Source organism: Microcoleus sp. D3_18_C2, from assembly GCF_036702395.1.
Taxonomy (GTDB): Bacteria; Cyanobacteriota; Cyanobacteriia; order Cyanobacteriales; family Microcoleaceae; genus Microcoleus.
In genome coordinates this window covers 57672-115342 of record NZ_JAUBTG010000003.1, presented here as the reverse complement: position 1 = coordinate 115342, position 57671 = coordinate 57672, and the positions used below count along the sequence as shown (strand labels likewise).

Sequence of the window (57671 nt, the reverse complement as noted above, 5' to 3'; positions counted from 1 at the left end):
AAATTACACAATTCATTTAGAATCGCTATATCTAAATATATCAGCACAAACAAAACCATAGTATTTTGTAGGGGCGAGTTCTTGTAAATATCTACGGTTAGGTGCGACTCTCAGAGATTGGGGCTAATACTTGAGAAGCTTGAGAGGCAGAAAGTAGATATACTTACCAGAAATTGTTAAAAATTCCACTCAATCTCCGGGACAAGGCTAGACTTGGGCGCAGATATATTCAGTACAACTATATCTATATTGCCACTGCGTTCGCAAATAAACATGGCTAGAGCTATACGTACTGATTTTGGTAATTTTGGGGGTATTGAATCCCGCTCAATTGTCGCTCAATACCCTCTTGCTGCTAACTGCAAAGCGCGTTAGGGCGAAGGATTCTCGGAGGAATTATGATGAACCTAAATTTAGATACTATTTTCTCATCGCTGATGAACCCGGCCCTGAACGAGTTTCAGGTTTGGGCTTTGCAAAACCCGGAAGAAAGTCTCAGCAAAACGATGCTACCGCCGATCGCCCTGATTGAGGGTTTGATTGCCAACGAACCCACCTATTTGCCACTAAAACGGCTGGCTTTCGGAGCCAACTTTTGCTGCGCGGGGCAAGTCGTGATGGGAGAGTTTGCAACGCTGGAAAAAGCACTCACATCGCCCCAGGCGCGCGGATGGCGGCTGGGTACTTCTGTACTCGATCCCGATAGCGCCCCCAACCAAGATGTCGGCGGCAGAAACCTTTTCCTGCTGTCTTTGTCCGATCGTGAAACTGATGCTAGCAGCAACCACGCAGCATTCCGAAGCTGTATGCAGAAATATCTCTTCAACAGTGCTACAACGGATCGCCAAGGAGACGAAATCGCCCGACGGTTACTCGATCGGCTAGCCGCAGATTATGCCGAGATGTCGCACGGTGCGGGGGGAGCGTTTTTTACCCATGTCAAGCGCGGTTGGATGGGATTTTTAGTCCGATACCTGCACTACGTCATCTTTGGGATTAATCCAGACGATTCAGAGTCGATCGAACTTCTCACCGAATTGCATTACACCCGCCAAAGCCCGCTGCACTACTTCGCCGTCATCGGGAACCTGCTGCAAAGCCTGAACCTGTTTGGACACGGGGATTTGTCCACTCTAATCGAGCGTGCAGCGACTATCTATGAAAATTCGCCAGCTTTAGCCAACTTCGAGGAGAGCTCGGAAAACAACGGCATGACTAAGCGGGAATTAGCAAAGCTGATGACATCAATTATGGGCATAGCGGGACTGCAAGGCCCCCTGCACCTAGGCTACACGGCAATGGGATACCGCCCTCTCCCCGCCTATAAAGGACAGCAGACGGCCAAAATTAACCCGACTGATTTTTGGGATCAGCTCGATTTGGACGATCGCCAGTCGATCGAGCTTTTCCTCCTCGAATGCGCCCGCCTCTGGGCTCCCGTCAGCGCCACGCACCGAGTCGCGACAGAGCCCTTCACCGCAACGGTAGCGGGCAAAGAGCGCACCTTCCCCGCCGGAACCAAGGTACTGATACCGCTCAGTTTGGGGCTGCTAGACGAGGGTTTCTGGGGCTCTACGGTATACGAATTCAACGCTAAGCGGGAGAATCTGTGCCCTTTTCATATGGGTTTTCATTCCGTGGGCGATCGGAGTGCGGGACGGATTTGCCCCGGTAAAGACATCGCACTCAAGATGCTGGTGGATGTCGTGAGTACGGTAGGCAAAGTGCGACGAGCCTCAGAGCCGAATTTGCGGCGGTAATTAATCCAAAAGCTCGCATCAGACAGCGGTTGAGACTGAGATATTGCACCATTGTCAAGAACAGGCTTTCCGGCCTGTTCCACAAAGAATTAATTGCTTGTGGGGTGGGCATCCTGCCCGCACATAAAAGCCTTATTGAGAATGGTGCAAGATGTGAGTTGAAACCGCACGCCACATAAACTATCGAGCGATAAACTCAGAAATCAAGGGGGTATCCAATAGGAAACCAAAACACAACTAATTTGAGGATAAATAATACCATGTTAATCAAACACAAGCAACTAAAAGACATCGCGAATTGGATGAAAGTAGAACATCCAGCGGAGTTACCTGAAGTGCTGCAAGGTATCTTTTTTATGGACGGGAATGTTTTACCAGACGATTGTTTGACGATGTACAGTTCAGACTGGAATGCTGACGAACGGACGTTATTGCTGCGCGTTTTTGACCAGGAATTTCTTCATGTGGTACCCGCCACGTGATTTATCCGTGGAATCAATCCAAAATCGAAAATCAAAAATCCTCAAGCCCTCGCATTTATCCGTGGGCTCAATCTAAAATCTAAAATCTAAAATCTAAAATCGATTGACCCTGTTATCTGGACATTTCATTCATCAATGGCGGGACGGATGTTAATTTATTTAGTCAAATTTTCTCGCTTCAGCTACTTGTTCCGATTCTCGGATGCAACTTTGCAGCACGGGCACATTACGCCGATAGTGTTTGGATTCTCTGTGCCGCAGTGGCTTGTAGATTTTTTGATCGATCGAGATCCAAACACTCCGAATGGAGATATCTGGCATCGCACAAACTCGTTTTTCGGCAGACCTGCTGACAATGGATATATACTTCGCAGGGTTGTAGACAAAGATGGCAATTACACCTCAGCGTTTCCAGATATGCTGTCTAAAGTGGAGAGTGATTGTTTGATCGTTGCCCAAGAGTGAAACTATTTAGGAAAACTACAAAACCCGCTTAATTAGGCGGGTTTTGTCGATCGAAGTGGCGGGAATAGTCGCCTTCATGGCATCATAGAAACTTGTCCCTCACATAATTGAAATAGATGACCCCTCAAAACTCCCCTGTTTCCCCCGTCACTTGGATGGAAGACCGAGTTCTGCTAATTGACCAAAACCGACTCCCGAAAGAATACGGTGTAGTCGAAATTAGCCGCTACGAAGATATGGCTGAGGCGATTAAAACTATGATAGTCCGAGGTGCTCCGGCGATCGGGGTTGCAGCAGCCTACGGGATGTATTTGGGGGCGCGAGAAATCGAAACGGGCGATCGTACCGAGTTTTTAACTAAACTAGAACAAGTTGGGGAGTTATTGGGTTCCACTCGTCCCACAGCAGTTAATTTGTTTTGGGCAATATCGCGAATGCTCAAAACAGCAAATCAAACTAGCGGTTCCGTCGAACAAATCCAAAAAAGTTTGTTAGAAATGGCCAAAACCATTCAAGCAGAAGACTTGCAAACTTGTAAAGATATCGGCGACAAAGGTTTAGAAGTTCTGCCAGCTACACCCGAAAAATTGAACTTACTAACTCACTGCAATGCAGGTGCATTAGCAACAGCCGGCTACGGAACTGCTTTAGGTGTATTTCGTTCTGCTTGGCGAGAAGGAAGACTTGGAAGAGTTTTTGCAGACGAAACTCGGCCCCGTCTCCAAGGTGCAAAACTGACCACTTGGGAATGCGTGCAAGAAGGAATTCCTGTCACATTAATAGCTGACAATATGGCCGCCCACTGCATGAAACTCGGAATGATTCACGCAGTAGTTGTCGGTGCAGACAGAATTGCTGCTAACGGCGACGCCGCCAATAAAATTGGCACTTACAGTTTAGCAATTGTTGCCAAAGCTCACAACGTTCCTTTCTTTGTTGCCGCGCCTCTGTCCACAATTGATTTTGAACTTTCCGACGGCAGCCAAATCCCCATTGAAGAACGCGATCCAGTTGAAATGTATCAAGTTGGAACTACGCGAATTTGTCCTGTGGGAGTTGAATTTTACAATCCCGCTTTTGACGTAACTCCGGCGGAGTTAATATCGGGAATAATCACAGAACACGGTACGGTTGCTCCTGGGGCGTTGAAACAGTTTCAGGCAAAACAATTAGTTTAATTATATGTTTCTCAACTGCTCATTCCACCGGGTATCTGTGAAATTAAGCAGGATTTATAGCAGCCGCAACTGGCAGCTCAAAGTTGCGATCGCAGCTCTAACTCTGCCAGTTGTTTTCAGTCCAGTCTCCGAAGCTCAAGTTTCACAAACGCTTAAAGCTAAGGAATTACAAGCGAAAAAATTTGTGGGTTCGATGAATAAAGCCCAGCAAGTTTACTATGCAGAAAAAGCAGGCTTTACCAGTTCAGTTTCCAATCTATTGGTTTATCTCGGTCTCCAATTTAAACCTAACTCAGCCAATTACACCTACTCGATCGGCATGGTGAAAAAAGGTGCTGTATTTAACTACGGAGTATCGAAGCAAGCTAATCTCAAAAGTGTTGTGGGGGGAGTGTTTTTGGTGGCAAACAAGACCCAAACAATCTTGTGTATAAATGCTGCTCCTGGCAAGACTAAACCAGCTAATCCAACTAATACCAAAGGGGTTTTAGCCTGCGGTGCTAATACAGCCAAAGTTACTCAATAAATTATGTCTAATTTACTGGGTAATTTACCAAATAACTGGATAGTAAATGCAGCTTTAGCTAAGCAATTACTGGAACAAGAAGCTACTTTACTAGATGCTCGCGCACCTATTTTAAAGTGGTTTTGCCGTCTCCCACCAGCTATTCCCGTAACTTGGCAGGAATTTTCGCGATCGGACTTTCCCCACAAGGGAAAAATTATCGAAAATAACACAGTTTTAACTCAAAAACTGCAAGCAATTGGTATTTGTCAAGACAAACCTGTCATAGTCGTTGCCGATGCGGTGAAAGGGTGGGGCGAAGACGGGCGAATTGTTTGGATGTTGCGGAGTTTGGGACACGAAAAAGCAGTTTTTGTCGATGGAGGATATCGAGCTTTAATCAAAGCTGGAATTAATCGATTAAAAGCAGCAAACAATCCACCAAAAACAGGAGATTTGGTAATATCTCGCCTCTCGAATTGGGAAATTCAGCGGGATGAATTGAAAGCTATTTTAGGAGATGAGAATTTAGTCATTATTGACGCCAGAGAGCCGCGAGAATATGCAGGTAAAACGCCTTACGGAGAAAAGCGGGGCGGCCACATTCCCGGTGCGGTTCACCTCTATTACAAACAGTTAATGGATCGACAAGGAAAACTGCTGGATCGTGGGGAAATTGTCGCTATTTTGCAGCAAAAAGGAGTTTCGCAATCAACTCAAATTGTGAGTTATTGCTCCGGGGGAATTCGCTCCGCATGGTTGACTTGTGTCTTGACAAATGTGGGGTTTAATGCTAAGAATTATGCAGGTTCAATGTGGGAATGGTCGGCTTCGCCTGCAGATAGCTATCCCCTGAAAAAAATTAAAACTAGCAATTAGAAATTAGTCGTAGGGTATGTCAGTCGTAGGGCCCTAGCGTGCGTCAGAAGAGAGTCTCTCAATTATCGATAAAAGCAGGGTAAGCTCATCTAATTTGGTATAAATTGTACTTGACAAAAAGCCGCCAATAGGAGCTATATCTGTGCACCGAACTCAAACCTATAATCAAGTTTGAATCTTAACAAAGTCAATCAAGTTGAAACGGAGTCAAAGACAATGACAAAGGGTTTTGCACCTATATTGAAACTCGCTGTAAAATCTCAAGCCAAAAGAGCAGAAAAACGACATTTAACACATCTGGGCGACATCCAAGCCAATTTATTGAATTATGTAGCAGAAATCCCGGACCCCAGAGTTCAAAGAACCCAAAAACACTCATTAAAAGATATTTTAGTAATCTCTATTTTAGCAGTCATTGGCGGTGCCGAAGGTTGGGAAGACATGGAAAATTATGGCATCGCTAAACAGTAATGGTTAGAGGAATTTCTCGAATTACCCAATGGTAAGCTGTGGAGTATTTAAACCACTAACGAGGCCAGTAGGGTGCGTCAACCGTAATCAAGGCGTAAAAGCTTTGCATTTGGTCACGGCTTGGGCAAGTGAACAGCGTTTAGTTTTAGGGCAAGTTAAAGTTGAGGATCATTCCAACGAGATTACGGCAATTCCGGCACTCTTAGGAATGAGAATTAAATAACTTCCACAAGTTTGTGGGATGCAGGGTAAGAGCATCTCAATCATGCTTGACAAAAGCACTTGAGAATTTGCATCATATAGTCATTGTTCATCGCAGCCCGTTTGATTTTTTGTCGCAGGCTACGCTGGAGAGTTGTTTCTTGGTTGACCGCATTAAGGGCAATCCGTCTTACCAGAGCGAAGTTCTGAGGACTATTTAACGAGCGAATCCGGGATTTATCTTCATTAAAAGTCACATCTAAACTCCAATGCACTTGGTTTTCAATGCCCCAGTGTTGGCGAATAGCACGACCATTGAGCTGGGCATCTACTGGCAAAGAACTTAGGTAAAACTGCACCTCACGAGTGGTTTTGTTCCAAAGATGACGGACTCTTTCAACAATAACAATAGTGCGTAATCCAGCCCATTGTTCTTGCTTGTAAAGTCCTCCTAATTGGGCAACTGATACCGCCCAGACTTTTCGAGTTTCGACGCGATGATGACCCTTTTCGGTTCGGGAATCATAACTCATTTCACTTTCCCTGAATTCCTGACTTTTTGCAGTCTCAAACCAGTCTTTCACGCTTATTGTAAAGAGTGGGATGATTGCTTTTTAGTGCCACGACATAATCGGCTTTTTTCTGACGAATCAGTCGGACTATTTCTGTTTGAGTCCCCATCGCATCAATGGTGATAATCGCCCCGGCAATGTCGAGTAGTTCTAGTAGGGCTGGAATTGCTGTGATTTCATTGGAATGGTCTTCTACTTTGACTTGCCCGAGTACCAAACGTTGTTGGCTCGCCCAAGCTGTCACTAAATGTAAGTTTTTTAAACCTTTCTCTCTATCGTAAGAACCCCGCAAACTTTTGCCATCTATGGGAATAATTTCTTGCAAGACTGAACCCATAATTTGTTGCAACCATTGCGATAACTTCTGCTCTAAAACTTTCGGATCTAGTTTTTCAAAGACCCGACGAAATGTATCATCGCTGGGGATGCCATTTGGTAACTCTAAAAATTCTTTTAACCATTGCTGCTTGCTGAGTCCATAATTTTCGATGTCTTCCCATCCCTGGGCTCCTGCGATCACAGCTAATATGGTAATGACCAGAATGTCTTTAAGTAAATGTTGTTTTGTTCGGTCTACTCTTGGATCTGGGATGTCATCAAAATAAGTTGATAAGCAAGCTTGTAAGTGTTGCATTGAGAGCGGTTGAGACCTGTCGGGTTTCGGTGATGATTTTGCCTCATTCACAACACGCTCGAATCCTTTCTCCATGGATTTTTCCTCACCATTCGTGACACCGATGAAGCACTATTATAGAACCCATTTGACATCTTTGAGGCTGCGAGTTGATCGCCCGTTATCTCTCGCTGGCCCGTTATCTCTCCCTCGCCCCTTATCTCTCCCTCGCCCCTTATCTCTCGATCGTTCCTTATCTGTCGATCGTCAAAATATCTCAAATGGGTTCAAAGAACCGCTCTTGACAGGATGCTCTTTTATATCTTGCCCTTTTTGTCAAGTACAATTTATACCAAATTAGATGAGCTTACCCTGATTAAATACTTGCCTCTCTCTCTTCTCTCTCTGCGCCCTCTGCGCCCTCTGCGGTTAATAAAAATTATTAAGTTCGCAGCGCGCACCTATGGCATAATTGGTGGCAACATTGCCTGAATTGCGATATTAAAAGTAGGAAATTCCAGCGGTGAAACGATCGCGCTTTCTCCCAGAATTAATTCGCTTTGATACCCATTTTCTGTAGGTTCTCGAAAAACGTGCAGTTGTCGATCGCCCACATTTAATACCCAATAATCGGCAATTCCCGATCGCGCGTAAGCTTTGGCTTTAATTTCGCGATCGAAAGTTAAGCTGCTGTCTGCCACTTCGATAATTAGATATACCTCTGAGGGCGTCGGATGGTGAGTCGCATAGTCAAAAGGATCGATTCTGACTACGGCAATATCTGGTTCGGGTTCAGAATTGTCATCAAGGGCGATCGGATCTTGCATACGTACCCAGGCAAGATTTCTAAAAAGGTATTGCAGCAAGCTATCTGTACGCCCTAAAGCGGAGGTGTGAGCAGTTCCTTTTGCACTCATTTTGATGATATTTCCTGAAAGTAGTTCGACTCGTTCCTCTGGGTGAAAAAATCCCATCTCTCCCAGCTTGTGATACTCTTTAACTGTCCATTTACGGAGCGTGAAAGCAGCTTCTGTTGTTAGCATATCTCGATTGATAAATTTATAATTTGATGTGGAATGATTTTATTTTAGCTTATGATATTAACTGGTTCCCAGGCAGAGCCTGGGAACCGATATCTAGAGGCTCTGCCTCGCAAGCTTTTATGGAAATTGGAGGCACAGCCTCCGGATCTGCGTTACCAGGCAGAGCCTGGTAACGAGTAAAGCAGTTAAGATGCTCCGAGATTGATTTTTGTTACGTCACCGGCGACAACATTAACTGTTTGTTGAATTTGACTTCCGTCAACTTTCAACTGATAAGTTCCCGGAGAAAGCTCGATCGCCCCAAACCATCCTTTACCATCCGCGCGCAGTTGGCGCACCTTGGTAGCAGCATCGATCGACTGCAATGTCAAGCTGGCACCGTCGCAAGTTTGAGCGCACCGCTGCAAATTTCCGGCGATCGCACCTGTAGTCGGCCGCGACTTCCAAGGCATATCGGGAACGGCTGCTGCTGTGGTCCACACAGGCTGAGTTTCATAGGTTTTGCCCGTCGCAGCATCAACGTATTGACTCGGCACAGAAAGCGCCCTGTAAAACAAATCGTTGCTTTGGGGAACGTATTTCCAAGGCTGGCGGGGCAAATCACCGCTACCGCCCGATCGCAGTTCCACATTCGTGTACACGTTGCTGCTAGCGTAGGAATAGAGAACCGTACCCGCTACGTGATTTCCTTTTGCAGACGGCCCTTCGGCGCGGCGTACCTGCGCTAGGGTGTCTTCGATGTAGTTGAGGTAATTGCCCGGGCCGATCGCAATTTGGCGGTTGTACTGGTGGTCTTTGGCGAACTCGATCCAGCGGTCATAAGCGAGTTTTTGCGATCGTTTGTACTCGCGCTGGTAAGTCATCGGCATCGCCATGTCTACGATCCCTTCTTCCAGCCAAGCGCGCCAATCTTGCAATACTTCTTTGTAAGGCTGCGTTTGATACCACCCTGCATCGTTTTGCGGGCCGTCTCCCCAGGCGATCGTGGCGGCGGTAATTTTAACGCGCGGTTTAATCGCAAGGCTTTCTACATAAAGCTTCCGCACTAAATTTGTCACCTGATCGCGCCGCCACTGCATCCACGCGGGATCTGTGGGTGCGGGTTTGCCCGATCGACCTGTTTGCTGATTGAAACGGGCGATCGCAGTCGGATTGTAGCCCCAAGTCGGCCCGCCGTAGCGCACATAATCCAACTGTACGCCGTCCACATCGTAGCGCTTCAGCAAGTCCAAATAGACGGAAACAGTATAATCTACGGCGTCTGGATGGCCGGGATCGAGATAGCCTTGGGCTTCCCCACCGTAAGTCAGCATTGCCCAATTCTCGCTGCCGGGGGCCGAAGGCCCGTGTTGTTGCCAAACGTGACCGGCGGGAAGTTTGGTGCCCGAAACTACCGGCAGCGTCACCATCCAAGCGTGTACTTCAATGCCTGCGGCGTGGGCTTTGTCAATCAAATCTTGCAGGGGATCGAAACCGGGGGGAACGTTGGGATCGAGGGTGCGGGGTTCGATCGCACTCGTGTAAAAAGCATCGCCACGGCGGCGGACTTGGGCGACGATCGCGTTGGCATTTGCCCGCTGCGCGTCTGCGATCAATTTTGTGACTTCTTGAGGGGTTTTGAAGCCGGGGTTGAAGGCGTCCACCCAGAATGCGCGAAATTCGGCGGTTTGGGTTTGCGGGGGCATAGTTGCGTTAGCGCGAGATGGGAAGTTGGAGAACCAACCAGGAGTCAGCAGAAAACTAATTGTTAAGCCAATCAGGAACAAGCTTGACAAAAAGAATGTTTTGGGTTTAGGCATCAGAAATGTGTGAGAGAGCGTTTAACAGTCCTTTACGGACTTTTGGTTTGAGCGTCCGCTTGACATTTTCGCACAATCGTAAATTAAGTGGGTCGATCGGTAAATAGTTGAGTAATACCGCTGGGAAAGTCGAGAATGAGATTAAAATTGACCTCGGCAAAATGGGCGATATTTTCCGAGCTTTCAATATAGCGGTTGAGCCAGTAAATTGAATCCGCTACACCACTTAACATAGTTTTACAGGCTAAATAGGGTTTTAATGATTTTCATTTTGGCTGTATCAAGGCCGGGTTCAAGTTTGGCAATTGGAGTTAGGCTTTTCCACTTGCCTTTATTCGCGTTGAAAATAGCATCTGCTGTTTTTTCGGCATCAATATTTTCAAAGCCTCCTATTTTATTAGTGGATAAGTAATTGAGGCGATCGAAAATCTCATCTCTTGATGCACGTTTCACACTAACTGCTTCAGGCGGTGGCGGTGGTGGCGCGAGTGGAGCAGGCGGCGAGAGATAGAATACTTTTGCTAAAGCATCTAACTTTTTACCCTTAGTAATGGCACATTTTAAGCTGGTAACAGGGTTAAAGTTTGACCAGGTTTCTCGATTGGCTGCTGAAATGCGATTAGTCGCTACAATGACATCCAATCCCTTCAATGCACTTCCTGGTTCTGCAACCAAATATCTAAGTGCAGCAAGAATAGTATCTCTTGATGCTGTGCTAAGGTTAACTTTGGGTATTACTTCCCTTGCCAAAATTTTAGCTTGCTCAATGTTTTTAGATTCTGGTTCAATGATTATGCACCAGACTCGCTCTAGTTCAGCTTGTTGAGCGACTGCATAAATAAAGGAATTGCTGACTACTTGATATTGATAATCACCTGTTTCTTTAACAATCACAGGAATCCAATTGTGTCCGCCACCTTGCAGAACTGCCTCGGCTGCGGCGGTGATGATAAACTCAGATTCAGAGCATGGTTCCCCTGGTTCAATATCAGCTAATGGCAGGTGCATCAGCTTACCGATGTCATCATACTTACTCATTTCAAGAAATACTCCTTAATTAGACCAGAATAGTGTTCTAAAGCGATATTGTTGAGAAAGACAGCGGGAATGTGAGAGAAGGCAGCGTTGGCGACAGTAGCATAACTGGAAATACTGAAGATAGTTTTAATTTCTTTTCCAGGTGTAGATTTAGGCCAATAATATGGTAGCAGATCGAAGCCATCTTTTTTAGCTTTATCGATTATTTTTCCAATTTCCTGATTTGCTGTCTGAAGGGCAGAATCTGTAATCTTCTCTCCATTGAAAAAGATTGGTAAGGCAATTGGCCCACCATCTCCTCTTACTTGTTTAATTTCAGGAATAAACTGCGTAATCACCCTAGCTGCATTGTGTAGTGATGCTAATCCATTATGCTTCGTAGGGATGAGAACAACATCCGACGCATAAACACTGCTTTGGCTGAAAAATAACCATTGGGTAGGGCAATCAATCAATATGTAATCATATTGAGAAACAAAAGGTTTAAGGATATCTCGCAATCTTTTTGCACCTTTTTGAATTTTTGATTCAGCTAGACGCTGATCTGTAAACTCTTCCATGTCATCACTTGAGGGAATCACGTCAAAAAAATGTATAATTTTTCCTCGCTTGTCCTTGTGATTAAAATTAACAACTGTTTTGTTAACATCTGCTTTTGTATCAGTCAGACAGTCAGATAAAGTAATAGCTCCTACGTCTAGACCAAGAGTTCTAGTTAAATCTCTTTGTGAATCAAAATCAACGACGAGAACATTCTTTTTCTGTTTTCGCAAAATTGCTGCTAAATTGAGCGTTGTTGTCGTTTTGCCCACTCCTCCTTTATTGTTATAGATACAAACCGTCAATGCTCGGGGCGGGTTGTCAATCAAAGATTTGATATGTTGGACAATAGCACTAATATTACCTTTATTAATCAGAGTGCAAGCAGTTGCAGGAATTACAACTTCCCCATGCCTCCGAAATAACTGGATATGAATGCCATTAGTAATAATGCCCCATTGAGCCGTTTGGCAGTTAGGAGATAGCAGATATCTTTTAATCTGTTCCCTAGACTCGTTATATTTGGGAGTACCTTCCGCTAAGTTAATTTTAGATCCTGTCGCTATTGCCCGTCCCTTGCCTTCAACAAGTAAGTAGGGAGCGACAGGAGAGAACAAAAACTTCTCACTATCAGTATTTTTACGCGCTGCGAAATCTACTTTCTGAGCACCCTGACCTGTTGGAAACTGTGGAAACTGGTCATTTTTAGTGAATCCAAGTGCTTCTATTAGAACCGACACAAATTGAGAGTTGACGATCGCTTCAATGGCATTCTCTGGAATGCTATCTAAAACTTGACCCCAGTTGATAGTTGTCATCATTTACAGTTAGATACTTAAGTAAAATCATAACGCTTGGTTTGAGTTTGTGTCATCGTTAGCTACCTCCCGATCTAGCTATATGAACAGTAAACATACTTTTGGATAAGTTATATATTTTCTAGTGGGCTTGACATTTTCGCACATCGGTGCAGTTTTGGGCGAAAATAAACTGAACTCGAAATCGCACTTTTTGAACAAATGATAGTACCGCACTTTCAAACGCTAGCCCTTCCGGGTAACAGCTACTCAACTGTAAGCAATTTACTCGATCGAGTAGACTTGTTTCGCCCAGAATCGCGATCGGTAACATCACCTAATTTTCTGGATACTTTCTTGAACTGTGAAGGATACGGAGAATTTCTACGTTTTCTTCTTTTACTCGATAGATGATGAGATAAGAGGTATTGGAAATGACAAGTTCTCTAGTAGATTCTACGCGACCAACTCGACCCATAAAAGGAAACTCTGCGAGTTGACCTACAGCACCCTGAATCCTTAAAATTAATTGCCTTGCTGCCTCTGGATCGTCTTTTACAATATATGCGTGAGCCTGTTCTAGATTTCGCAAAGCTTGTCGCAGCCACTTAATTTTCATTGGTCAATTTGACAAAAACTGCTTGGACTTCATCATCGCTGGCAAAGTCTCCAGCTTCGGCCTCGGCAACGCCTTTGTTAATCTCATCAAGCAGCCATTGATAGATGTCTAGGTAAGAAGCGATCGCTTCGTTTAAAACATAAGTTAAATCGCGATCGGTGACAGTAGCGATCGCCTTCAGCGCCTCTTTTTTTTCGCTATCAAGGAGAAATGTAAAATTTTCTTGACTCATGGCTGCCCTTTGCTGTTATGGGAAGAGAGTAAACTGGTACTATGATAGCGTAGAGATTCCTATTTTGGCGAAAATAAACTGAACTGGCGAGCACTTTTTGAACAAATGATAGTACCGCACTTTCAAACGCTAGCCCTTCCGGGTAACAGCTACTCAACAGCAAGCAATTTACTCGATCGAGTAGATGGCTGGCGCCAAGAAGCAACCCGAAAGTTGCAGCAAAGCCAGAGAGGAGAAAAGGGACAATTTTTAACACCTTCCTCCGTCGCAAGTTTGATGGCGGGAATGTTTGAATTTAACTGTCCCGATATATCGCTTTTAGATGCCGGCGCAGGAATTGGTTCCCTATTAACGGCCGTTGTTTGCGAGCTTTGTCAGCGCCCCAACAAACCGCGTAGCCTGCACGTTACAGCTTATGAAATCGACCTTATTCTGATTGAATACCTCAAGCAAACTTTAGAATTGTGCAGTATTGAATGTCAGCATTTTGGGATATCTTTTACCTGTGAGATTCGCGAAATAGATTTTATTCAAGACAGCGCCGATATGTTGCAGCCCAATCTATTTACACAACCAGTCAAACGGGAATTTACCCATGCAATTATCAATCCTCCCTATGCCAAAATAGACGCTAAATCCCAAGCCCGAACCTTGCTGCGTTCTATAGGACTAGAAACCAGCAATCTCTACGCTGGCTTCACAGTTGCTGCTGCTCACCTGCTCAAACCAAACGGTGAATTAGTATCGATTACTCCCCGCAGCTTTTGCAACGGTTTATACTTTCGAGACTTCCGCAAAGTATTCCTTCAAATGATGGCTTTACGCCAAGTACACATCTTTGAATCCCGACAGTTGCCATTTCGCGATGATGCGGTGCTGCAAGAAACTATTATTGTGCGCGCCACCAAACAAATAGAACAGCCAGATACTGTACTAATTACCTCAAGCAGCAGCGTGGGCGACGACCTAATTTTGTCTCACCAACTGCCCTATACCGCCCTAATTAATCCCAATGATTCCGAGCAATTTATTCGGATTTTACCGGATTCTGTCAGCCAGCAAGTAGTCGAGCAAATGGCTCAATTTACTTGCACCCTAGAGGAATTAGGCTTAACAGTTTCTACGGGAAAAGTTGTAGATTTTCGTGTTCGCTCTGACTTGCGCCTAAAACCTGAGAACGGTACAGTTCCGCTGATTTATCCCGCACACTTCTCGGCTGGCGGTGTTGAATATCCCACAGCCACGAGAAAGCATCAAGCTTTAGCTGTCACGGAAAAAACTGCTGCACTCCTCGTACCTAACGAACATTATGTTTTGAGCAAGCGCTTCTCGTCAAAGGAAGAGAAAAAGCGAATTGTTGCAGTTGTCTGGGATGCCACCAAAATTAATAGTTCTAGCGTTGGTTTTGAGAACCATTTGAATTACTTTCACCAACAGGGACGCGGATTAGACCTCACCCTGGCGCGGGGATTAGCCGTTTATCTAAATTCGAGTTTGGTAGATGCGTTTTTCCGACTGTTCAACGGACACACTCAAGTTAATGCTACGGATTTACGCAATTTGAAGTATCCTAATCTAGAGCAATTACTTTTACTTGGCGCTCAAATAGGAGAAATATTTCCTACACAGCGGGAGATTGATCAACTTGTCGAGAGACAACTGCTGAAGGCGACCAATCCGTTAGAAAATAGCCCAATGACAATCAAGAACCGTATTGATGAATCTCTAGAAATACTTGCAGCGCTGGGTTTTCCAAAAGGTCAGGTTAACGAACGTTCCGCCTTAACCCTTCTGGCTTTGCTTGACCTCAAGCCAAAGGATGCTTGGGAATTGGCAAAATCTCCACTTCGGGGAATCACACCAATTATGGAATTTATGGCTCAGCAATACGGTAAAAAGTATGCGCCAAATACGCGGGAAACTGTGCGCCGCCAGACTGTGCATCAGTTTCTAGATGCAGGTTTAATTGTTGTTAATCCTGACAGTCCCGAACGTCCGGTGAATAGTCCAAAAACTGCATATCAGATAGAAGAAAATACTTTAGAATTGCTGCGAACTTATGACACTTCTGACTGGGACAAGAATGTTCGCGCTTACCTCGTTCATTTTAACGAAGAAAAATTTTTGCAGGCTTCTTCCAAAAATAAAAATTGTTTTGAGTATGAATGATGCTAAAATACACTATTTATATGGCTGCCTCTGGCATCGGAATGGCATATACTGTGATGCAAGCGGTTTAATTGACCGGAATTGTCGATCGCACTCAGTAAATCAAATAAGTAACTAGGTAAAATATCTCTGCAATGGAAAAAAAGCATAACGCTGGATTGTGGGTATCAGTATTATACTTCGCTCAAGGTCTCCCTTACACCGTCGTTAATTTAATGTCGGTGATTTTTTTGAAAGGTATGGGAACCAGCAACGAGATCATCGGATTGACAAGTCTGTTGTCTTTTCCTTGGGTTTTAAAAGGTTTGTGGGGGCCAGTTGTTGATTTGTATTCCACCAAACGCAAATGGATTTTAACAACCGAAATCATTTGTGCTTTTCTGTTTGCTTTCCTCGCTTTTGGTGTATTAACGCCGGCACCGATTATTATATCGCTTGTTATCTTTACCGCGATCGCCTTTGTATCAGCTACTCACGACATCGCCATTGACGGATTTTATTTAAACACTCTCAATAAAGACCAACAAGCACTATTTGTCGGGGTTCGCAACACCGCTTATAGAGGTGCTGTCATTGCCGGTAGCGGTTTATTGGTTTTCTTAGCCGGGAAACTGGCCGAACAGCATTTAATCACCGGAAATACAGGCGACACCAAAATATATCAAAACATTCCGCTGTCACTTTTCGGTTCGGATTTTAGCGTGTCTGCGCTTAACTACGGATGGGCGACAGCCTTTGGCATTTGTGCGATTATGTTTGTGCTGATATATCTTTTTCAGCGGTGGTATCTTCCCTATCCTCGCAATTACGATCTGGAATCCGACACTCCTCAACAAAGAACCAGCTTTATCGAAGCATTCAAAACTTATTTCCAGCAAGATAAAATAGGTTGGATTGTGGCTTACGTCTTGATTTTTCGCTTGGGCGATGCCTTGACGTTTAAAATGGCTCCGCCATTTTTAATGGATAAAGTTGAGAAAGGAGGATTAGCAGTTTCCACGTCGGATATGGGCTTATTATCCGGTACTTTAGGGGTAATGTTTTTGTTAATTGGAGGGTTGTTGGGCGGCTATTTGATTGCCAAACAAGGATTGAAAAAATGGATGTGGCCGACGGCAATTCTGCAAAATTCGACTAACGTGCTGTATTGGCTGTTGGCAATCAATCAACCGGGGATTGAATGGGCTTATGCTGTAAACTCGATCGAGCAATTTACATACGGACTTGGCGTAGCTGCCTATACAGTGTTCTTGATGCGGACTGTCCGCCCTGAATACGAAGCATCTCACTATGCAATTACAACGGCTTTTATGGCCGCAGGAGTGCTGATTCCGGGAGTTTTTAGCGGCTACTTGCAGGCGAATCTCGGCTATCAAAATTATTTTTTGATGAGCGCGCTGGCTGTGATTCCCGGTATGCTGACGATTTTCTTTCTGCCCCTAGAAGATGAGAAAAAATTAGCATCCATGCCCAGGCCTGGACTGGACGATTTCGATTAATATCAAGTCCGATCGCTATAATTATAAGATTCGGGCGGGTCGGGTTTACCAATGTCTGCACTACTTTTAGAGATTTCGGTCAACCCCTCCCTACAGGAATATTCATGTTTTTAATCATGGAATGAGTATAAATTCTGTGCCCTTGCGTTCATAAGATAAAATAAGGACACAACATTGTTGTGTCCCTACCGAATATCTGTATTGCCAGCCAACTAAATCGCAATAAAATCGCTAGCTGTTAGCGGACTACTTGGAATGCCAGTAATACTGGCAAGAACTTCGCCGTTACTGGCAATTTCGATCGTCGTTATAAAATCGCCTGGAGTAACTCTCAATTGGTTGAAGCTCAAACCTCCGCTCAAACCGATTAAATCTTGACCCTTTTGAAAGTCTATAAGTGTATCTGTACCGGCACCTGCTCCTAACACCAATACGTCGCGTCCAGTGCCACCGATTAAGAGATCCGCACCCCCTGCGCCAATGAGTGTATCGTCTCCTTCTCCACCGCTCAAATTGTCATCCCCTTTACCACCTAATAGTAGGTCGTTGCCGCTGCCACCGCTGATAATATCGTTGCCTTTGTTGCCGCTGAGAGTGTCGTTTCCCCCATTGCCAGTGATAATATCGTCCGCTGCAAAACCTGATGCTGTATTGTTGGCATCGTCGCCTACTAAATTGTTAATTTTGGAGACATCGAGAGCAGTTTGCATTGCCACAACGTTTGTTAAAAACGAGCTTCCCGGAGTGGTTCTTAATTGTTCTAAACTGCTGCGCGATTCCAGCGATGTTGCTAAGGTTGGCAGTGCAAAGTCTAAGCTAGCTAACAGTTCTAAATAATCTGAATCTGTGAAAGTGAAATCAGGGCGGTTCAACTGGTCTACAGAGATTTCTGTCTGAGTCAAGCCGGGAGGAGGAGAAGTTAACAAACCGTTTTGGGTGTGCTTTTCCAAGACAAGTAGCGGGTTGATAATCGGGTTAGTAAATGTTTGAAGAACTACTTTTCCCGGTAGGAAAGCTTCTCCTCCCAAACTCACAAAATCGCCGCTAACTATGTAGTGAGTTACATTTTTTCCTGGGCCGACTTTCTGCTTGAATGTATTGACTGTACTCTGAGCAACTCCGGGAGAATTGAAGGTGACAACATCTCCGATAGTAGATGTAAATTCGGTGGCGGCTAGTTGCGTTATGGCGCCGCCTAAGCTGTGTCCGAGAACATCTGGTGGCAAGCGGCTGGGGTTTTTGGCTGTATCTTGACTGATTTGTGTCAGCCAATTTCCTAATGCTTGTTTGTTGGCTTCAAATTGGTTGAAACCTGCGCCCCGCGGGTCTGCGTTGGCAATATCGTCTACGGGCGAGTCAGTGCCGCGAACTACCAAAACAGGCGGTTTGTCTGGGGTGGTGGAAATTAAGCCGATCGCGTGAAATCCAGTTCCGGGATCGTCAAAGGTGCGATCGATTTGGTAGCCAGCAGCACTCAAACCTGTTTGAACTAAAGTTTGAAACTGGGGCTGGTCATCTATGTAAACAAGTTGCTTGGCTATAGTTTCGTAAGCGGCGGGGGAGGAGGGCATATTTTTTTATTTCCTGTCGTTTGATGGGGAATTAGTTTTTAAGCTACTTAACTCAGTTTACTATAAACTTCGTTTATTAACCATATTAATGGGTCATTTTTAGTGGCTTTTTAGGGGCAAATTAATTGAGATTTTTTAACAAAAAAAACCTCTCGATACAAAACCCATGCGGGTTTCTCGCCACCACAAATACAAATTTTGCTCGCCCTAAAACTATACAAAATCTACCCGACTAATATCGCTGGCAACTACGCCTCTGAGAGTAGCAAGAATTTCCCCAGTAATCGGGATACTAATTAAAGCTCCGTCAACACCTTGGGTTACTGTAACTTGAGGAAAAGTTAGACCCCGCGACAGGGTAATTAAATCTTCACTATCTTGAAAATCTACAATCACATCTGCTCCGCCACCGGGTTCCAATACAAAGCGATCGCGCCCCGCACCACCAATTAAAAAATCGTTGCCCAACTCGCCGGAAACCAAATCATTTCCGTCGCCCCCCTCCAAATAATCGTTATCTCTGCCGCCGTACAAGAAATCGTCGCCATCACCACCGATGATGCTGTCATTACCTCGATTGCCTCTGAGAGTATCGTTACCGCCGTTGCCGGTAACTGTATCCTCTCCAGGGCCCCCCGTAGCAGTATTGTTGCGAGCGTCGCCTGATAAATAATTCGGTTGTAAGGGAGCTAAACCGTATTGCATTTGTCTGATCAACTGCACAAAAGAAAATTCTGGTGCGGTTCTCACACTCTCTGCACCGCCTCTGCTTCTGATGGCGACTGACACATTGGGCAAGGCCAAATTCATGGCAGCGATAAACTCGTTAAAATCTGAATCGTTGTTATAAGTAAATTCAGGACTGTTTAATTGTTCTACGGAAATTTGCCTCTGCAAAAAACCCACGGGCGGATTAGTTAACAAATTTTCAGTTCGATGTTTTGCCAAAACAGTTAAGGGATTAATACTCGGATCGGTAAAACTTTGGATAAATACTTTACCCGGAATAAATGCTTCACCAAACAAGCTGACGAAATCTCCGCTGACAATGTAGTGAGTGACATTTTTGTTGCCGACTCTGCCGAGATTTCTCCGAAAACTGGTGAATGTACTCGCTGATACTCCTGGAGAGTTGAAAGTAAAGATATCGCCGGTCAGAGTTGTGTATTCTGTTGCTACAATTTGAGCGACTGCTCCGCCCCAACTGTGTCCGATGACATCGGGCAATAATTTGTTGGGGTTTTTACCAGTATTTTGACCGATTTCTGTGAGCCAATTTTGGATATTATCTTTGTTTTTTTCAAATTCAGGTAAACCAATGTCCCGCGAGTCGGAAAAGATAGCGTCGCCGTCGATGAAGTCTGTACCTTTAAATACGAGGGCGGGCGGGTTTTCGGGATTGGATGAACCGAACCCGATCGCATAAAAGTTGGTTTCGGGGTCGTCAAATATGCGATCGATATAGTAGCCATTAGTATCTAGGAAAGTCGAAACTTCATTTTGCGCGCTCGGCTTTTGATTCAAAAAAACAATTGATTTAGCTAGAGCTTCATAAACAGCAGGCGAGGCACTCATAATATTAGATTTTCTGTTTGTTGGTATTTGCGATCGCTCTCTTCTTGAGCTAATTGTCCAATGGCAGCCATTATAGCTGACCAGATTTGTATGGTACACTTGATAATATCAACTCAAGAATTAAGTTTTTGCGGTTATGGGTATCATTCGTCAATACATTGCTCCATTAATAGCGGTATTAGTATTTTTCGCGGCTCTGGTAGCAGTCAGTGCTCGCATCTTTTTGCCTGGTGACATGGCTGCCCCGGCACCGATTGAGGAAGCGATTCCCCAAAAGCAAGCGGCAGTGGTGAATCCAATTTTCTTGGGGCTAAATTATGCCGCTTTCCGTGTCCGCTGAGCTGATGTCTGCTCAACTGATACCGGGCTACGGGCTGCGATCGGGATCGGGACTCGATCGAGCAAAACTGGTAAAGTTTATGCACCGGACTTACCGAGAGCTTTACCCGGATGGGGAATTGGGACATTTGGCTCAAACTGTCGAGCAGTATTTTTCTAACCAGACGCCGGTTTGGTGGGTAGAGTGCCAGAAAAACACCCAGGAAGAGGCAGAAATTTTGCCGGCGCTGCCCTCGCAGTATCTCAATCCCCAATCTCAAGCCCAAAATCTGACATCGGTTGTCGGATGTTTGTGGTTGGGAAATGCGATCGACCAAACCACCGGAGAACGCTACGCTCACATTTTTTTGCTGTACGTAGCACCGGAACATCGCCGTCTGGGAGTCGGTGCAGCTTTAGTTATTCATGCTGAAAATTGGGCGCGGGAAAGGGGCGATCAGCAAATTGGTTTGCAAGTATTTCTGAGCAATCAGCCTGCGGTGAATCTATATCAAAAATTAGGCTATCAAACTCATTCCCTGTCGATGCTCAAATCCCTTTGAAATATAAATTCTACTGGTTTGGAATCAGGGCTAAAGTCCTGATTCATGCCAATTATGAGGACTGAAGTCCTCACTACAAACTTAGGTGACAGCAATTATGAGGACTGAAGTCCTCACTACAAACTTAGGTGACAGCAGAGGAATTTGTTTGTTGTAAGTCATATGTTGCACCATTCTCAATTAGCCTTTTAGGAACAGGCTTTCCGGCCTGTTCCACAAGAAAATTTATCTGTTGTGGAACAGGCCGGAAAGCCTGTTGCTGACAAGCGCCCCCTACAATTATTGACTGCTGAGTGCTGACTGCTGACTGAGTTGCTTAGGAGCATCCTCTGTGCGGTAAAGTTTTTTTATGAACAATAACGACTACCCCAACGCCCTTGATACTGACACGGAACTGGAAAGCCCTTTGGATCATTTTGACGAATCCGAACCCCCGCTGCCAGATCCCGATGAAATGCTGCCAATGCTTGCATCCCCGGAACCTCAGCACCGGATGATTGCGGCGCGGGCTTTTTGCGAACTGCAGGACGATCGAGCAATTTCGCATTTAATTAATTTATTGAGAGACGGTTGCCCCTTGGTGCGGGTAAGCGCGGCTTATGCTTTGGGGCGAAATCCGAGTCCCGATGCTGTGGAACCACTGATTCTTCAACTTAACCGCGACTGGAACGGTTACGTTCGCAAAGGGGTAGTTTGGGCCTTGGGAAATTGCAGGGACCACCGCGCTTTGCCATCTTTAATTGATTCTCTGAAAACTGATATTTCGGCGGTGCGTTTGTGGGCGGCGAGTTCTCTGGGTCAAATGGCAAAAGTTGGTTACTATGTGGTGATTGCGGCGATTCCGCCGTTGATTGAAGCGCTGCGGGGAGATTCTGTATCTGCTGTGCGGAGCAACTGCGCTTGGGCGATCGGGCAACTGGCGCGAGAATTGCCGAATAATATAGTGTACGCTGGGGCGATCGATGGTCTAATTGAAGCTTTAGAAGAAGATGAAGATATGGGCGTGCGGGAAGATGCTAAATCTTCACTTTTGCGAGTTGGCGACCCGCGCGGATTGCAGATAATTGAAGATTTAGAAATGGAAGGAATTTTGTGATATAATTATCACATTGAAACACCATTTACTAATTATCAATTATGAATTTCATCAACCCTAAGACAGATTTTGGTTTCAAAAAAATCTTTGCTTCGCCCCAGAGCAAAGAAGTTTTGATTAGCTTCCTCAATGCTATGCTCTACAACGCAGAGCCGACAATTAAAGACTTAGAAATCATCGATCCCTACGCCGCGCCTAGCGTTACTGGATTAAAAGACACTTACCTGGATGTCAAAGCAAAAATTACGGGCAACAAAACTGTAATTATCGAAATGCAGGTCATCAATGTAGAAGCTTTTACTAAGCGCGTCATATATAATGCAGCCAAAACCTACGCCACTCAACTCAAACGCAGAGAAGGCTACTCAAAATTAAATCCTCTCATTGCTCTCACAATTACGGATTTTATCCTGTTTGAAAATACCGAAAAGTTTCTCTCACATTTTGTATTTAAAGAAGTCGAAGAAAACTTCGAGTATTATAGAGAAATAGAGTTAGTTTTTGTTGAACTACCAAAGTTTAACAAAAAATTAGAACAAGTTGAAAATCTGATTCAAAGCTGGATTTATTTTATAAAAAATGCTCCTGAACTGGAGGAAATACCGGATAAATTGGCGTCAGTACCCGAAATTCAAACAGCTTTTAACATTGCTAACAGGTCTACCTTAAACCTTGACGAGTTAGCATCATTAGAAAAGCGGGAAATGTTCTTTGAAGACCAACGCGGTGCTGTTATTAAGGGGATGCAAGAAGGTCGCCAAGAAGGCATAATTGAGGGGCAAACAGCATTAATCCTGCGTCAAGTCGCGCGGCGCACTGGCGAAATCCCACCAGAAATTAAAACTCGCATCCAGCAGTTATCTATCGAACAATTAGATGATTTAGGAGAAATATTGCTAGATTTTACCAGTCAAGAGGATTTGATAGCTTGGTTGGAATCGGCTTCAGCATGAATTTATAACTTTTGCACTCCTGATACTAAATCAGGCTTTAATACCCCCTTCATTCTTTATTCGCCGCAGGCGGACTGTGTTTGTGTAATAGCGGTTTCCACCGCCTAGTTCCTAATCTAATAAGTCAGGTTCCCGACGCACTATCATGTCATAAAGCGGTTGAAAGCTAAACCATCCCATGCGGTGAGACCCTACTTGCTGCTGTGTCAAACGCGCACATTCAGGCTTGATGAGAATTGGTTTTCCCGCTGCTTCTGCCATTAACTGCGCTTGACAAGAACGTTCCATTGCAATAAACCACCAAGCTGCTTCATCTACTGTTTGACCTACTGTTAACAGTCCGTGATTTTGTAAGATAATGGCTTTTTTCTCACCTAAAGTTTTGGCGATGCGTTTAGCTTCTTCGATTTCCAAAACAACTCCGGTGTAATCGTCAAATAAAGCTTGGTCTTCATAAAACGAACAAGCATCTTGCGTCAGCGGGTCAAGCAGGCGGCCCAAACTCGACCAACTTTTGCCGTAGGGAGAATGGGCGTGGGCTGCTGCAATTACGTCGGGGCGGGCGCTGTGCACTTGGGAATGAATGGCAAATGCTGCTTCGTTGACGGGTTTATTTCCTTCAACAACTTCGCCTTTGTGGTTGACTAAAATTAGGTCGCTGACTCGAATTAAACTAAAGTGCATTCCAAAAGAATTGACCCAGAAATGGTCGAGGTGTTCGGGGTCGCGGACGGTGATGTGTCCGGCAATTCCTTCGCTGAATCCGAAGCGGGCAAATAATCGGAATGCGGCGGCTAAACGCTGTTTTCGGTGGCGGCGTTCTTCTTCAACTGAGTTGAATGTTGGGGGTTGAAAAGTGACTTTAGGGATTTTTATTGCAACCATAGATTTTATTTTGTAATGTAGAATTGGTAATTGCTAATTGTGGGGCAGGCATCTTGCCGGCCCTACTGACTGGCGACTTCACTAAGGCGCAAACCAGATATATTTTGGCAGTCGAAAGTGGCGTTGTTGCCGGGGCGACGTTCTATTAATTCGATGATTTGTCCGGCGGGGTTTTGCAGAAACCACTGGGTTAATGAGCCGTAGTCTAGAGGACGCTCTGATAGCGGTTTAAAGTTTTTATTTTGCCATATTTTAGCAGCATTCTGCACGTTTTCGACTCGAATCGCGACGTGGTGAACTGCTTCTAATCCTCTTTCTTGCTGAAAGCGGTTTTTTTGGTCGCCGGCTGCGTGGGGCGCATCTAATACTACTAAGCCGCCCGCTGGCATTAATAAAGTCATTAAATGCAGCCACAAGTCGGAGGGAACGTTAATGTTTTCCGCACAAAAGTTAATCGGGAACAAGTCGGGGCCTTCGACAATTTTGGCGCCGAAGGGGTAAAAAGATTCGGCGTAGTTTTCTAGTTCGGTGCGGCTAGGGAATGTGAGGACAAAGTGGTCGATCGCAACTTGTTCGCCGTACAGGTGTGTTTCAAACGTCCAGGTTGTTAAAAATTCGGGAGTGATAAATTTGGGGTTGAATTCCAGCAAGCCATTTTTTTCGATGAAAGGTGAGTCAAAATGGCCCTCAAGGTTGCGATCGAACTTTAGGGTTTTTAGATTCAAGTTTTTCATGTATCTCACCCAATGTTAAGTCCGCCAAACGGCGAATTTTGTCTACAAGCTGAAGTTGACACACATTTGGTGCGCCTTAATTCAAAAATAACACAAAATTTAATATAGGCGAGCCGATCGCAACTCCCAAACCTTTACAAAGCAAGTATTCCCCAATCTAAAATCTAAAATCGGATGGTTTGCCGATCGCGTTCCCGGCCAACCACGCCGTAGTCCAGGCACTTTGGAAGTTGAAACCGCCCGTCACTCCGTCGATATCCAAGATTTCGCCCGCAAAGAAAAGTCCGGGACAGCGGCGGCTTTCCATTGTCTTAAAATCGACTTCTTTGAGGTTGACACCGCCGCAGGTGACGAACTCTTCTTTAAAAGCGCCTTTTCCGGCAACCTGATATTCGCCTTGAACGAGTTCTTGCAGGAGGCGATCGAGGATTTTATTCGATAAGTCGGCCCAGCGTTTTTGCTCATCAATGCCGATCGAACTTGTCAAGCGTTCCCAGAGGCGGCGCGGCACCGGAAACGGACAGCTAGAGACAATCAATCGGTGCGACAACTGGGACTTAACTGCTAGCAGTTGCTGCCGCAAAACTTCCGCATTGTACTGGGGAAGCCAATTAATCAGTACAGATGTTTTATAATGGCGATCGTGCAAAAATCTCGCACCCCAAGCCGAAAGTTTGAGTACAGCCGGCCCGCTTAAACCCCAGTGAGTAATTAGCAAAGGCCCGCTTTGTTCTAATTTAGCTCCCGGCAATTTCACCTTAGCATTAGGAACAGAAATTCCGGCTAAATCTTTGATTCTGCTATCGGAAATATTAAAAGTAAATAGAGAAGGAACGGGCAGTTCTACAGTATTACCCAACTCTTTTGCCCACTTATAACCCGATGGATTGCTGCCTGTAGCGAGAAGAATGCGATCGCACTTTAAACTCTCCCCCGACTTCAACTCAATTTCAAACCTAGGGGCGGTGTCCCCCTGTTTGCCCTCTGCGGTGTTGCCCGTTAACTTCTTTACTGAAACTACTGCATCCCCGGTGCGAATTTTTACGCCTGCATCCTCAGCAGCGCGGATCAAACAGTTAACAATTGTCGCCGAATCGTCGGTGATGGGAAACATTCGCCCGTCTTCTTCGGTTTTCAACTTCACACCGTGACCTGCAAACCATTCTACAGTATCGCGGGGTTGAAATCGAGTAAAAGCACCGCGCAGAGCTTTCCCTCCTCTGGGGTAATTCTGCACTAAAACACCCGGGTCAAAACAAGCGTGAGTCACGTTGCAGCGCCCGCCACCAGAGATGCGAACTTTTGCCAGGAGTTGCCGGCCAGCTTCTAGTAAAGTGACGCGGGCCTGCGGGTAGGTTTTGGCACAGGTAATTGCACTAAAAAAACCAGCAGCACCGCCACCTATGACTGTAATTTTGAGCATTCGATCGGACAAATTTTTTCTCGCTTATTCTGGTTCAAAATCGGATTTTGCCGCCCCGCAAGTGGGACAAACCCAATCGTCGGGGATATCTTCAAAGGGTGTACCGGGAGCTATGCCTCCGTCGGGGTCGCCTACTTCTGGATCGTAGACGTAACTGCAAACTGTACAAACGTATTTTTGCATTTGCTTAACTCAATTTTATATTGCAAGCTTATAGATTGTACTGGACAACGCAACCTAGTGCAATACCAATTTCAAACAGTAATGAGACTTTCGGCCATTACCAAATTCTTAAAAATTAAGTTTTTCACAATTATAAAATATAAAATATACACTCCTGGAGGCACTCCGACAAAGAAACCGGGTTTTTTACCGAATCTACGGGTTCCAACGCGTCTTTTCGTAAAAAAACCCGGTTTCTGGGCCCCCCATGCCTAAGTCCTAATCTAATTAAGTCTTGCACCAATCTAAAACCTAAAATCTAAAATCGTCAAAGCCTCCAAAACCGCAGTTCTAGAGGCTCGATCGTATTTTTTATTAGTTTGCTGCGATTGCAAGACTAGACTTTCGCTAAAGGCTTAGTCCAAACGCCGTTTTCATCTTCTTCGTACTGCTGGTGAATGGCGTCCCAAGCAGTGTGTTCCGCTTGTATCGAGTCGTTGCTTTCATCAAATGCGGCGTTGTAGGATTCCATAAAGGTTTTTTGAGCAGCTTCCGACAGGTGCGATCGCACTTCTGGAGATAAGTCTGCCGGACTATTGCAGCGACCTTTGACGGCGCGCGGCAGCGTCATTTCGCTAACTGAAACTTCTTCGCCGCCTGCACTTTCTAGCAAGAGTTGAAATTCGCCCGATCGGTCGGCGGCGACTTCTGCCATCACGAGAAACTCGCCTGCTTCAACGCGGGTTTGATAGATAGTTGCTTTGTCTTCCGGCATTCCCAAGGTGACTAAAGCGGAAACTAGACCCGCACCGGCCGAACCTGCGATCGCGCCGCTAGCTGCACCCAACAGTACCGCACCCAGCGGGCCCGCCGATACTACTGCACCGACAAAGGGAATAAACAGCACGCCGACGCCTGTTAGCAAACCCAAAAAAGAACCGAATAATGAACCAAAAATCGCCCCGCTTCGCAGACCGCCTAATATCACATCTTTTTTAGTAATAAAGCCGGCAATTTTAGTTTTAGATTGAAAGTTTTTTCCCATTACTGAGATGTGGTCGCGGGAAACTCCGCGATCGAGCAACCGCCGAATTACGCCGTCTAATTGTTCTTCTTCCTTAAATACGGCTGAAACTGTTCGTTCGGCTAAATATTCCTCTGTCATTGTTCCTCCTTGATGGTTTTTCGATTAGTAGTGCTGGTTTTCAGTATAGGAGGACGCTGTAGGGCGATCGCATCGACCGCGAGATAGAGGTCGATGCGACTGTGGCTAGATTGAGTCTATATCAAAGGAGTTAAAGAGGCTGGTAGTTTCCGGTGCAATCGGTTATTTCAAGCTTTTATTCATATCTAATGTACTCAGCTAAAAACACCAATTGATTTATCATTTCTTCGGCTGACTTAGCAGCAATCAAGTTAAAAAAAACCCGCAACTGATCGCCAATCGAGTACCGCTGTTGCACTCCCATAATAATTCCAGCATGACCGATATTTTGGGCAATAAAGGTACTGTGCAAACGACAAAAATCTTTAGTGTTGAAACTGTATATGGCACGCCCTTGCTCCGCTGCCCAGATCAGTTGTTCCTCATCTTAACAGCTAAGCTTGTTAGCGTCCGAGGTAGTTATTACGTCTACACCAGAGGTTCGCAGAGCGAGTATCAGCGAGCGTTGGAGAATATCCTCATCCATGTATAAACAAATTCGGCTCACGATAGCTTACCTGCCATATATTCTGCTTCCAAACGGTCATACTCTTCGTAGTAAGCTGCTATTTCGGCGTCCGTTGCTTCCTTGTTCGCGTAATAGTAAGTGAGTGCTGCATAAATTTGTGCTAAAGTCAAATGCGGTCTTTCATCAATGATTTGCTGGGGAGTCATCCCGGCATTAAAATCAATAGCAATATTCTCTACCGTAATTCTAGTTCCTGCAATTCGCGGGCGGCCGCCACAGGTTCCCGGCGTGCGGACAATTAGCGTTCCTATCTCAACAGCAGTTGTCATATTTACCTAGATTGAGTTAACTTTATTCTATTGTAACGCAGCTTCATTTCTACCCGATCGCATTTATCCAGGTTAATCAATGCCATTAGCACCCCTGTTTCCTGTCGTTCATCCCATTCTCAAATCGGCTTTTCCCGGATGTCTGTGGACGGGAGATATCAACAGCCGAGAAATTGCCCTCACATTTGACGACGGGCCTCACCGTCAGCACACACCTCAACTGTTAAAAGTTTTAGATAAATACGACATCAAAGCTAGTTTTTTCTTGCTAGGTTTTTGCGTGGATAGGCATCCAGAAACGGCTAAGGAAGTTTGCGATCGCGGACACTGGATCGGTCTCCACGGCTACCAGCATATATCGTTTCCCAAACTCAAAACCCACGAACTCAAACAAAGTTTAGAAGACACGCAAAAAGCAATTGCCAAAGCTTGCGATTTAGACCCAAAATTAATCCTGGACGTGCGGCCACCCAACGGCATTTTTACGCCGCGAACACTAGAGTTATTGCAACAGTGGGAATATCGCCCTGTAATGTGGAGTGTCGTCCCGGAAGATTGGGTGAGGCCGGGGGTTAGGAAAGTTATTAGTCGCATCGTGCAGCAAACAGAAAACGGATCAATTATTGTACTGCACGACGGCTATTGCGGTGGCGAAGATGTGGCAGCCTCTGCGGATAAAATAATTCCATTGCTTTTGTATAAAGGTTACAAATTCGTGACAGTCGATCGACTGTGGGAACAAGTTTCTGCATGATTGTGTCACTGCAATCCCAAGCGCAGCAATAGCCAAGCTTTGAAATTGCTTCGCAATTCTCGGAATCACTGCGCGGCTGTGAAGGCGCTAGTCATGAGTATGTTAAGAGAAACAGGTTAAAATACCTAGTATTCTATAAAATTTGCTTCGGTTTCGATCGCCAATTGGTAAGTAGAGGAGTCTGTTCTATGATTCGATCGCACAGATGGCAAGCTATCATCGGTTTACTGGTAGCCCTGGGGATAATCATCGGGAATTTAGTGTTTCCGGGCATGAATGTACCCCCGGCATTTGCTCAAGCCAAATTTACGGATGTTAACAACCATTGGGCGCAAGCTTGCATTGAGGAGTTAGCACAGAAAAAAATTATCAGTGGCTATTACGAAGACGGCACTTTTCGCCCGAATCGCCCCGTCAGCCGCGCTGAGTTTGCGGCCATGGTTCGCATGGCTTTTCCAGATGCCCAAACCGTCCGATCTCCGATCGGCTTTGCAGATATTCCCACAAATTACTGGGGTTTTAAAGCAATTCGAGAAGCTTATCAGACGGGTTTTATGTCCGGTTACAGCGGCAGTATTTTTAACCCGACATTGAATGTTACCCGCTGGCAGGTTTTGGTAGCTTTAACCAGCGGCTTAAAATATACACCCGCAGGGCCGGCGGCTGAGATTTTGGATGCGACTTTTGAAGATGCGCGGGACATTCCCGAACTGGCTAGAAGTGCGATCGCCGCCGCCACAGAAAAACAACTTGTAGTCAATTATCCGGCTGTTAAACAGCTAGAACCTACTCGGAATGCTACTCGCGCCGAAGTAGCAAGTTTTTTCTGTCAGGCGATCGCCAAACCCGGCCAAACTGCCTTAATTCCTTCGGAATATATCGCCCAAGTTCCGGCGAATATCGGCCCGCCTCGAACAACAGAAACCTCGGAAGCGGGAAAAGTTCGGGCGGAAGTTTCTTTCGTAAAAGAAGCAGAAAATGCTAAAAATCTCCGCATCAAAATTATCCGTGACGGTAAAATTTTATTAGAAGAACCAGTGCTGATTCCGACTCGCTCTCTAGTAGATAATCCAGACAAAAGAGCCAGCGAAGAAATAGCAGAAGGACGTTTTTTATCGCTGCGAATTCGTGATTTAGACGGGGACAAGGAACCGGAAGTGCTGGCAGATTTAGTCTCAACCAAAAGCGGTGTCCGCTGCTGCAATTATTCGTTTATTTACCGCTACGATTCGGCAGCTAGCAAATACACTCATCTCAAGCATTTCTGGGGCAATGTGAGTTACGAAATTGTCGATTTGGGCAAAAATGATATCCCAGAGTTTAAGAGTCAGGACGGCAGATTTTCCGAGGCTTTTACAAATTACGCTGATTCTCGCTTTCCGCTGCAAATTTGGCAGTACCGCCAAGGTAAAATGCAAGATGTTAGCAAACAGTATCCGGTGGAAATATACACGAATTCTGCTGAGCTTTGGCTGGAATCTAACAAGCGTCTGAGTGAAGATGGGGAGGTGAAAGGGGTTTTGGCGGCCTTCATGGCGAACAAGTATGTCATGGGCCAGGAGGCGGAAGGTTGGCAATTGTTGGAGAGGGTTTATCAAGGGCGCGATCGCACTCAATACTTTGGGAAGTTGCGGGAGTTTTTGGTGAGTACGGGTTATGCTAGTAAGTAGACTTGGAGGTTTTTAACCGCAGATGAACGCGGATAAACGCTGATAATATCTGTAGGGGCGGGTTTTACGAAAAATATCTAATTCCTACTAACAATATTACTAAACCCGCCCCCATACAACAGATAACCCAAGTCAACTATTCATCAAATTTACCGTCACATATTAATTTGTTTAAATAAAGTAAACTCATAACAACTTGTGAAGAAATACCCAAAATTGTGGCTTTTTGAAGCCCCAAGCTAAAATAAATATAAAATATCATAAATTTAATCACTGAAAATGGTATATCCATCTGCACCTTGGAATCTGCAAGGTTATGCTGTTGGGACTTTACAATTGGTAGATGTGGCACGAGTGCGCCCCTTGGTTCCCTCTGACTTAGAAATTGTCTCTGTATTGCCCGGAAAAACCCTAGCTGGCATTTATATATCGTCCTACGGGTTGGGTTCGGTGATGGAGTACAATGAGTTAATTGTAGTTAGTGCGATCGCCAATTATGCAGGAAAATGGGGCGCTTGGATTTCCCACATCTACGTAGACAATCCTAACTCGGTAGCTGGCGGGCGCGAAATTTGGGGACTTCCTAAAGAATTAGCTCAATTTAGTTGGGAAGGTAGCGATTCGGTAAAGGCAGCACCCCTAGGCTACCGCGTCACAGTTAGCCAAGGAAACCGTCAACTGTGCAGCCTCAATTACAGCCAGCAAACTTTAGCCTTCCCGGTGCCTTTTAGCGGAAATGTTTTCAGCGCTGACAGCAGCAATTTGCTGTTATTTAAAGGAGAATTGGGTTCTAAAATCGGCTTGATTAGAGGCGAGTTAGATGTGCCAGAAGAAAGCCCTTTTGCCAGTTTTAACTTGGGTCAGCCCTTGCTAACAGTTGCCTGCGAAAATATGCGTTTAACAGTCGCTGCGCCGGAAGTTGTAGGAAATAAATCCGTTGAATTCAGTTATTAGCTGTAAAGTGCGGATAGTCGCCGTAAAGCTAAAAAAACAGAACAGCCAGAAACGCGGTTTCTTGAACCGGGTTTCTGGCGCGGCGTATTAGTTTGAGCTACTTAGGATGGCGAATTAAATAATTTACACTCTTGAAAGTGGGAAGTAGGAGTTGGGCACTCTTAGCCCGCCCTTTCTGGACGGGCTAAGAGTGCCCATCCCACAAGAACCATCACGCATTGTAAGTTATTTAATTCTCATTCCTTACTAATCTTTTTGAGGACTTACGTATCAAACGGCTAAAAGCCGGCTTTCTTCCTAAAAAATGCGTCCTTAGCACACCCAATATTCTCCGAGAAACCGGGTTGTTTTTCGTAAGTCCTATTTTTAAATGCCAGCCCCCGGAGCGGCTTCAGCACCCATTTCTAAAATTGTACCGCGAAGGAAATCAATTTGCTGCTGGAAATCCATCCCCTCAATCTTTCCTAATAAAGCTTTTCCTGCGTCGGGAAGTTGATAGTCTGGAGGCACGGGAATAATAGTTCCTTCGTCCATTCCTACCGCTAGGAAATACCAAAAAGCCAGCTTGGTTTCAGGACTCATCGAGCCGTACATCCGGCTGATTTCAGTATTTGCTTTTGAGGCAATGTCCCGCATTACTTGTAGTTGTTCTTGGTGGGGCAGAGGCTTGACTTGCTCGAACAAACCCTGAGCGATTTCCGAACCGGAAGCACCGGGAGCCGCTGGCGTTATTGACTTGCCCATTTCGGTGTAAACAAACCACAGCAAACCTAATTGGTCGTCTACACTCAACTGCTTAATATCTGCTTTTCCTTGGTCGTAAGCACTGGTAGTAAAGGTCATTCAAGCCTCCAAAATAATATGTATTGCTCAGTTTTCTTATTTTTGAGAAAACTTTTGTTTGCTACTTAAGTTAAAGTACCTAATAAATAGTGATGCTAGAATCTTGCTTAAGACAGAGATGATCCCGGACATAAGTTCGGCGAGTAAATTCACAAAAATTGGGAAAAAGTGCAACCAAAGGATGAGGCAAATTTGACAAGATTGTTGTTAGCGAAGCTCATGATTAGCATTGTTTAGCCGATCGACGATCGCCTATAATCGCAACATACCTGTATTGAGGTGGCTGTTATGTCGATCGCAACTGCAAAACGTTTCACCATAGCGGAATATCATCGCCTGACAGAACTGGGGTTCTTTGGTGAGGACGATCGAGTTGAGTTAATCAAGGGAGAACTTGTGAAAATGGCAGCTAAAGGTACCGCTCACTCTGTTTGCGAGACACGCTTGGAACGCGAGTTATTTAAGCTGCTGGGAGAAAGGGCGACACTGCGAGGGCAACAACCGATTATTCTGCCGGATGACAGCGAACCTGAACCCGATCGCGCGATCGTGCAAAATCGCCCTGATGACTATTTATCCTGTCACCCCACAACAGCGGATATATTGTTACTGATTGAGATTGCGGATTCTTCTTTGAATTACGACAAACAAGTCAAGTTGCCCCTTTATGCTGAAGCGGCTATCTCTGATTATTGGATATTTAATTTATTAGAAATTTGTTTGGAATGTTACAGCGAACCTTATCAGAATTCGCAAGGCAAATTTGGTTATCGCGTCAAGAGAATTTTTCTGCCTAACGAAACAGTTGCCCTCCCTAATTTTGGGGATTTGTCCCTAGATTTATCTAAAGTATTTCCTCCTAGTTCGATCGGCGATAAATAATATCGTTTTCGGTGGCATCGGAATCATATATTTGGATAATGTCAGTGCGAGCGTCCTCGCTCGCGATCCATACCGCGAGCGAGGACGCTCGCACTGCATAATAATTCCAATGCCACCAAATCAACCGGACATGATATCATTCCAAAGAAAATAGGCTGGCAAACAGCCAGCCTAGAATCAGGAGAACTTTATTTCAAACTCGTTGAAAATCTAGCTAAACAAACCCGAAATCCCGTTGACTGCTATTGCTCCAGCCAAAGCCGAAACAACCACAGAAGTCAGAGCCGTACCGAACAGCCACCAAGCTGCGGCGGCTGCCGCTTCGCGCGCATCTTCTGCTTGCTGCTTGGCCTTGTTCTTGAGCTGTTTGATGCGTTTTTTGGTTTCATTTTGCAGGCGTTCCGATCGCAATAAAACGCTGTCCCTTGCTCCTTCCATTTGGTCAACAATTCGGTGAGCCTGTGCCTCGGAAATATCGGAACGAGAACTCAGCAGGGCAACTAAAGTAGCGCGATCGAACTCACCTAAACGCTCTTTAATCGCGTCAAATCCGGCCTGCGGGTCGTCAAACACTTTGCGTAAGTCCCGCTTGATGCCTTCGTAGTTGAGCTCTGGTCGATCGAGCGAATTGAGGTAATCCCGGATTTTCCCGAAAATACCATCCATTGCTGACTGAAACTTGTCCTGAACCATTTGAACTTGTTCGACAATTTGGTTGCGGACAGATTCAATTTGGTCGGCAATTCTGTTAGCTTCCTCTTGGGAGATGTCTTCCCGCTGCGACAGCAATGCTACCAGAGTCGATCGATCGAAGTGCTTCAGGCGATCGCCCAAACTTTGCATCCCCATACCAGGCTCGCTAAACAGCAACTGCAAATCGCGTTTGATGCTTTCAGGATTGAGTTCTTCCTTGTCCGTATTCCGCAAGTAATTTTCCAAACTGCCTTGGAAATCCCGGACTGTTTTTTGAGCGCGAGATGCCAAGCGGCGGGGCGATTTCACGATGCTGCGAATTGAATCTTGCACGCGATCGATCGTCCGATTGATCTGTTCTTCGCTCAAATCTTCCCGCTGCGAAAGCAGCTTGACTAAAGTTTCGCGATCGACCTGAGAAAGTCTGTCCCGAAGTGCCAAAGCACCCTCTTTCGGATTTTCAAACAATTTAGTCAAATCCCGATTGAGGCCTTCTGGATCGAGTTCTTCCAGGTTTGTATTCCGCAGGTACTCGCCAATTTTTGCAGTAACTTCCTCGTACTGTTGCTTAGCTCTATCTGCCACTATTTGCGGCGCGTGGATAATGTTGTCGCGCACAGATTCGATCCGGTCGATCGTCTGATTGATCTGTTCTTCGCTGAGGTCTTGGCGCTGTGACAGCAACTGCACCAGCGTATCGCGGTCGAATTGAGACAAGCGTTCTCTCAGCGCTTTGAATCCGGCTTCCGGGTCGTTTAACAGCGTTTGAAACTCGCGCTCGATCGCTTCAGGATTGAGTTCTTCCTTATTAGTATTGCGGAGATAGTCTTCTACCTTTTGCCGCAATTCTTGGGCTTTCGATTTCGCTTGCTCTTGCAATTCTTGAGCTCTTGAAATTACGCGATCGCGCGAACTTTCGAGCTGCCCGATTAACCGATCGGCTTCCTCTGGACTGAAATCTTCCCGCTGACCCAGCAACTGCACCAAAGTATCGCGGTTAAACTGCGACAGGCGATCGCGCAAAGCCTCAAAACCAGCATCCCGGTCTTCCAAAAGCGCTTGGAAATCCCGCTCGATACCTTCAGGATTCAATTCCTCCTTGCCGGTCGATCGCAAATAATTCTCAATCCGGCTCCGCAAATCTTGAGACTGTTCTTCACCAGCAGCATCTCGCACAATTTCCAACACTTCTTGGCGGACACCTTCAAGCTGTTCGGCAATTTCCGTCACCTGTTCAGGAGCAAACCCCTCGCGGCGACCCAGAATTCCTACAAAATAATCTGGATTAAACAGCTCTAACTGGCGCAAAACCGCCCCAGGAGAAGCTTCCGGGTCATAAATAACATCCCTAAATTCCTGCTTGATTGTCTCCCGGTTGAGATGCCAAGGTTGGGCATTCATCAAGTAGTTTTCCACATCAGCCTTAGCTGTATTGAAAGGCAGCGCAGGCACTTTGTCGCCCACCTTAGAAGCCAAAGATTTCGCTTGTTCCGTCCCTTTGGCTGTCAGTTGTTGCAACTGACCAGAGATTTTTTCAACATCCAAATCAGACAAATCCGTCCGCGACAAAACAGTGCCCACCAGAGATTCCACACCCAACTGCATCGCTCGCTTCATGCCGCTGCTGGATTCCGATTTGTTTTCCCTACTTTCGAGAATTTGAGACAGCTTGGCGTTGAGTTCGTCAGACTTCAGCAAATCGGGAGCCGCAAACTTGAGAAAATCAACCAACTCTAAATTCGGGTCTTTCTGCTCTTGCTGCTTGCCGAAAGTTTGCTTCCAAACGCCTTCTAGCTGGTCAGCAATTTGAGTTATTTCCTCTTGAGTAAAGTCTGTGCGACTCTTAACTAAATCCACAAAAGTCTGGCGGTTAACATTCTTCAGAACGTCGCTTCCCGCAAGAGATTTGATATCTGCATCGCCCAGCAACTTTTCAAATTGACCGCGAATTTCCTTAACATCTAGTTTCGGTAACTGCAAAGAACCCACATAATCTTGCAGCGTTTCGCGAATGCTATCCGGGTCTACCGCCGAACTCAATTCGCGGCGGACAGCGGCAACAGATGCCTCTACAGTATTGACCATTTGGTCGCTAGCCATCTTGCCGCCGATCGCAGCACCAGCACTACCCATCACGCCTTGAACGCCTGAAAAAGCAGTTTTTATCAAGGAACCCATCATGGAACCGACGGCGCTAGAACCGAGCCACACCAGCGTTAAAAAGTACGCCGACCAAATGACCACACCAATAATTGCCGCTCCGTCTACCGAGGCAATTGAAGTTAGTTTTACTGCCAGAAAACAAGCCAAAAATAAAGCCAGGTTAACTGTGACTAAAATCCAACCCCCGACTAAACCTTCGATTTTCCGAACTTTCTTGCCTAAAGTTTCGGACTCATCATCATCGTCATCGTCGGGTAAAGCCTCGTCCCAATTTGAGATTTTGGCGGCAATCGAGAAATTGGTTAACAGGAATTGGAAGCCGAAAGCCATGATGACTCCGGCGATTAATGCCACGAAAAACTGAGGGCTTAAAAACATCAGCCCTCCGATATCGGGGTGCTCAAATGGCACATCTATTTCTACTGGCATTTCTACTGGCATTTGGGCCATATTGAATTTGGGACTGTACAGCGAAATTAATAACTCGCTTTCAAACATAATTTACCTCCTAAGTTTTTATGCCTAACTCGGCACATCGAAAACGGCCCCCAACTTTTTTTGAGGGATCTTTGTAATCTTTAGATGATGTTTTATTTGGGTTCGGATTTATCTTACTGAAGCCCTTATTAGTGAAATTGGGATGAGCGGTTAATCAGTTATCTAGTGATCTCATCCTTACTGCTTATTATGGCTCTGGAAGCTAAAAAATAAATCCGTCTAAAGTCAGAAATTAGTTTTCAAGGGATTAGTAGCAGCAGAGTTCGCATCAAAGTGGCAAGTTTGATGCGGGGGCTGCCACCCATTATCAATAGTAGTAAAGTAATTTTCGGCGCACCCTACATATCGTAGAGTACGCTACCGAGTTAGGATTCTGTTTGATTGTTAGGGTCAAAACGAGCTAGTAATTCCCGGCGTTCGAGATCCATACTCAGTCGCGCGATTTCAAGAAATTCTAGTTGAATCAAAGGCTCAATTATTTGGGCTAATTCTTCATCAATTTCGCCAAATCTTACTTGTAATATACTCTCAACATTCTGGCGTTTACCTTGCTGAATACCTTGCTCGATACTTTGCTGAATACCTTGCTCGATACCTCGCCGAGTTGCTTCTTCAAGCCGTTGTAAATAGAGCGGTGACAGTTCCATAATTAACTCCAGATTTTCTCGATATATAATAAATAGTAAAGTGATATTTAGCGCACCCTACCGATTGTAGAGTACGCTGCTGAGTTAGGATTCGGGTTGGTTTTTCGACGCATCAAAATGAGCTAGCAATTCAGAGCGATCGAGCTGCCTAATTAGTCGCGTGCGATCGAGGGGTTCTAGCTCAATCAAAGGCTCGATTATTTGGGTTAATTCTTCATCAATCTCGCCAAATTTTACTTGTAGCATACTCTCAACTATCAGGCGTTGAGCGCGCTGCATAGCTTGCTGCATACCTTGCTGAATACCTTGCTGCATACCTCGCTGAGTTGCATCTTCCAACCGTTGCAAGTAGAGGGGTGACAGTTCCATAATTAACTCCCGATCTTCTCGATCTATGTCTTGACGTACTTCTAATATCGTTCGCAAGTTGTACAACAATTCTAACGCATTCAACCGAAAGACATTATCTGAGGGTAACTCTCTCAATTCGGCAATAGCTTGCTTCTGCACGTTTCCCTTCCCTAAAACTCTCAGCCACAGGGTTTCTGGAGTCCGGGGGAGTTGGTGAATGGCAATAATCGCTGCTTTCAGAGATGGGCCCATAAAATAAACTCCACTTACCCAATTTTCCGGTTCGGGAATCGCTCGAAATCCAGCTAATATCGTGTCGGAAACAGTCGGCGACAGTATCCAAAGTTGGGGCAAGTCTGCCTCTGCAATCCGGGTATTTTCTCTAACTGCCGCGCGTTCAAATTCGCCGTGGATATCGAAGAGTTTGCCCAGACAACTGCGAATTTCTCCGATTTGGACGGGGCTGCGGAAGGGTTCAAATACAGCGGGTTTTGCTGCAATTTGACCCAAAATGCCGAGGGCTGTTGCTTCGACTTCCGGTTCTGCTTTCGGGGAAAATAAAACGTCAACCTGCCTTACTTCTCCAGCAACATCCCGGCTGGTTTCTACATTACCGAGAGGGGTTAATAGTTCTTTCAGATACTGTTTAGCAAATTGGTCGTGAATAAATCTGGTCATGCGATTTTAGATTTTAGATTTTAGATTTTAGATTGGGAATTAGTTACGGGATATGGGTTTGGCGCTTGCCTAAAGTTGCATTATTTTTTGAATCCGGTCAATCCATTTTAGATTTTAGATTTTAGATTTTAGATTGAAGCATTCATCCCACGGATAAATACGTTCGGCAAGTTTCATCGGATACAGGTTTTTTATTCCTGGACGGATGAATCACGTGGCGGGTATCCTGGATGCTGTCGGTCATTAGAATGTAATTGCGCGTCATTCAACAAACATGATATCGGGTGCGCCGCAGCCTAGGCTACGAATTTTTCCCGCAGCATTTACCCTCACAGTTGCGAATGCTGCGAATACAGCCGTACTCCTCGAAACGTTGACTGTGTTTGCGAACCGTAGGATAGGCAATTAAATATAATGGAATTCCGATTAGTTTGTAAAGCAATCGACCAGCAGCATGAACAATATCCCAAATTTCGCTTAAATTAGGTTCTCGAACAAATTCTCCTATTTCATCTTTTAAGGCAAGCCACTGAGATTGCACAGTAGGAGAGTGACAATTATCAAAGACTGCCATACCTTTTTCGTAGTTTTGCCAAATTTTATTCATATATTTAATCAAATCGGGCTTAGTTCTGATAATATCAGAAGTTGATCTAAAATTACACTCATCCGGTATTTTAAGGAAATCAGCCATGCGACTATCTCAAATGCTTTTTGTTACCCTGCGCGAAGACCCGGCAGAAGCAGAAATTCCCAGCCACAAACTATTACTCCGTGCCGGATACATCCGGCGCATCGGTAGCGGAATTTACGCTTATCTACCTTTAATGTGGCGAGTTCTCAAAAAAGTATCTCAAATTGTGCGCGAAGAAATGGACGCTACCGGCGCTCAAGAATGTCTCCTCCCGCAATTGCAACCGGCCGATTTGTGGCGGGAATCCGGCCGCTGGGATACCTACACTCAAGCTGAAGGTATTATGTTTGCCATGACAGATAGGCAGCAGCGAGAATTGGGACTGGGCCCAACTCACGAAGAAGTAATTACTACAATTGCTAAAGATATGATTCGTTCCTATCGGCAATTGCCTTTACATCTTTATCAAATTCAAACTAAGTTTCGCGATGAAATTCGCCCGCGTTTTGGGTTGATGCGCGGTCGCGAATTCATTATGAAAGATGGCTATTCTTTCCACACTAACGAAGAAAGTTTGAAAAAAACTTATCAGGATATGGCTCAAGCTTATAGCAATATGCTGCGCCGATCGGGCTTGCAATTCCGAGCAGTAGATGCTGATTCGGGAGCAATTGGCGGCTCTGGTTCTCAAGAGTTTATGGTGTTGGCTGAAGCGGGGGAAGATGAAGTTCTTTATACTGAAGATGGTCAGTATGCAGCTAATGTGGAAAAGGCTGTATCGATGCCTGCGGATGTGGAACCGTCGCCCTTTGCAACGTTTGAAAAGCGGGAAACGCCGGGAACTGAAACAATTGATAAACTTTGCAAATTTTTGAAATGTTCTCCGACGCAAGTTGTCAAAAATGTGCTTTACCAAGCTGTTTACGACAATGGCATCACAGTCTTGGTATTGGTAAGCATTCGCGGCGACCAAGATGTGAATCAGGTAAAGTTGCTGAATGAATTGACGAAGTTAGCGGGCAATTATCAAGCTAAAACTGTTTTATTTTTGACTGTTCCCGATGCGGAAGCTCAGCGGAAATGGGCGGCTAAATCTTTACCTCTGGGTTATATGGCTCCGGATCTTGCTGATGATTATATCGCCTCCAACCCCCCCCAACCCCCCCTTACCAAGGGGGGGCAAGAAGACTCAAATCCCCCCCTTACCAAGGGGGGGCAAGAAGACTCAAATCCCCCCCTTACCAAGGGGGGGCAAGGGGGGGTATCTCCCAAGTTTTTGCGTTTGGTCGATCGCACAGCAGTTGATCTGACAAACTTTGTCACTGGTTCAAACGAATCAGGATACCACGTTGTCGGGGCTAATTGGAACAAAGAATTTCCCCTGCCAGCAACGGTTGTAGGCGTCAGAACAGCTAAAAAGGGCGATCGGGCAGTGCACAACCCCGAACAAACCTTGGAAAGTGCCAGAGGCATCGAAGTCGGCCACATCTTCCAATTAGGAACCAAATACTCCCAAGCAATGGGCGCCACCTACACCAGCGAACAAGGCGAAGAAATGCCCTTTGTTATGGGCTGCTACGGCGTCGGCGTGTCGCGCCTAGCTCAATCGGCCGTAGAACAATCCTACGACAAAGACGGGATAATTTGGCCAGTGGCGATCGCGCCGTATCACGCCATCATTAGCATCCCCAATATTTCCGACGCCCAACAAGTAGAAGTCGCCGAAAAACTCTACGCACAACTCAACCAATCTGGCATTGAAACCTTGCTAGATGACCGTGACGAACGAGCCGGAGTTAAATTCAAAGATGCTGATTTAATCGGCATTCCCTATCGCATTGTTCCGGGCCGTTCGCTGAAAGCAGGAAAAGTTGAAGTTGTGGAAAGAGCCACTCACCAATCACATGAAATTCTCATTGATGAAGTAAATTCTACTTTAAAACAGTGGATTGAAGCCGCCATCAACTAAGCCTTTATAATTGGTAAGGTGCGCGCACCGCGCACCTACATTTAGGCTCGCAATGTGCCCGGTGTACACCCTACATTAGCTCCCCTCTTTCTCTTCCTTATTCCCTCTTCCTGACATCCGTTACATCCGTTATATCAAATCCGTTGGCATCAGAATTATTCATCTCTCTCTTCCCTTTCTCTGTATCCTCTGTGTCCTCTGCGGTTTCCTCATTCCGATACAACCGGAATTGATATTACATCCGTTACATCCCGTACATTGCTCGTTGCCGAACTTCCCTCTTCCTTGAGATGTGAAATCCCCTAAAACTTAAAACTCGGTATGAATCTGAACCTAAATCAGTTTCTGCGATTCCCTCAATCCCGAATTGGGCGGTACTTAGCCCAAGTAACTGTCGTTGCTGTCGCTTACGCCGTGGGGGCGAGGCTAGCAATTTCAATTCAAGGTGTTAGTCCCTTTGCTGCCTCGGTGTGGCCACCCGCAGGAATTGCACAAGCTGGACTTTTGTTGTTTGGGAGTAAAGTCTGGCCAGCCATAGTTTTGGGTACATTCCTGCTAAATTTTGTTAACCCAAATGAACAGATATTTGCGGTTTGGCTGGGAGGAAACGCCGGGGCAATTCTGCAAGCTGTTTTTGCAGTAACTGCCCTGCGCTGGATGGGGTTTCGTCCATCTCTCGATCGCTTGAAAGATGTAGTTAATTTAATCTTGTTTGGCGGTCTAATTTCTACTCAAATCAGTTGTACGATTGGCGCGTTTTCCCTATATTTAGCGGGGAAAGTAGATAGGACAGAATATTGGTCGCTTCGGTGGGATTGGTGGTTGGGAGACACAATGGGAGTTTTAATTTTAACTCCCTTAATCCTAATATTTTTTCGCCCTAAAGTAACCGCCGAGCGTTTAAAAAGACAAACAGGCAGCCAGCAAAAATATTTAATTTGGCGGGCAGTATGGTTATTATTATTAATTGGGGTGAGCTGGCTGGTCTTTGTGTCGAAAACTGAAGCTTCTATTTCTAGTTATCCCCTGGAATATTTGCCGTTTCCTTTCATAATTTGGTCGGCGCTCCAATTCGGTCAACGAGCCGCTGTCCTAGCATCGTTCATTGTCTCAAGCATCGCAATTATGGGCAGTTCTCAGGGAGGGGGGCCGTTCATAGCCAAAGCCGAAAATATCACTCAGGCTATCTTATTTTTGCAAGCTTTTATGGCTGTAGTTACAATTACATCGCTGTTATTGGCAGCGACGGTAGCTGAACGCGCCGAGGCAGAAAATTCGCTGCGAGAAAGCGAAATTAAATATCGAGAATTGGTGGAAAATGCAAGCAGCATTATTCTGAAATTGGATGCTGACGGCAATATTACTTTTTTTAACGAATTTGCTGAAATATTCTTTGGCTACACTCAGGAAGAAGTCATTGGTAAAAATGCAATGGGAACAATTCTTCCGCAGACAGACATCGAAGGGAATAACTTACAGTTGGTTTATAATGAAATTTTACAAAATCCCGATCGCTTTACCAGCTATGAAAATGAAAACCTCCGACGCCGTGGCGATCGCGTTTGGGTATCTTGGGCAAATAAACCGCTGGTTAATTCAGCGGGAGAAATCCTGGGCATCCTCTGCATCGGCACAGATATCACCGCTCGCCGAAAAGCTGAAATAGCGCTGCTTCATCTGAATGAAAAGCTGGAAATCCGAGTTGAAGAGCGGACAAATGCCCTGAAACAAAGCGAACTTCAGCTACAGAAACAGAAATCGGCCTTAATTGATTTAGCCAAAAATAAAGCGCTGAATCAAGGCGACTTAACAAAGGCGCTTCAAGAAATAACTGAAACTGCTAGCCGTACTCTGGAAGTTGCCCGATCGAGCGTATGGCTGTACGATCGCACTAAATCCAAGATCGAGTGCCTGGATTTGTTCGATCGCGCTGTCAACCAGCACTCAGACGGTTTGCAATTAGCAGAAGCAGACTATCCTGTCTATTTCCAAGCACTGCGAGAAGAACGCGCAATTGCTGCCTTTGACGCGCAAAACGATTTTAGAACTAGAGAATTTGCGGAATCTTACCTACTTCCGTTCGGCATCACTTCCATGCTAGATACGCCGATTCAAATAGGCGGAGAAACAGCCGGAGTTCTCTGTTTAGAACACGTAGGAATGCCCCGCCGTTGGACTATTGAAGAACAAAGTTTCGCTGTTTCTCTAGCAGACTCTGTAACTTTCGCAATGGAAGCGCGAGAACGCCAGCGCGCTGAAGAAGCGCTGCGACAAGCTGAGGCAAAATACCGCAGCATTTTTGAAAATGCGATCGTCGGCATCTTTCAAACTACTCCCGATGGGGAATATCTCAGCGTCAACCCTGCTTTAATTCGTATTTACGGTTATAGTTCCTTTGAAGAGTTGAAGGGAACTTTAACTAATATTAACCGCCAGCTATATGTATGCCCAGAACGCCGCGCCGAAGTCATTAATTTAATGCGAAAAAACGGCAAAGTATCAGATTTTGAGTCTCAAGTTTACCGCCAAGATGGCAGTATAATTTGGATTGCGGAGAATGCTTATACTGTCTGCGACAGACATGGAAATTTGCTTTATTACGAAGGTACTGTTCAAGATATCACAACTCGCAAACAAGCTGAGGCAGCTTTGCGCTTAGAACAAGAAAAATCTGACCGTCTCCTGCTCAATGTTTTACCGCAAGCGATCGCCGATAGATTAAAACAAGACCAAAGCATCATCGCCGATACTTTTTCCGAAGTAACAGTATTGTTTGCAGATATAGTCGGTTTTACCCAAATTAGTTCCCAAATTTCTCCCCCGGAATTAGTTTCCTTGCTTAACGATATTTTTTCCACCTTCGATCGCCTAGCAGAAAGGCACGGTTTGGAAAAAATTAAGACGATTGGCGACGCTTACATGGTAGTAGGAGGGCTGCCCATGCCCCGCAGCGATCATGCAGAGGCGATCGCCCAAATGGCCCTCGATATGCAGCAGGCAATTACTGACTTCAGCAATCTCCACAATCAAGATTTTAGCATCAGAATCGGCATTAACACCGGCCCGGTTGTCGCGGGAGTTATTGGAATTAAAAAATTTATTTACGATTTATGGGGAGACACCGTTAACACCGCTTCCCGCATGGAATCCCACGGCTTGCCGGGGTGCATTCAAGTCACCTCTGCAATTTATGATATATTGCAGGACAAGTATGTATTTGAAAGTCGCGGCGCGATCGAAGTTAAAGGCAAAGGCCAGATGACTACTTATTTACTCAAATGCAGACAGTGACTTTAGTAAAGGTTTTTCTCTAAAAGTAAGGGCGATCGCACTCTCAAATGTGCGATCGCCCTTACTTTTACGCTAGCCAAGTTTTTTAAAGCTTGTACAGGTTAATTCCAGCTTCCTTCGCCATGATTTCCAAACCCTTGTTTTGCAAGGTTTTAATCGCCTTTGTAGAAAGATGCAATTTTACCCAGCGCTTCTCCTGCGGCCACCACACCCGCTTCCACTGCAAATTTGCCTCTTGCAACTTGTGAGTGCGGTGGTGCGAGTGAGAAACTGCAAAACCGTTATTAGCCTTCTTCCCCGTTAGCTGACATTTCCGTGACATACTTCCCTCCAGATTACCGTTTTTTTGCGTGCAGCCTCTCATTATACCCGAAGGAAGAAGGAACAAGGAAGAAGGCTTGACTTATCCCTTTACCAATAGAAATAAACTCTTACTCCCCCCCTTAGCAAGGGGGGGTTGGGGGGGGTAATTACATGGCACGTTCAGTCAATTTTGTCAAGACTTGATTCGATCGCTCGACAAAATCCTTCATCCCTTCAGCATCGAAACCCTTCTGGGCCATCAAAGCCAAGTCGTAAACGTGGTGACAAATCATACTCGCCAACTGGGCCGACGGAGACTCGCCGCCACCTTGAATAATCGCACCCTGACTCAAACTCGCCAGATTTTGAATCAGCGGGTGAGACGTATTCACCAGCAAAACGTGATCTTCGGGGAATTCGGCCGCTTGCTGCTGCAACAGCGCAGTCATGTCGCGCATCCGGCGCAAAGCTTCCGGCAAAAGTACGATCGCAGGTGGCGTCGCCTCCGCAGAGTCAGACTTCAAAGCTTCTGTGCGAATGTTCACTTTCGGCTTATTGAGAGCTTTTTGGAACATTTCCTTAACTTGTTCGCTGCGAGTTTTATTCGTCGCCGGATCGACAATTTCCGCTTCTTTCTCTTTGTCAATTAGCGTTTCATCGATGTCGGAATCAACCCGCGAGAATTTGACATCTGAGTGTTCTCGTTCCAAGAAGCTGATAAAGTGCGTGTCGATGAAAGAATCCATAAACAGCACTTCTAAACCTTGGCTTTTGTGCATAGCAACGTAAGTTGCTTGAGACGCCGGATCTGTACAATAAAACACACGATTTTCGTGGCGTTTTTGATTGCGTTCCAAATACTCTTTTAAAGTCGTGTAAGGCTGGGTGGAACTAGAATTTTCCGACTTCGGAGTGACATCTTGCCACAAATCTCCTTCCTCTGTTTGCACCTGAACTTCTGGCGTTACAGTTTCTGGATTCTCGGCTGTTGGTTCGTAGGTGCTGCGGTAGATTAAAATATCTTCGACTTGCTTTTTGAACTTGTCATCGTTGAGAGTTCCAAACTTGACAAAAGTGCCGATATCTTGCCAGCAACGGATGTATTCGTTGCGGTCGTCGCGGTAGAGTTCTTTCAGGCGATCGCCCACTTTTTTCGCAATATAATCAGCGATTCTCCGCACAGTGCGATTGCTTTGCAAAGAACTGCGAGAAACGTTCAGGGGAATGTCGGTACTGTCAATAACTCCCCGCAGCGGCATCAAGAATTTCGGGATAATTTCTTCGCAGTGGTCGCTGACAAAAACCTGGTTGCAGAATAGCTTAATATTGCCTTGGGTAACATCGACATCCGGCCGCAATTTGGGAAAGAAAAGAATCCCGTTGACAATAAAAGGATAATCTGTATTCAGGTGTACCCACAGCAGAGGCTCGTCTTGGTACGGGTAAAGGTAACGGTACAGTTCTAAGTAATCTTCTTTTTGCAAATTGCTGGCTGATTCCCGCCAAATTGCTTTGTGCTTGTTGAGTTCCTCTCCCTCAAATTTGATGGGAACGGGCATGAAATCGCAGTAAGTTTTGATTAACTGCCTAATCCGACTGGGTTCTAGATATTCTTGTTCTTCATCTTGGAGGGTAAGAGTAATAGTAGTACCGCGTTCCGTGCGGGAAGATTCTGATAGTTCAAAAGCGGGAGAACCGTCGCAAGACCAGTGTACGGCTTGGGCTCCTTCCTGGTAAGAAAGAGTATCAATGTCTACTTTCTTCGCCACCATGAAAGAAGAGTAGAAACCGAGACCGAAGTGACCGATAATTGCGTCCTCGCCGCTGCCTTGGTATTTTTCAATAAATTCTTCTGCGCTGGAGAAAGCGACTTGGTTGATGTATTTTTTTACCTCGTCGGCGGTCATGCCGATGCCGTTATCGGAAATTGAGAGGGTTTTGTTTTCTTTGTCGATCGCTATGTTGATTTGCGGTTCGCCCACCTCGCCGCTGTATTCGCCGGAACGAGAAACCATTTTGAGTTTGGCAATGGCATCGACGGCGTTAGAAATTAGTTCCCGCAAGAAGACTTCGTGGTCAGTGTATAACGACTTCTTGATAATCGGGAAAATATTTTCGGTATGGATTGAGATTGTTCCCTGTTCTAAAACTGTCATAATTTTTCTCTGTGATGACTGCTAATTGCTTAGAAATAGCTATTTAATGATTTTCGGCGATCGTGCTACGTTTTGCCGAAGGGATTACCACAAAAAGATGATTCGGTTTTCCCCACATCTTGCACAATTCTCAATAAGCCTTTGACGGGCGGGCTTTCCGGCCTACCCCACAAGATAATTTACTCTTTGTGGAACAGGCCGAAAAGCCTGTTCTCGATCGTGGTGCAAGATGTCAGTTGCCCTCACATAGTAGCTCACAAAGGCAACTGCAGGAGAAAGGTGCTGCCGGAACCCAATTCGCTGCGGGCGCTGAGGCTGCCGCGGTGTGCGCGGGCGATGGTTTGGGCGATCGCCAATCCCAGTCCCGAACCGCCTGTATGGCGCGATCGATCGCTGTTAACTCGGTAAAATCGATCGAATATTCGCTCTAAATCTGCCGCCGCTATCCCAATACCGGTATCTTGAACCTGAACGATCGCCTCGATGTGATTGCAATCTAAAATAACTGTTACTTTCCCGCCCGCCGGAGTGTATTGAATGGCATTAACAATTAAATTAGCAACTAGGCGATAAAGTTGGTCGGAATTGCCGACAACATTTAACTGCTGCTGTACGCGCATTTCGGATGTTAGCGCTACCTTTGAGGCGATCGCCAAAGCGGCCAATTCCTCTATTAAATCGCTAACAAGGTCATTCAAACAACACAATTGAGGGCGATCGCGTATCACTTGATTATCCATGCGAGCCAGCAGCAGCAAATCAGCCACTAACTGAGTCAGTCGTCGGTTTTGGCGATCGATCGTCCGCAAAATTTCCTGCGCCTCTTTTTCATCCAATTGAGGCGTCAACAGCGCCGATTCTACAGTCGCCTGCGAAGCCGCTAAAGGCGTCCGCAATTCGTGAGCAGCATCCGCTGTAAACTGTTGGATTTGTCGGTAGGAAGCATAAATCGGTTTCATGGCTAATCCTGCCAGCCACCAACTAGCAAAGCCTATCAAAATCAATGCTGTAGGCAATCCTAATTTCAAAACCCATTTCACTGTACTGAGATAATCGTTGAAGTCTTCCAAGCTCCGCCCAACTTGAAAATATCCCCAATCTTCCTGATTATTGGTGTGCAGCAATACAGAAATTTGGTGATAAATATTGCCTTGGCTGTCAGTGATTGTTTGCCAATGTTGTGAGTTAAATGTCGGTGGCAATTCTTCGGGATAAGCGCCTGCTGTAGCAATCAAATTTCCTGAATTATCAAATAAACGGATATAGTAAAAGCTTTGGTTTATAGCGCTTAAAATATGGCGATCGGGCAACTGTTCTTTATCTTTAATGCCGTTAACTCCAATTACGCGGAGGTTGGGCAAAAGATCATTGACTATTGGTTCTAGGCGTCCGGGCTGCTGCAATTTTGTTTCTAGGCTGTCGTGTAGCGTCCCCGCTACCGATTCTAATTCGCGGTCTATGGCTACCCAGTGAGCGTGGGCGATCGCCTCGTATACGCCCAATCCCAGCAAGCTTAAAATCAAACCCATTACTGCTGCATAGGAAAGGGCTAATTGCCAGCGAGTTCGGTTAAATAGTTTATTTTGATTCATTTTTCATAACTTAAGCTGTCAGTCAAACAGTCCGCCAGGGAATGAATTCCCTGGCTAATAGTTAAAGTCCTCTAAAGAGGACTAAAGAACTCATTAGTCCTCTTTAGAGGACTTTAGCTTTGAGGCCGGGAATTCATTCCCTGCCGGAGTATCGGTTTTACTTTAATTTCTCATGCGGTATCCGACGCCGTGAACGGTTTCTATTAAATTAGCGCCGCCAACAGACTCAAGTTTGCGCCGCAGCAAGCGCACTTGAGCTGCTACCACATTGCTAAAGGTATCTGCACTCGCTTCCCATAGCTGATTCCGAATTTGGTCGGTGGTGACAATTTGGTTCGGATGTTTCATAAAATATTCTAGCAGTTGAAATTCTTTGTTTGTCAGTGAAATTATCTGATTTTTGCCGTGGGTATCGACATGACAAGCAGTGCGATTTCCGCAGTCGAGAACGAGATTCCCTACCTGTCTATGTTGTGGTTGAATTTGGGGCGATCGCCTTTGCAAAGCCCGCAATCTTGCTAACAGTTCCGCCATCCCGAACGGCTTGACTAAATAATCGTCAGCTCCGGCATCTAGTCCCGCAACTTTATCTTCCATTCGGTCTTTTGCTGTCAGCATCAATACGGGCAGGGCGCTATGTTTAGCACGCAATCTCCGCAGCAGTTCCAATCCTGACAATCCTGGTAGCAACCAGTCAAAAATAGCGAGGGTGTATTGCGTCCACTGGCTGTCTAAATATTCCCAAGCTTCACTGCCATCGAGGGCCCAATCAACTATATATTTTTCCTGCTTTAAGGTTCGCTCGATCGCTTTCCCTAAATCTGGCTCATCTTCAACTAGCAAAACTCTCATAACTCTAATTTATAGCGGTAAATCTTTATACATTGTTAGCGATCGGCAGCATCTACCCCAACATCTAACATCACATACTGAGATGAAATCAGCATGAAATTTTCTAATTTCGCAGAAAAAAAGGACTGTTGACAATTATTGACAACAAGCGGGAAATGTCTTATACTCAAACCCAATCAAATTTTTGAGAATATTTTTCAATAACTATGACAGATTTATCCGATCGTCCCCCCATGAAAAAGCCGGGGCGCTGGAGTCGCCGCCAACTGCTACAGCTAGGAATAGCTGGGGCTGGGGTAGCGGGGGGCGCGATCGCACTTCAACACTTGACTCGCAAACCGACATCAGTCGCGAGAATACCGCCCATGCCTGCAGATGCAGTCACCATCAGCAATATCAACCCCATGCAAATTGCGCGGGATTTTGATTACGGCACGGTGACGCGCGAAAACGGGCGCACGGTTCGGGAATTTCGCCTAGAAGCTAATACTTCGATCGTCCAACTCAACAGCGCCGTCACCTTCAACACCTGGAACGTGAACAATCGCGTGCCGGGGCCGACATTGAGGGCAACTGAGGGCGATCGTATCCGCGTCATTTTTTATAACAAAGCCGCAGATTCTCATTCGCTGCACTTTCACGGCGTTCATACCAGCGAAATGGATGGCGTTAAACCAGTGAAACACGGTTCGGTATTTATTTATGAATTCGATGCCAATCCCTACGGAGTGCATCTTTATCACTGCCATATTGAACCCGTAACTCGTCATATAGGTAAAGGACTCTATGGAATGTTCATCATAGATCCGCCAAAACCCCGTCCTCCCGCAGATGAAATCATGTTAATCATGGGAGGATACGATGTAAACGACGACAAAAAAAACGAACTATACGCTTTTAACGGGTTGCCCAATTATTACATGAACAACCCGATCCCTATTTACAGAAATCAGCTAATCCGGCTTTACGTTCTCAACATAATTGAGTACGAAGCGGCAGTGACTTTTCACCTGCACGCCAACTTTTTTGACGTATATCGCACGGGAATGACTTTGACTCCCAGTGAAAGAACCGATGTAATCACAATGGGAGTAGCTGAAAGACATATCTTAGAATTTACCTACGGCTACGCTGGAAAATTTATGTTTCATCCCCATCAAGATGATATCGCCGAAGCAGGCTGCATGGGGGTATTTGAAGTCATCACTTAAACCAAATCCTGCTACCACGGTGCGGCGATTCAAATAAAGAAAGTATGAAATTATTTGACAAGCTCGATCGCAAATAGGTAGAATGAATAGCTCGCAAATAATTGAGAATCTTTCTTAATAACTTGTGAGGCCAAATGCACATAACGTAAAAATTAGCAACAGCCATGTTATCAACATTTCGTTTATTACTCACATCTTGCACCATTCTTAAGAACAGGCAAGGTGCCTGTTCCACAAACAATGACTTTTCTTGTGGGGTGCGCGTCCCCAAGAACAGGCAAGATGCCTGTTCCACAAACAATGACTTTTCTTGTGGGGTGGGCGTCTCGCCCGCCCGTAGCAGGGTTGCTGCAAATGTTGCAAGATATCGTTTATTACCTACAGCAACCGCTACAGCCATCCTCGTTGCTCTGACCGGTTGCGCTTCCACCCCCACAGCCAGCAACACCGACAGCACCGCCTCACCCGCTGCTACAGCCAGTCCCGCCTCCACAAGCGGTCACAGCGGGAATCACGGCGGCAAAGGCGGCATCAACATCAATACTGCCATTCCTTCAGAGTTAGATAAACTCGAAGCCAAGTTAGGAGTACCGGCACTTTCTAACAAAATTCAAGCCAGCCGTCCTTACGGGAAAGTCGAAGAATTGGTATCAAAAAATGTCATTACTCAACCCCAATTCGACGAAATCAAAGACATGGTGACTATTGAAGATGTCGTCCTCACCGGTGAAGCCAAAGATGTAGACTTCATGACTAACATGGGATTGATGAAAGGGCATCTTATGGTAGCAAAAGAACTCTTGGAGCAAGGCAAACCAGACCAGGCAGAACCTCACATCGGGCATCCAGTCGAAGAAATTTATGCCAATGTCGAAAATCAGCTAAACGAGCGTAAAATTCCCGAATTTAAGACTACTCTAACTAAATTGCAGGATTTAGTTAAAGCGGGTGCAAAAGATCCGGCTCAAGTGAATGCACAATTTGACACATCAATGCAAGCAGTTGACGGAGCAATTGCCACCCTCCCCGAAGCGCAGCGAAAAGATCCGAAATTCGTGCTGCAAGTGATTAACGGCTTGCTAGATACAGCTAATTCCGAATACGCAGCGGCAGTTGCTAACGGCAAAATTTCCGCAATTATTGAATACCAAGATTCGCGGGGTTTTGTCATGTACGCGGAAATGCTGTACAAAGATATTGCCGCTCAATTGGCTAAAACCAGCCCGGAAATTGACAAAGCAATTGTTGCCAACATGACGGAACTGAAGGCAAATTGGCCAACTGCGATCGCACCCCCCGCCCCAGTTAAAACAACCGAACAAGTCAACCAGCTAGTTAAAAAGATCGAAAGCGACAGCCAAAAAGTTCTCAAACCCGCATCTTAAAAACATTACTCCCATCAACAGCGGTAATTGGTAAATAATCTGCCAATTACCTCGCTCCTTAACCAGTCCCATTCCCACCATAAAAAAGGAATTTTGGCGAAGCATTGCCCACCTTTGTAATTACTCTCCGCGAAGGAGTCGAAGCCGCCTTAGTTGTCCGAATCGTTCTCGCTTGCCTCAAAAAATCAGGACAAAGTTATTTAAGTCCTTGGGTTTTCGGCGGCGTTGGCGTTGGACTTATTGCCAGTGCTTTGATAGGTGTAATGTTCGGCTGGACAATTCAAATTTTGTCCGCATCCAATCAGCCTTTTGCACCGATTATGGAATCGCTGCTAGAGGCAACCTTTGGAGTTTTAGCGATCGCAATGCTGAGCTGGATGCTGATTTGGATGACCAAGCAAGCGCGATTTATGAAAGCCGAAGTAGAAGGTGCTGTGAGTGCCGCCTTAACGCAAAACTCTCATGCTGGCTGGGGCGTATTTAGTTTAGTTTTTATTGCCGTTTTGCGCGAAGGGTTTGAAACTGTTTTGTTTGTCGTCGCCAAGTTTCAACAAGGCATTATTCCGGCGATCGGCGCTTGGGCGGGCATTCTCTCAGCCACCGGACTTGGTGTTCTGCTGTTTAAATGGGGAGTCAAAATTAATATCCGCCTGTTTTTCAAATATATGGGCATTTTATTGCTTTTCATAGTAGCAGGTTTAGTGGTATCTACTTTGGGGCTTTTTGACAGCGCGGTGAATATTTTATCGCAATCAAATCGCGAATCAGCATCACTGTGTTTCTATTACGAAAGATTTACTAAAATCCACTCTTGCATTCTCGGGCCAATGGTCTGGAATACCTCAAAACTGCTTCCCGAAGAAAAGTTTCCCGGTTTGTTGTTGAGTGCGTTGTTTGGCTACACGGATAAGCTCTATGTCATGCAGGCGATCGCCTATTTCGTCTTTTTAATTACCGTCGGTGGCATCTACTTCCAAAGTCTGGCAGGTCGAGTGTTTTTCCCGTTCAAAAAAACACAGGAAACGAAATAGGAAATAAAGTGCGATCGAAACGCGATCGGCTTTTTAGCGGAAATGCAAGAGGCAGTTGTTTGTTGCTAATAATTAATGCGCCCATAAGTTAGAGCGCATTAGGAAATCAGCCATCTATTGATTGAAGGTAAAACGCCCGTCAACTTTTTCTCCGTTAATATCCGCAGTCACTTTTACTGGATACTGACCGGGTTCATTGCCGGGAAACAACACAGCGTAATGTTTGCCCTCAGCATCATACTTGAGAGCTAGGGTTTGCTGCTTTCCACTCGGCAACTGCACTTGAGCCGTCACTTTCGCGTTAGCAACTGGTTCCTTTTTCTCTCCTTTTTGCAAAAAAACATCTAAATGAGTTCCGGTAGCTTCTTTGTAAGGTACAAACTCTAAATGGTAAGCTCCAGACTCCACAACTTGCCCCCCTTGAGTTGCTTTTCCAGGAGCAGTGGCGGGAGGCGAAGACGCAGGTTGAGAGGCGACAGGAGGGGATGCTGGAGTGGTATTTGGATCGCTTGCTTGGTTATCGTTACTGCAAGCTCCCAAAAACAGCAATCCAACACTACCTAGAACAATTAAATTTGACTTAAGCGATTTCATTTGTTTGACTCCTTGCTGACTGACAATAATTGGAAAATATCACACATTAACTACCTTTCCGTCTTCAATAACGGGCTGAGGTTTTTGAGGTCGTAAAAAATGCCCAAATTGAGCATACAAAGCTGGCAAAACTAACAGAGTTAGTGCTGTAGAAGTAAATAACCCTCCTAAAACTACTACTGACAGCGGTTGCAAAATTTCCTTTCCCGCCCCGCCTTCAAAGACTAAAGGTGCTAAACCCAAAGCTGAAGTTAAAGCAGTCATCAAGATGGCATTGAGCCGTTCCATCGAACCTTTAATAATTGCTTCCTTAAAAGGCAGTCCTTCAGCAAATTTAGTGTTGTAGTTGTCTACTAAAAGCAAGCCGTTACGGGTGGCAACGCCAAATAAAGTGACAAAGCCAACTAAAGAAGCTACAGAGATGATGCTGCCAGTCAAAGCTACCGCAATTACTCCTCCTACTAATCCGATCGGCAAATTAATCATAATCATAGCAGTTGAAGGAATTGACTTGACTGACAAGTACATCAATACAGTAATTACCAAAAAGGCGATCGCACTAAATATCATAATATTTTGCGAAGCTCTTTGTTCTGCTTCAAATTGACCGCCGTACTGGATAAAATAGCCAAAAGGCAACTGCACCTCTCGTTTGACTTTAGCTTGAATTTCATTCACAACCGATCGCAAATCCCTATTTTTAGCATTAGCCGCTGCCACAATCAAGCGAGAAACATTCTCGCGGTTAATCGTATTGGGCCCCGTACCGTATTTAACAGTCGCAACTTGGGCGAGGGGAATCTTGTTGCCGCTTGGAGTATCAACCAACAAATTCTGAATAGTTTCTAGGTTGTTTCGGGCTTCAGGCTGCAACCAAACAACTAAATCAAAAGTTTGCTGCACTTCCAAAACTTGAGAAACAACCTTGCCGTTTAAAGCTGTCTCAATTATTTCCGAAAGTTCTCCGATTTTTAAACCGTATCTACCCGCAGCTTGACGGTTAAACTTAATTTGAATTTGTTGCACTGGCACCTGGGGTTCGAGTTGCAAATCCACAATGCCTTCCACTGTTTTCATTTGCTCTTCAACTTTGGCACCGATGCTGCGAAGCTGATCCAAATCCGGGCCAAAGATTTTAACAGCAATCTGACTTCTGACACCAGATAAAACCTCATCCATCCGGTGAGAAATAAAACCGCCGATATTTGGTGCAACTCCCGGCAATTTACCAAACTCCTGCCGCAGCGATTCCAAAGTTTGCGGCCTGTTTTTCATGCCCTCCTCGCTCAAACCGATATCAATGTGAGCTAAATTGACTCCCGCAGCATCCGCATCTCCCGGAGCCCTGCCCGATCGCACTTGCACGTATTCAAACCTGGTATCATCCTTAAGTGCATCTTCAATAGCAAAAGCCGCGCTATCTGTTGTCTCCAAAGACACCCCCGGATAAAGCATAATAGTATTCACCAAAGTTTGCTCCTGAAACTCCGGCAAAAACACCCGTCCAAAGGAAGGCAAGATAATTAATGTAGCCACCATGCTAGCAGCAGCTAAAGCTAAAATAATCCCCGAATAGCGCATTGACAAATTTATCGAAAAATGATATATTTTCTTGCAAAATCTCGGCAGCCAAGGTTCCGCAGCACTCATGCGTTTGGTAGGCAACAAGATAGCACAAAGGGCCGGAGATATTAACAGCGATTCCAGACTAGAAATCACCACAACTACCAGATAAGTAATCCCCATAGGCGTAAAAATTCGACCTTCTACACCGGGCAAAGTAAAAATAGGAGAAAACACCACAATGCCAATAACAGTCGCTCCAATTAACGAATCGCGCACCTCCTCACTGCCATCAAAAATCACATCCATCACCGGGCGAGGATGAAGAGAAGACGTATTTTCTCTCAAGTTGCGGTAGGTATTTTCCGCGTAGACGATCGCATCGTCGATCGCAGTGCCGATCGCCACCGACAAACCCCCCAAAGTCATCGTATTCAGCCCCAGCCCCAGCCAATACATCGCCAGCAGCGCCAACAGCCAAGTCAGAAAGAAATCCAGCAAAACAACCGCCAGAGTGCGCCAATTCATCAAAAACGGGATGAGAATAAGGGTGACAATGATGCTGCCTTCAACTAAAGCCGATCGCACATTCTCCACCGAGGAATTAATATATTCTTCCTGTCGAAAAGTCACAGTAACTTTAATATCTTTTGGCAGAGCTTCCTGCACCTGGGCCATTGCTGCCTCAACCGCTTTCGTTACCGTCGGAGTATCAGCAACTGGCTGTCTGTTTACCATCACAATCACAGCTTTTTTGCCGTTAAAACTGCCATCGCCCCGCTTGATTGCAGCACCAATCTTGACATCAGCTACATCACTAATTCTGACGGGCGTTCCGTGGCGAGAGTCGATCGCCGATTGCTGCAAATCTTCCACAGACTCAATTCGCCCCACCCCCCGGATTAAAGTTTCTCGATCCGGCGTAATTAAATAGCCCCCCGGCGCGTTAACATTCGCAGCCGCCGCCGCTTCAGCAACTTGCTGCAACGACACATTAAAAGCTTTCAACTTTGCAGGTTCTACTAATACTTGATACTGCCTTTCTTCGCCCCCGTAAGCCACCACTTGAGCAACGCCAGTCACTGCCAAAAGCCGATTTGTGACTTGCCAGTCAACCAGACGGCGCACTTCCATCAAAGGAGTAGTTTCCGAGGTAAAAGCATAGGTAATAACAGTGCCCACAGGAGAAGTTGTGGGAGAAATTTGCGGTGTTTCTACCCCAGCCGGGAGTTTGCTTTGAGCTTGCTGCAACCGTTCTGTTATCAACTGCCGCGCTTGATAAATTTCAGTTCCCCAATCAAAGATTACCTTAACCGAAGAAAGGCCCACAGCAGAAGACGATCGCACTGCTGTCACCCCAGGAGTTCCATTAATCGCACTTTCGATCGGTAGTGTTACCAAAGACTCGATTTCTTCCGGCGCGAGCCCCGGTGCTTCCGTCTGAATTTCGACTTGCGGGGGTGCAAAAGGAGGGAAGACATCAAGGGACATTTGGGGGATGATATACAATGTCCACAGACTAATAATAATGGTAGCGATAACAACTAGCCAGCGGCGATTAATTACCCATCTAAGAATTGTGCTGAACATTTAATAATTTGGGAATTGGGAATTGGGAATTGGGAATTGGGAATTGATAAAAACAGCTATCCGTGACTTCCGTGTCGTGCTGTTACTTTAAACTCTTGACCGAAAGCATCCAGGATACAAGCCCCCGGATTCATTCCGAAAGCAGACTCAGAAACCAGAAATAAAAAACCTGTATCCGATGAAACTTGCCGAACGTATTTATCTCGCGCAAGTCAATGCTTCAATTCTAAAATCTAAAATCTAAAATCTAAAATCGATTGACTTCTGTCTCTGCATTTTTAACGTGATGGTTGTTATTGTGTAACAGCAATTCATCGTCCCAGGTCGATGTAGAGGCGGAAAAACCATTATTTGCAGCATTGTTTCCAGAATCCGCTGCTATTGCTGGCAATTTGCGCCGATTTCCCCACAACACGCCGGCTGTGAAAGTTAGGGATGCGATCGCAACTCCTCCCCCTATTGCCGCCCACCATAAAGACACGGGTAAATTATTAAAATTAACCTCTGTTGCCTTTGGAGATGTCTCTTTCTTTTCCTCGTCTTCTGAGTGTTTATTCCCGCCGCGCAAAGATTGTGCGTAAAGTTGAGGTGCTCGCTGCGTTACTATCAAATCTCCCTCGAATAAACCCCTCTTAACTTCAACTAAATCTCCCGCAGTTTGACCGAGTTCAATTTCAACCGCTTGATAAGCATTGCCATTTTGGACGTAAACGGTTTTTTTCCCGCTAACATCCACTACCGCCGCACTCGGAATTGCTAAAAGATTTGTGGCAGTTTTGTCTGTTAAAATCTCCAACTCAGCAAACAGTCCTGGCTTTAATTCACCGTTAATATTATCTAGTTCTGCTTTCACCGGCACAACCCGCGTTTCTCCTGACACGGATGACCCAATTAAGGCGATTTTTCCCTTGAAAGTGCGATCGGGTAAATTAGCGACTTTTACCCTCACTTCCTGACCCTGTTTTACTTTATTCAGGTCTTTTTCGTAAATATTGGCTGTGGCAAAAACGCGGCTGTCATTTAACAGACTCATCAACGGTTTTTCAGGGTTTACTGACTCTCCTGGGGTGATGAAGCGATCGGCTACAGTCCCCGAAATCGGAGCAACTACGGTAACGAGTCCTCGATCGTTGGCAACAGTTCCTAATTGTTGCAGCCGCGCTTGATAGGCTGCATCAGCCAAGCGAATGCGCGACTGAGCGACTTCTACGGCAGTTTTGCCG

48 protein-coding genes and 4 pseudogenes (1 of these 52 only partly in view) are annotated in these 57671 nt (G+C 45.5%); 23 read left to right on the top strand and 29 right to left on the bottom strand.

Annotation, left to right across the window (positions count from 1 at the left end; genetic code table 11):
* Positions 1-398: 398 nt before the first annotated feature.
* The 8 genes and pseudogenes from QUA88_RS03165 to QUA88_RS29430 all read left to right on the top strand — a co-directional run.
* A complete protein-coding gene (locus QUA88_RS03165; protein WP_333051800.1) occupies positions 399-1760 on the top strand; it encodes a cytochrome 450 in 1362 nt (453 codons plus the stop codon).
* Positions 1761-2020: 260 nt separating this feature from the next.
* On the top strand, positions 2021-2242 hold the full coding sequence (locus QUA88_RS03160; RefSeq protein ID WP_333051803.1) for a hypothetical protein: 222 nt from the start codon (positions 2021-2023) through the stop codon (positions 2240-2242).
* 147 nt (positions 2243-2389) lie between these two features.
* The gene (locus QUA88_RS03155) at positions 2390-2707 is read left to right on the top strand and encodes a hypothetical protein (RefSeq protein WP_333051805.1); all 318 of its coding nucleotides are present in this window, start codon (positions 2390-2392) and stop codon (positions 2705-2707) included.
* A 116-nt stretch (positions 2708-2823) separates the two neighbouring features.
* Entirely contained in the window at positions 2824-3885 is a 1062-nt protein-coding gene (gene mtnA, locus QUA88_RS03150) for an S-methyl-5-thioribose-1-phosphate isomerase (protein ID WP_333051808.1), read from the top strand.
* A 37-nt stretch (positions 3886-3922) separates the two neighbouring features.
* On the top strand, positions 3923-4411 hold the full coding sequence (locus QUA88_RS03145) for a type IV pilin-like G/H family protein (protein WP_333270196.1): 489 nt from the start codon (positions 3923-3925) through the stop codon (positions 4409-4411).
* 3 nt (positions 4412-4414) lie between these two features.
* Positions 4415-5269 (top strand): rhodanese-like domain-containing protein, encoded by an 855-nt coding sequence (locus tag QUA88_RS03140; RefSeq protein ID WP_333051814.1) that lies wholly within the window; start codon positions 4415-4417, stop codon positions 5267-5269.
* A gap of 297 nt (positions 5270-5566) precedes the next feature.
* A pseudogene (locus QUA88_RS29435) lies at positions 5567-5737 on the top strand (transposase family protein); the annotation flags it as partial.
* 79 nt (positions 5738-5816) lie between these two features.
* Positions 5817-5945: pseudogene (locus QUA88_RS29430) on the top strand (ISAs1 family transposase); the annotation flags it as partial.
* A 58-nt stretch (positions 5946-6003) separates the two neighbouring features.
* Here the strand turns inward: QUA88_RS29430 and QUA88_RS03130 are convergent.
* The 8 genes and pseudogenes from QUA88_RS03130 to QUA88_RS03095 form a co-directional block, all read right to left on the bottom strand.
* Positions 6004-7222: pseudogene (locus QUA88_RS03130) on the bottom strand (ISAs1 family transposase).
* 365 nt (positions 7223-7587) lie between these two features.
* A complete protein-coding gene (locus QUA88_RS03125; RefSeq protein WP_333208654.1) occupies positions 7588-8169 on the bottom strand; it encodes a Uma2 family endonuclease in 582 nt (193 codons plus the stop codon).
* A 185-nt stretch (positions 8170-8354) separates the two neighbouring features.
* On the bottom strand, positions 8355-9968 hold the full coding sequence (locus tag QUA88_RS03120; RefSeq protein ID WP_333270192.1) for a family 10 glycosylhydrolase: 1614 nt from the start codon (positions 9966-9968) through the stop codon (positions 8355-8357).
* An 83-nt stretch (positions 9969-10051) separates the two neighbouring features.
* A complete protein-coding gene (locus QUA88_RS03115) occupies positions 10052-10201 on the bottom strand; it encodes an alpha-E domain-containing protein (protein WP_445300590.1) in 150 nt (49 codons plus the stop codon).
* 4 nt (positions 10202-10205) lie between these two features.
* Positions 10206-11006, bottom strand: coding sequence for a hypothetical protein (locus QUA88_RS03110; RefSeq protein WP_333252577.1), 801 nt, complete (start codon positions 11004-11006; stop codon positions 10206-10208).
* A complete protein-coding gene (locus tag QUA88_RS03105; RefSeq protein ID WP_333252575.1) occupies positions 11003-12367 on the bottom strand; it encodes an AAA family ATPase in 1365 nt (454 codons plus the stop codon). Before QUA88_RS03105 ends, QUA88_RS03110 begins: the two co-directional genes overlap by 4 nt.
* 313 nt (positions 12368-12680) lie before the next feature.
* Positions 12681-12962, bottom strand: a complete 282-nt coding sequence (locus QUA88_RS03100; protein ID WP_333146211.1) for a type II toxin-antitoxin system RelE/ParE family toxin — start codon at positions 12960-12962, stop codon at positions 12681-12683.
* Positions 12952-13194: a CopG family transcriptional regulator gene (locus tag QUA88_RS03095; protein ID WP_333208649.1), complete on the bottom strand. Its 243-nt coding sequence runs from the start codon at positions 13192-13194 to the stop codon at positions 12952-12954. Before QUA88_RS03095 ends, QUA88_RS03100 begins: the two co-directional genes overlap by 11 nt.
* Positions 13195-13299: 105 nt before the next feature.
* Between QUA88_RS03095 and QUA88_RS03090 the strand changes: the two genes are divergently transcribed.
* Together QUA88_RS03090 and QUA88_RS03085 are read left to right on the top strand one after the other, a co-directional pair.
* Positions 13300-15363, top strand: a complete 2064-nt coding sequence (locus QUA88_RS03090; protein WP_333270187.1) for an Eco57I restriction-modification methylase domain-containing protein — start codon at positions 13300-13302, stop codon at positions 15361-15363.
* A gap of 134 nt (positions 15364-15497) precedes the next feature.
* Positions 15498-16862, top strand: coding sequence for an MFS transporter (locus QUA88_RS03085; RefSeq protein WP_333270184.1), 1365 nt, complete (start codon positions 15498-15500; stop codon positions 16860-16862).
* Positions 16863-17074: 212 nt separating this feature from the next.
* Here QUA88_RS03085 and QUA88_RS03080 read toward each other — a convergent pair whose 3' ends face one another.
* Together QUA88_RS03080 and QUA88_RS03075 are read right to left on the bottom strand one after the other, a co-directional pair.
* The gene (locus tag QUA88_RS03080; RefSeq protein ID WP_333270182.1) at positions 17075-18433 is read right to left on the bottom strand and encodes a calcium-binding protein; all 1359 of its coding nucleotides are present in this window, start codon (positions 18431-18433) and stop codon (positions 17075-17077) included.
* 213 nt (positions 18434-18646) lie between these two features.
* Entirely contained in the window at positions 18647-20008 is a 1362-nt protein-coding gene (locus tag QUA88_RS03075) for a calcium-binding protein (RefSeq protein ID WP_333052913.1), read from the bottom strand.
* 136 nt (positions 20009-20144) lie between these two features.
* Here QUA88_RS03075 and QUA88_RS03070 point away from each other — a divergent pair, with 136 nt between their 5' ends.
* From QUA88_RS03070 to QUA88_RS03055, 4 genes are all read left to right on the top strand, one after another.
* Entirely contained in the window at positions 20145-20348 is a 204-nt protein-coding gene (locus tag QUA88_RS03070) for a hypothetical protein (RefSeq protein WP_333052912.1), read from the top strand.
* 4 nt (positions 20349-20352) lie between these two features.
* A complete protein-coding gene (locus QUA88_RS03065; RefSeq protein ID WP_333052911.1) occupies positions 20353-20889 on the top strand; it encodes a GNAT family N-acetyltransferase in 537 nt (178 codons plus the stop codon).
* 349 nt (positions 20890-21238) lie between these two features.
* A complete protein-coding gene (locus tag QUA88_RS03060; protein WP_333208645.1) occupies positions 21239-21985 on the top strand; it encodes a HEAT repeat domain-containing protein in 747 nt (248 codons plus the stop codon).
* 41 nt (positions 21986-22026) lie between these two features.
* Positions 22027-22938, top strand: coding sequence for an Rpn family recombination-promoting nuclease/putative transposase (locus QUA88_RS03055; RefSeq protein WP_333262853.1), 912 nt, complete (start codon positions 22027-22029; stop codon positions 22936-22938).
* 111 nt (positions 22939-23049) lie between these two features.
* Here QUA88_RS03055 and QUA88_RS03050 read toward each other — a convergent pair whose 3' ends face one another.
* The 7 genes from QUA88_RS03050 to QUA88_RS03020 form a co-directional block, all read right to left on the bottom strand.
* A complete protein-coding gene (locus tag QUA88_RS03050) occupies positions 23050-23823 on the bottom strand; it encodes a class II aldolase/adducin family protein (protein WP_333208643.1) in 774 nt (257 codons plus the stop codon).
* A 62-nt stretch (positions 23824-23885) separates the two neighbouring features.
* On the bottom strand, positions 23886-24557 hold the full coding sequence (locus tag QUA88_RS03045) for a hypothetical protein (RefSeq protein ID WP_333208642.1): 672 nt from the start codon (positions 24555-24557) through the stop codon (positions 23886-23888).
* A 157-nt stretch (positions 24558-24714) separates the two neighbouring features.
* Complete coding sequence (locus QUA88_RS03040) at positions 24715-25980, bottom strand: NAD(P)/FAD-dependent oxidoreductase (protein ID WP_333052905.1); 1266 nt, start codon at positions 25978-25980, stop codon at positions 24715-24717.
* A 24-nt stretch (positions 25981-26004) separates the two neighbouring features.
* Positions 26005-26163: a rubredoxin gene (gene rd / locus QUA88_RS03035; RefSeq protein ID WP_333052904.1), complete on the bottom strand. Its 159-nt coding sequence runs from the start codon at positions 26161-26163 to the stop codon at positions 26005-26007.
* A 376-nt stretch (positions 26164-26539) separates the two neighbouring features.
* Positions 26540-27307 carry a ChaB family protein gene (locus QUA88_RS03030; protein ID WP_333208639.1) on the bottom strand — a complete coding sequence of 256 codons (768 nt, stop codon included), beginning with the start codon at positions 27305-27307 and terminating at the stop codon, positions 26540-26542.
* A 175-nt stretch (positions 27308-27482) separates the two neighbouring features.
* Positions 27483-27659: a hypothetical protein gene (locus QUA88_RS03025; protein ID WP_333052902.1), complete on the bottom strand. Its 177-nt coding sequence runs from the start codon at positions 27657-27659 to the stop codon at positions 27483-27485.
* A gap of 191 nt (positions 27660-27850) precedes the next feature.
* Positions 27851-28144 carry a DUF433 domain-containing protein gene (locus tag QUA88_RS03020; RefSeq protein ID WP_333052901.1) on the bottom strand — a complete coding sequence of 98 codons (294 nt, stop codon included), beginning with the start codon at positions 28142-28144 and terminating at the stop codon, positions 27851-27853.
* Between the two features lie 79 nt (positions 28145-28223).
* Between QUA88_RS03020 and QUA88_RS03015 the strand changes: the two genes are divergently transcribed.
* The 3 genes from QUA88_RS03015 to QUA88_RS03005 all read left to right on the top strand — a co-directional run bounded on the left by QUA88_RS03015 (position 28224) and on the right by QUA88_RS03005 (position 31522).
* Positions 28224-28898: a polysaccharide deacetylase family protein gene (locus tag QUA88_RS03015; RefSeq protein WP_333052900.1), complete on the top strand. Its 675-nt coding sequence runs from the start codon at positions 28224-28226 to the stop codon at positions 28896-28898.
* Between the two features lie 188 nt (positions 28899-29086).
* The gene (locus QUA88_RS03010; protein ID WP_333270174.1) at positions 29087-30568 is read left to right on the top strand and encodes an S-layer homology domain-containing protein; all 1482 of its coding nucleotides are present in this window, start codon (positions 29087-29089) and stop codon (positions 30566-30568) included.
* Between the two features lie 279 nt (positions 30569-30847).
* Positions 30848-31522 (top strand): acetoacetate decarboxylase family protein, encoded by a 675-nt coding sequence (locus QUA88_RS03005; RefSeq protein WP_333270169.1) that lies wholly within the window; start codon positions 30848-30850, stop codon positions 31520-31522.
* Between the two features lie 366 nt (positions 31523-31888).
* Here the strand turns inward: QUA88_RS03005 and QUA88_RS03000 are convergent, their stop codons facing one another.
* On the bottom strand, positions 31889-32365 hold the full coding sequence (locus QUA88_RS03000; protein ID WP_333157866.1) for an orange carotenoid protein N-terminal domain-containing protein: 477 nt from the start codon (positions 32363-32365) through the stop codon (positions 31889-31891).
* 288 nt (positions 32366-32653) lie between these two features.
* On the opposite strand from QUA88_RS03000, the gene QUA88_RS02995 reads away from it, so the two are divergent.
* Positions 32654-33247 (top strand): Uma2 family endonuclease, encoded by a 594-nt coding sequence (locus tag QUA88_RS02995; RefSeq protein ID WP_333052896.1) that lies wholly within the window; start codon positions 32654-32656, stop codon positions 33245-33247.
* A 210-nt stretch (positions 33248-33457) separates the two neighbouring features.
* Here QUA88_RS02995 and QUA88_RS02990 read toward each other — a convergent pair whose 3' ends face one another.
* From QUA88_RS02990 to QUA88_RS02975, 4 genes and pseudogenes are all read right to left on the bottom strand, one after another.
* Positions 33458-36601 (bottom strand): MFS transporter, encoded by a 3144-nt coding sequence (locus QUA88_RS02990; protein ID WP_333270166.1) that lies wholly within the window; start codon positions 36599-36601, stop codon positions 33458-33460.
* A 365-nt stretch (positions 36602-36966) separates the two neighbouring features.
* A pseudogene (locus QUA88_RS02985) lies at positions 36967-37266 on the bottom strand (hypothetical protein); the annotation flags it as partial.
* Between the two features lie 66 nt (positions 37267-37332).
* Positions 37333-38277 carry a hypothetical protein gene (locus QUA88_RS02980; protein WP_333262830.1) on the bottom strand — a complete coding sequence of 315 codons (945 nt, stop codon included), beginning with the start codon at positions 38275-38277 and terminating at the stop codon, positions 37333-37335.
* Between the two features lie 301 nt (positions 38278-38578).
* Positions 38579-38884, bottom strand: a complete 306-nt coding sequence (locus QUA88_RS02975; protein WP_333106907.1) for a hypothetical protein — start codon at positions 38882-38884, stop codon at positions 38579-38581.
* An 85-nt stretch (positions 38885-38969) separates the two neighbouring features.
* On the opposite strand from QUA88_RS02975, the gene proS reads away from it, so the two are divergent.
* On the top strand, positions 38970-40880 hold the full coding sequence (proS, locus tag QUA88_RS02970; protein ID WP_333052891.1) for a proline--tRNA ligase: 1911 nt from the start codon (positions 38970-38972) through the stop codon (positions 40878-40880).
* A gap of 321 nt (positions 40881-41201) precedes the next feature.
* Positions 41202-44171: an adenylate/guanylate cyclase domain-containing protein gene (locus QUA88_RS02965; RefSeq protein ID WP_333052890.1), complete on the top strand. Its 2970-nt coding sequence runs from the start codon at positions 41202-41204 to the stop codon at positions 44169-44171.
* 85 nt (positions 44172-44256) lie between these two features.
* Here QUA88_RS02965 and rpmB read toward each other — a convergent pair whose 3' ends face one another.
* The 4 genes from rpmB to rppA form a co-directional block, all read right to left on the bottom strand.
* Positions 44257-44493, bottom strand: coding sequence for a 50S ribosomal protein L28 (gene rpmB / locus QUA88_RS02960; protein ID WP_333052889.1), 237 nt, complete (start codon positions 44491-44493; stop codon positions 44257-44259).
* Positions 44494-44641: 148 nt separating this feature from the next.
* Entirely contained in the window at positions 44642-46630 is a 1989-nt protein-coding gene (htpG, locus tag QUA88_RS02955) for a molecular chaperone HtpG (protein ID WP_333052888.1), read from the bottom strand.
* A gap of 254 nt (positions 46631-46884) precedes the next feature.
* Entirely contained in the window at positions 46885-48222 is a 1338-nt protein-coding gene (gene rppB, locus QUA88_RS02950) for a two-component system sensor histidine kinase RppB (RefSeq protein WP_333208634.1), read from the bottom strand.
* 162 nt (positions 48223-48384) lie between these two features.
* Positions 48385-49074, bottom strand: coding sequence for a two-component system response regulator RppA (gene rppA / locus QUA88_RS02945; protein ID WP_333208633.1), 690 nt, complete (start codon positions 49072-49074; stop codon positions 48385-48387).
* A gap of 206 nt (positions 49075-49280) precedes the next feature.
* Between rppA and QUA88_RS02940 the strand changes: the two genes are divergently transcribed.
* The 3 genes from QUA88_RS02940 to QUA88_RS02930 all read left to right on the top strand — a co-directional run bounded on the left by QUA88_RS02940 (position 49281) and on the right by QUA88_RS02930 (position 52701).
* Positions 49281-50285: a multicopper oxidase domain-containing protein gene (locus tag QUA88_RS02940; RefSeq protein ID WP_333052885.1), complete on the top strand. Its 1005-nt coding sequence runs from the start codon at positions 49281-49283 to the stop codon at positions 50283-50285.
* 164 nt (positions 50286-50449) lie between these two features.
* Complete coding sequence (locus tag QUA88_RS02935; protein ID WP_333270160.1) at positions 50450-51670, top strand: helix-hairpin-helix domain-containing protein; 1221 nt, start codon at positions 50450-50452, stop codon at positions 51668-51670.
* A gap of 104 nt (positions 51671-51774) precedes the next feature.
* A complete protein-coding gene (locus tag QUA88_RS02930) occupies positions 51775-52701 on the top strand; it encodes an FTR1 family protein (RefSeq protein ID WP_333270155.1) in 927 nt (308 codons plus the stop codon).
* A 114-nt stretch (positions 52702-52815) separates the two neighbouring features.
* Here the strand turns inward: QUA88_RS02930 and QUA88_RS02925 are convergent, their stop codons facing one another.
* From QUA88_RS02925 to QUA88_RS02915, 3 genes are all read right to left on the bottom strand, one after another.
* Positions 52816-53295, bottom strand: coding sequence for a hypothetical protein (locus tag QUA88_RS02925; RefSeq protein ID WP_333239864.1), 480 nt, complete (start codon positions 53293-53295; stop codon positions 52816-52818).
* Between the two features lie 39 nt (positions 53296-53334).
* Entirely contained in the window at positions 53335-56448 is a 3114-nt protein-coding gene (locus tag QUA88_RS02920; RefSeq protein WP_333270152.1) for an efflux RND transporter permease subunit, read from the bottom strand.
* 247 nt (positions 56449-56695) lie between these two features.
* On the bottom strand, positions 56696-57671 hold the 3' portion of the coding sequence (locus QUA88_RS02915; RefSeq protein ID WP_333234121.1) for an efflux RND transporter periplasmic adaptor subunit. Its footprint extends 968 nt past the window's final position; only the last 976 of its 1944 coding nucleotides appear in the window; the start codon falls outside the window, past its right edge; it ends in the stop codon at positions 56696-56698.

Excerpts from the sequence above, each read along its gene's own strand:
- rd (WP_333052904.1), bottom strand. The coding sequence starts at position 26,163 with ATGCAAAAATACGTTTGTACAGTTTGCAGTTACGTCTACGATCCAGAA.
- QUA88_RS03010 (WP_333270174.1), top strand. The coding sequence starts at position 29,087 with ATGATTCGATCGCACAGATGGCAAGCTATCATCGGTTTACTGGTAGCC.
- QUA88_RS03155 (WP_333051805.1), top strand. The coding sequence starts at position 2,390 with ATGTTAATTTATTTAGTCAAATTTTCTCGCTTCAGCTACTTGTTCCGA.
- QUA88_RS03110 (WP_333252577.1), bottom strand. The coding sequence starts at position 11,006 with ATGAGTAAGTATGATGACATCGGTAAGCTGATGCACCTGCCATTAGCT.
- QUA88_RS02925 (WP_333239864.1), bottom strand. The coding sequence starts at position 53,295 with ATGAAATCGCTTAAGTCAAATTTAATTGTTCTAGGTAGTGTTGGATTG.
- QUA88_RS03015 (WP_333052900.1), top strand. The coding sequence starts at position 28,224 with ATGCCATTAGCACCCCTGTTTCCTGTCGTTCATCCCATTCTCAAATCG.
- QUA88_RS03095 (WP_333208649.1), bottom strand. The coding sequence starts at position 13,194 with ATGAGTCAAGAAAATTTTACATTTCTCCTTGATAGCGAAAAAAAAGAG.
- rpmB (WP_333052889.1), bottom strand. The coding sequence starts at position 44,493 with ATGTCACGGAAATGTCAGCTAACGGGGAAGAAGGCTAATAACGGTTTT.
- QUA88_RS03115 (WP_445300590.1), bottom strand. The coding sequence starts at position 10,201 with ATGTTAAGTGGTGTAGCGGATTCAATTTACTGGCTCAACCGCTATATT.
- QUA88_RS02935 (WP_333270160.1), top strand. The coding sequence starts at position 50,450 with ATGTTATCAACATTTCGTTTATTACTCACATCTTGCACCATTCTTAAG.
- QUA88_RS03075 (WP_333052913.1), bottom strand. The coding sequence starts at position 20,008 with ATGAGTGCCTCGCCTGCTGTTTATGAAGCTCTAGCTAAATCAATTGTT.
- QUA88_RS02975 (WP_333106907.1), bottom strand. The coding sequence starts at position 38,884 with ATGAATAAAATTTGGCAAAACTACGAAAAAGGTATGGCAGTCTTTGAT.
- QUA88_RS03120 (WP_333270192.1), bottom strand. The coding sequence starts at position 9,968 with ATGCCTAAACCCAAAACATTCTTTTTGTCAAGCTTGTTCCTGATTGGC.
- QUA88_RS03160 (WP_333051803.1), top strand. The coding sequence starts at position 2,021 with ATGTTAATCAAACACAAGCAACTAAAAGACATCGCGAATTGGATGAAA.
- QUA88_RS03055 (WP_333262853.1), top strand. The coding sequence starts at position 22,027 with ATGAATTTCATCAACCCTAAGACAGATTTTGGTTTCAAAAAAATCTTT.
- QUA88_RS03040 (WP_333052905.1), bottom strand. The coding sequence starts at position 25,980 with ATGCTCAAAATTACAGTCATAGGTGGCGGTGCTGCTGGTTTTTTTAGT.
- QUA88_RS03050 (WP_333208643.1), bottom strand. The coding sequence starts at position 23,823 with ATGGTTGCAATAAAAATCCCTAAAGTCACTTTTCAACCCCCAACATTC.
- QUA88_RS03005 (WP_333270169.1), top strand. The coding sequence starts at position 30,848 with ATGGTATATCCATCTGCACCTTGGAATCTGCAAGGTTATGCTGTTGGG.
- rppA (WP_333208633.1), bottom strand. The coding sequence starts at position 49,074 with ATGAGAGTTTTGCTAGTTGAAGATGAGCCAGATTTAGGGAAAGCGATC.
- QUA88_RS02940 (WP_333052885.1), top strand. The coding sequence starts at position 49,281 with ATGACAGATTTATCCGATCGTCCCCCCATGAAAAAGCCGGGGCGCTGG.
- QUA88_RS02965 (WP_333052890.1), top strand. The coding sequence starts at position 41,202 with ATGAATCTGAACCTAAATCAGTTTCTGCGATTCCCTCAATCCCGAATT.
- QUA88_RS02920 (WP_333270152.1), bottom strand. The coding sequence starts at position 56,448 with ATGTTCAGCACAATTCTTAGATGGGTAATTAATCGCCGCTGGCTAGTT.
- QUA88_RS03000 (WP_333157866.1), bottom strand. The coding sequence starts at position 32,365 with ATGACCTTTACTACCAGTGCTTACGACCAAGGAAAAGCAGATATTAAG.
- QUA88_RS03045 (WP_333208642.1), bottom strand. The coding sequence starts at position 24,557 with ATGAAAAACTTGAATCTAAAAACCCTAAAGTTCGATCGCAACCTTGAG.
- QUA88_RS03100 (WP_333146211.1), bottom strand. The coding sequence starts at position 12,962 with ATGAAAATTAAGTGGCTGCGACAAGCTTTGCGAAATCTAGAACAGGCT.
- QUA88_RS03020 (WP_333052901.1), bottom strand. The coding sequence starts at position 28,144 with ATGACAACTGCTGTTGAGATAGGAACGCTAATTGTCCGCACGCCGGGA.
- QUA88_RS03140 (WP_333051814.1), top strand. The coding sequence starts at position 4,415 with ATGTCTAATTTACTGGGTAATTTACCAAATAACTGGATAGTAAATGCA.
- QUA88_RS03060 (WP_333208645.1), top strand. The coding sequence starts at position 21,239 with ATGAACAATAACGACTACCCCAACGCCCTTGATACTGACACGGAACTG.
- rppB (WP_333208634.1), bottom strand. The coding sequence starts at position 48,222 with ATGAATCAAAATAAACTATTTAACCGAACTCGCTGGCAATTAGCCCTT.
- QUA88_RS02980 (WP_333262830.1), bottom strand. The coding sequence starts at position 38,277 with ATGACCAGATTTATTCACGACCAATTTGCTAAACAGTATCTGAAAGAA.
- QUA88_RS03070 (WP_333052912.1), top strand. The coding sequence starts at position 20,145 with ATGGGTATCATTCGTCAATACATTGCTCCATTAATAGCGGTATTAGTA.
- QUA88_RS03085 (WP_333270184.1), top strand. The coding sequence starts at position 15,498 with ATGGAAAAAAAGCATAACGCTGGATTGTGGGTATCAGTATTATACTTC.
- QUA88_RS02990 (WP_333270166.1), bottom strand. The coding sequence starts at position 36,601 with ATGTTTGAAAGCGAGTTATTAATTTCGCTGTACAGTCCCAAATTCAAT.
- QUA88_RS03090 (WP_333270187.1), top strand. The coding sequence starts at position 13,300 with ATGATAGTACCGCACTTTCAAACGCTAGCCCTTCCGGGTAACAGCTAC.
- QUA88_RS03125 (WP_333208654.1), bottom strand. The coding sequence starts at position 8,169 with ATGCTAACAACAGAAGCTGCTTTCACGCTCCGTAAATGGACAGTTAAA.
- QUA88_RS03105 (WP_333252575.1), bottom strand. The coding sequence starts at position 12,367 with ATGATGACAACTATCAACTGGGGTCAAGTTTTAGATAGCATTCCAGAG.
- QUA88_RS03165 (WP_333051800.1), top strand. The coding sequence starts at position 399 with ATGATGAACCTAAATTTAGATACTATTTTCTCATCGCTGATGAACCCG.
- QUA88_RS03080 (WP_333270182.1), bottom strand. The coding sequence starts at position 18,433 with ATGCCCTCCTCCCCCGCCGCTTACGAAACTATAGCCAAGCAACTTGTT.
- htpG (WP_333052888.1), bottom strand. The coding sequence starts at position 46,630 with ATGACAGTTTTAGAACAGGGAACAATCTCAATCCATACCGAAAATATT.
- QUA88_RS03065 (WP_333052911.1), top strand. The coding sequence starts at position 20,353 with ATGTCTGCTCAACTGATACCGGGCTACGGGCTGCGATCGGGATCGGGA.
- QUA88_RS02995 (WP_333052896.1), top strand. The coding sequence starts at position 32,654 with ATGTCGATCGCAACTGCAAAACGTTTCACCATAGCGGAATATCATCGC.
- QUA88_RS03030 (WP_333208639.1), bottom strand. The coding sequence starts at position 27,307 with ATGACAGAGGAATATTTAGCCGAACGAACAGTTTCAGCCGTATTTAAG.
- mtnA (WP_333051808.1), top strand. The coding sequence starts at position 2,824 with ATGACCCCTCAAAACTCCCCTGTTTCCCCCGTCACTTGGATGGAAGAC.
- proS (WP_333052891.1), top strand. The coding sequence starts at position 38,970 with ATGCGACTATCTCAAATGCTTTTTGTTACCCTGCGCGAAGACCCGGCA.